Source organism: Lacisediminihabitans sp. FW035 (genome assembly GCF_054880895.1).
In genome coordinates this window covers 1071225-1128895 of sequence record NZ_CM142187.1, presented here as the reverse complement: position 1 = coordinate 1128895, position 57671 = coordinate 1071225, and the positions used below count along the sequence as shown (strand labels likewise).

At 68.1% G+C, this 57671-nt stretch carries 50 protein-coding genes and 1 pseudogene (2 of these 51 cut by a window edge); 16 read left to right on the top strand and 35 right to left on the bottom strand.

The window, feature by feature from the left end; genetic code table 11:
* The 3 genes and pseudogenes from rpsP to ACVXZ4_RS05405 all read right to left on the bottom strand — a co-directional run.
* Positions 1–57: pseudogene (rpsP, locus tag ACVXZ4_RS05415) on the bottom strand (30S ribosomal protein S16); its annotated part reaches 345 nt to the left of the window's first position; the annotation flags it as partial.
* 153 nt (positions 58–210) lie between these two features.
* Positions 211–1134: a DMT family transporter gene (locus ACVXZ4_RS05410; RefSeq protein WP_461797216.1), complete on the bottom strand. Its 924-nt coding sequence runs from the start codon at positions 1132–1134 to the stop codon at positions 211–213.
* A gap of 74 nt (positions 1135–1208) precedes the next feature.
* Positions 1209–2009 carry an LLM class F420-dependent oxidoreductase gene (locus tag ACVXZ4_RS05405; RefSeq protein WP_461797215.1) on the bottom strand — a complete coding sequence of 267 codons (801 nt, stop codon included), beginning with the start codon at positions 2007–2009 and terminating at the stop codon, positions 1209–1211.
* A gap of 62 nt (positions 2010–2071) precedes the next feature.
* Here ACVXZ4_RS05405 and ACVXZ4_RS05400 point away from each other — a divergent pair, with 62 nt between their 5' ends.
* Positions 2072–2758 (top strand): SGNH/GDSL hydrolase family protein, encoded by a 687-nt coding sequence (locus tag ACVXZ4_RS05400; RefSeq protein ID WP_461797214.1) that lies wholly within the window; start codon positions 2072–2074, stop codon positions 2756–2758.
* Positions 2759–2900: 142 nt separating this feature from the next.
* Here the strand turns inward: ACVXZ4_RS05400 and ffh are convergent, their stop codons facing one another.
* Positions 2901–4499 (bottom strand): signal recognition particle protein, encoded by a 1599-nt coding sequence (gene ffh / locus ACVXZ4_RS05395; protein ID WP_461797213.1) that lies wholly within the window; start codon positions 4497–4499, stop codon positions 2901–2903.
* A gap of 199 nt (positions 4500–4698) precedes the next feature.
* Here ffh and ACVXZ4_RS05390 point away from each other — a divergent pair, with 199 nt between their 5' ends.
* From ACVXZ4_RS05390 to ACVXZ4_RS05380, 3 genes are all read left to right on the top strand, one after another.
* Complete coding sequence (locus ACVXZ4_RS05390; protein ID WP_461797212.1) at positions 4699–5580, top strand: LLM class flavin-dependent oxidoreductase; 882 nt, start codon at positions 4699–4701, stop codon at positions 5578–5580.
* A gap of 237 nt (positions 5581–5817) precedes the next feature.
* Positions 5818–6810 carry an aldo/keto reductase gene (locus ACVXZ4_RS05385; protein WP_461797211.1) on the top strand — a complete coding sequence of 331 codons (993 nt, stop codon included), beginning with the start codon at positions 5818–5820 and terminating at the stop codon, positions 6808–6810.
* A gap of 253 nt (positions 6811–7063) precedes the next feature.
* Entirely contained in the window at positions 7064–7582 is a 519-nt protein-coding gene (locus ACVXZ4_RS05380; protein ID WP_461797210.1) for a gamma carbonic anhydrase family protein, read from the top strand.
* 423 nt (positions 7583–8005) lie between these two features.
* On the opposite strand, the gene ACVXZ4_RS05375 is transcribed toward ACVXZ4_RS05380, so the two are convergent.
* Positions 8006–8329: a hypothetical protein gene (locus ACVXZ4_RS05375; RefSeq protein ID WP_461797209.1), complete on the bottom strand. Its 324-nt coding sequence runs from the start codon at positions 8327–8329 to the stop codon at positions 8006–8008.
* The gene (ftsY, locus tag ACVXZ4_RS05370) at positions 8326–9198 is read right to left on the bottom strand and encodes a signal recognition particle-docking protein FtsY (RefSeq protein WP_461797208.1); all 873 of its coding nucleotides are present in this window, start codon (positions 9196–9198) and stop codon (positions 8326–8328) included. The genes ACVXZ4_RS05375 and ftsY overlap by 4 nt, the downstream gene beginning before the upstream one ends.
* Positions 9199–9343: 145 nt before the next feature.
* Between ftsY and ACVXZ4_RS05365 the strand changes: the two genes are divergently transcribed.
* Together ACVXZ4_RS05365 and ACVXZ4_RS05360 are read left to right on the top strand one after the other, a co-directional pair.
* On the top strand, positions 9344–10288 hold the full coding sequence (locus ACVXZ4_RS05365; RefSeq protein WP_461797207.1) for a ketopantoate reductase family protein: 945 nt from the start codon (positions 9344–9346) through the stop codon (positions 10286–10288).
* A complete protein-coding gene (locus tag ACVXZ4_RS05360) occupies positions 10285–10845 on the top strand; it encodes a histidine phosphatase family protein (RefSeq protein ID WP_461797206.1) in 561 nt (186 codons plus the stop codon). The genes ACVXZ4_RS05365 and ACVXZ4_RS05360 overlap by 4 nt, the downstream gene beginning before the upstream one ends.
* A 4-nt stretch (positions 10846–10849) precedes the next feature.
* Here ACVXZ4_RS05360 and ACVXZ4_RS05355 read toward each other — a convergent pair whose 3' ends face one another.
* The 4 genes from ACVXZ4_RS05355 to smc form a co-directional block, all read right to left on the bottom strand.
* Positions 10850–12073, bottom strand: coding sequence for an ice-binding family protein (locus ACVXZ4_RS05355; protein ID WP_461797205.1), 1224 nt, complete (start codon positions 12071–12073; stop codon positions 10850–10852).
* Positions 12074–12194: 121 nt separating this feature from the next.
* Positions 12195–13181 (bottom strand): lipoyl synthase, encoded by a 987-nt coding sequence (lipA, locus tag ACVXZ4_RS05350; protein ID WP_461797204.1) that lies wholly within the window; start codon positions 13179–13181, stop codon positions 12195–12197.
* Positions 13178–13825, bottom strand: coding sequence for a lipoyl(octanoyl) transferase LipB (lipB, locus tag ACVXZ4_RS05345; protein ID WP_461797203.1), 648 nt, complete (start codon positions 13823–13825; stop codon positions 13178–13180). The genes lipA and lipB overlap by 4 nt, the downstream gene beginning before the upstream one ends.
* 232 nt (positions 13826–14057) lie before the next feature.
* A complete protein-coding gene (smc, locus tag ACVXZ4_RS05340) occupies positions 14058–17660 on the bottom strand; it encodes a chromosome segregation protein SMC (protein WP_461797202.1) in 3603 nt (1200 codons plus the stop codon).
* Between the two features lie 276 nt (positions 17661–17936).
* Between smc and ACVXZ4_RS05335 the strand changes: the two genes are divergently transcribed.
* From ACVXZ4_RS05335 to ACVXZ4_RS05315, 5 genes are all read left to right on the top strand, one after another.
* Positions 17937–18857: an ABC transporter ATP-binding protein gene (locus tag ACVXZ4_RS05335; protein ID WP_461797201.1), complete on the top strand. Its 921-nt coding sequence runs from the start codon at positions 17937–17939 to the stop codon at positions 18855–18857.
* Between the two features lie 2 nt (positions 18858–18859).
* A complete protein-coding gene (locus ACVXZ4_RS05330; protein WP_461797200.1) occupies positions 18860–19603 on the top strand; it encodes an ABC transporter permease in 744 nt (247 codons plus the stop codon).
* A gap of 39 nt (positions 19604–19642) precedes the next feature.
* The gene (locus ACVXZ4_RS05325; protein ID WP_461797199.1) at positions 19643–20779 is read left to right on the top strand and encodes a sensor histidine kinase; all 1137 of its coding nucleotides are present in this window, start codon (positions 19643–19645) and stop codon (positions 20777–20779) included.
* Positions 20776–21396, top strand: a complete 621-nt coding sequence (locus ACVXZ4_RS05320; RefSeq protein ID WP_461797198.1) for a response regulator — start codon at positions 20776–20778, stop codon at positions 21394–21396. Before ACVXZ4_RS05325 ends, ACVXZ4_RS05320 begins: the two co-directional genes overlap by 4 nt.
* 90 nt (positions 21397–21486) lie before the next feature.
* Positions 21487–22569, top strand: a complete 1083-nt coding sequence (locus ACVXZ4_RS05315; protein ID WP_461797197.1) for a GNAT family N-acetyltransferase — start codon at positions 21487–21489, stop codon at positions 22567–22569.
* Between the two features lie 3 nt (positions 22570–22572).
* Here the strand turns inward: ACVXZ4_RS05315 and ACVXZ4_RS05310 are convergent, their stop codons facing one another.
* Entirely contained in the window at positions 22573–23115 is a 543-nt protein-coding gene (locus ACVXZ4_RS05310; RefSeq protein ID WP_461797196.1) for a hypothetical protein, read from the bottom strand.
* A 146-nt stretch (positions 23116–23261) separates the two neighbouring features.
* Here ACVXZ4_RS05310 and ACVXZ4_RS05305 point away from each other — a divergent pair, with 146 nt between their 5' ends.
* Together ACVXZ4_RS05305 and ACVXZ4_RS05300 are read left to right on the top strand one after the other, a co-directional pair.
* The gene (locus ACVXZ4_RS05305) at positions 23262–23936 is read left to right on the top strand and encodes a response regulator (RefSeq protein ID WP_461797195.1); all 675 of its coding nucleotides are present in this window, start codon (positions 23262–23264) and stop codon (positions 23934–23936) included.
* The gene (locus ACVXZ4_RS05300) at positions 23933–25285 is read left to right on the top strand and encodes a HAMP domain-containing sensor histidine kinase (RefSeq protein ID WP_461797194.1); all 1353 of its coding nucleotides are present in this window, start codon (positions 23933–23935) and stop codon (positions 25283–25285) included. Before ACVXZ4_RS05305 ends, ACVXZ4_RS05300 begins: the two co-directional genes overlap by 4 nt.
* Before the next feature lie 38 nt (positions 25286–25323).
* Here the strand turns inward: ACVXZ4_RS05300 and mutM are convergent, their stop codons facing one another.
* The 14 genes from mutM to ACVXZ4_RS05230 form a co-directional block, all read right to left on the bottom strand.
* Positions 25324–26352, bottom strand: coding sequence for a bifunctional DNA-formamidopyrimidine glycosylase/DNA-(apurinic or apyrimidinic site) lyase (gene mutM, locus ACVXZ4_RS05295; RefSeq protein ID WP_461797193.1), 1029 nt, complete (start codon positions 26350–26352; stop codon positions 25324–25326).
* A gap of 2 nt (positions 26353–26354) precedes the next feature.
* Positions 26355–27062 carry a ribonuclease III gene (gene rnc / locus ACVXZ4_RS05290; RefSeq protein WP_461797192.1) on the bottom strand — a complete coding sequence of 236 codons (708 nt, stop codon included), beginning with the start codon at positions 27060–27062 and terminating at the stop codon, positions 26355–26357.
* Positions 27063–27115: 53 nt separating this feature from the next.
* A complete protein-coding gene (rpmF, locus tag ACVXZ4_RS05285) occupies positions 27116–27319 on the bottom strand; it encodes a 50S ribosomal protein L32 (RefSeq protein ID WP_185201195.1) in 204 nt (67 codons plus the stop codon).
* 15 nt (positions 27320–27334) lie between these two features.
* Positions 27335–27913, bottom strand: coding sequence for a YceD family protein (locus ACVXZ4_RS05280; protein WP_461797191.1), 579 nt, complete (start codon positions 27911–27913; stop codon positions 27335–27337).
* A gap of 9 nt (positions 27914–27922) precedes the next feature.
* On the bottom strand, positions 27923–28885 hold the full coding sequence (locus ACVXZ4_RS05275; RefSeq protein ID WP_461797190.1) for a Brp/Blh family beta-carotene 15,15'-dioxygenase: 963 nt from the start codon (positions 28883–28885) through the stop codon (positions 27923–27925).
* Positions 28882–30063 (bottom strand): lycopene cyclase family protein, encoded by a 1182-nt coding sequence (locus ACVXZ4_RS05270; RefSeq protein WP_461797189.1) that lies wholly within the window; start codon positions 30061–30063, stop codon positions 28882–28884. The genes ACVXZ4_RS05275 and ACVXZ4_RS05270 overlap by 4 nt, the downstream gene beginning before the upstream one ends.
* Positions 30064–30131: 68 nt before the next feature.
* Positions 30132–31496 carry an aminotransferase class III-fold pyridoxal phosphate-dependent enzyme gene (locus ACVXZ4_RS05265; RefSeq protein WP_461797188.1) on the bottom strand — a complete coding sequence of 455 codons (1365 nt, stop codon included), beginning with the start codon at positions 31494–31496 and terminating at the stop codon, positions 30132–30134.
* Positions 31497–31560: 64 nt separating this feature from the next.
* On the bottom strand, positions 31561–32709 hold the full coding sequence (locus ACVXZ4_RS05260) for an ABC transporter substrate-binding protein (protein ID WP_461797187.1): 1149 nt from the start codon (positions 32707–32709) through the stop codon (positions 31561–31563).
* Between the two features lie 66 nt (positions 32710–32775).
* The gene (locus tag ACVXZ4_RS05255; RefSeq protein WP_461797186.1) at positions 32776–33546 is read right to left on the bottom strand and encodes an ABC transporter permease; all 771 of its coding nucleotides are present in this window, start codon (positions 33544–33546) and stop codon (positions 32776–32778) included.
* A complete protein-coding gene (locus ACVXZ4_RS05250) occupies positions 33543–34349 on the bottom strand; it encodes an ABC transporter ATP-binding protein (RefSeq protein ID WP_461797185.1) in 807 nt (268 codons plus the stop codon). Before ACVXZ4_RS05250 ends, ACVXZ4_RS05255 begins: the two co-directional genes overlap by 4 nt.
* Complete coding sequence (locus ACVXZ4_RS05245; RefSeq protein WP_461797184.1) at positions 34346–35251, bottom strand: ABC transporter permease; 906 nt, start codon at positions 35249–35251, stop codon at positions 34346–34348. Before ACVXZ4_RS05245 ends, ACVXZ4_RS05250 begins: the two co-directional genes overlap by 4 nt.
* The gene (locus tag ACVXZ4_RS05240; protein ID WP_461797183.1) at positions 35248–36264 is read right to left on the bottom strand and encodes a TIGR03842 family LLM class F420-dependent oxidoreductase; all 1017 of its coding nucleotides are present in this window, start codon (positions 36262–36264) and stop codon (positions 35248–35250) included. Before ACVXZ4_RS05240 ends, ACVXZ4_RS05245 begins: the two co-directional genes overlap by 4 nt.
* 105 nt (positions 36265–36369) lie before the next feature.
* The gene (hydA, locus tag ACVXZ4_RS05235; protein ID WP_461797182.1) at positions 36370–37809 is read right to left on the bottom strand and encodes a dihydropyrimidinase; all 1440 of its coding nucleotides are present in this window, start codon (positions 37807–37809) and stop codon (positions 36370–36372) included.
* Positions 37810–37819: 10 nt separating this feature from the next.
* A complete protein-coding gene (locus ACVXZ4_RS05230) occupies positions 37820–38668 on the bottom strand; it encodes a nitrilase-related carbon-nitrogen hydrolase (protein ID WP_461797181.1) in 849 nt (282 codons plus the stop codon).
* A 144-nt stretch (positions 38669–38812) separates the two neighbouring features.
* Between ACVXZ4_RS05230 and ACVXZ4_RS05225 the strand changes: the two genes are divergently transcribed.
* Entirely contained in the window at positions 38813–40138 is a 1326-nt protein-coding gene (locus ACVXZ4_RS05225) for an aminotransferase class I/II-fold pyridoxal phosphate-dependent enzyme (RefSeq protein ID WP_461797180.1), read from the top strand.
* 167 nt (positions 40139–40305) lie between these two features.
* Here the strand turns inward: ACVXZ4_RS05225 and ACVXZ4_RS05220 are convergent, their stop codons facing one another.
* The 6 genes from ACVXZ4_RS05220 to ACVXZ4_RS05195 form a co-directional block, all read right to left on the bottom strand.
* Positions 40306–41544, bottom strand: a complete 1239-nt coding sequence (locus tag ACVXZ4_RS05220) for an MFS transporter (protein WP_461797179.1) — start codon at positions 41542–41544, stop codon at positions 40306–40308.
* Positions 41541–42152: an ArsR/SmtB family transcription factor gene (locus ACVXZ4_RS05215; RefSeq protein WP_461797178.1), complete on the bottom strand. Its 612-nt coding sequence runs from the start codon at positions 42150–42152 to the stop codon at positions 41541–41543. Before ACVXZ4_RS05215 ends, ACVXZ4_RS05220 begins: the two co-directional genes overlap by 4 nt.
* Before the next feature lie 416 nt (positions 42153–42568).
* Positions 42569–43978 (bottom strand): APC family permease, encoded by a 1410-nt coding sequence (locus ACVXZ4_RS05210; RefSeq protein WP_461797177.1) that lies wholly within the window; start codon positions 43976–43978, stop codon positions 42569–42571.
* A 268-nt stretch (positions 43979–44246) separates the two neighbouring features.
* Positions 44247–46580, bottom strand: a complete 2334-nt coding sequence (locus ACVXZ4_RS05205) for a transglutaminase family protein (protein WP_461797176.1) — start codon at positions 46578–46580, stop codon at positions 44247–44249.
* A complete protein-coding gene (locus tag ACVXZ4_RS05200) occupies positions 46567–47841 on the bottom strand; it encodes a DUF58 domain-containing protein (protein WP_461797175.1) in 1275 nt (424 codons plus the stop codon). The genes ACVXZ4_RS05205 and ACVXZ4_RS05200 overlap by 14 nt, the downstream gene beginning before the upstream one ends.
* Before the next feature lie 158 nt (positions 47842–47999).
* Positions 48000–49028: an AAA family ATPase gene (locus ACVXZ4_RS05195; RefSeq protein ID WP_461797174.1), complete on the bottom strand. Its 1029-nt coding sequence runs from the start codon at positions 49026–49028 to the stop codon at positions 48000–48002.
* A gap of 142 nt (positions 49029–49170) precedes the next feature.
* Here ACVXZ4_RS05195 and cofD point away from each other — a divergent pair, with 142 nt between their 5' ends.
* Entirely contained in the window at positions 49171–50172 is a 1002-nt protein-coding gene (cofD, locus tag ACVXZ4_RS05190) for a 2-phospho-L-lactate transferase (RefSeq protein ID WP_461797173.1), read from the top strand.
* Positions 50173–50197: 25 nt separating this feature from the next.
* On the opposite strand, the gene ACVXZ4_RS05185 is transcribed toward cofD, so the two are convergent.
* Positions 50198–52855: a family 78 glycoside hydrolase catalytic domain gene (locus ACVXZ4_RS05185; RefSeq protein WP_461797172.1), complete on the bottom strand. Its 2658-nt coding sequence runs from the start codon at positions 52853–52855 to the stop codon at positions 50198–50200.
* A 250-nt stretch (positions 52856–53105) separates the two neighbouring features.
* Here ACVXZ4_RS05185 and ACVXZ4_RS05180 point away from each other — a divergent pair, with 250 nt between their 5' ends.
* On the top strand, positions 53106–55520 hold the full coding sequence (locus ACVXZ4_RS05180) for a glycoside hydrolase family 95 protein (protein WP_461797171.1): 2415 nt from the start codon (positions 53106–53108) through the stop codon (positions 55518–55520).
* Here ACVXZ4_RS05180 and ACVXZ4_RS05175 read toward each other — a convergent pair.
* The 3 genes in view from ACVXZ4_RS05175 to ACVXZ4_RS05165 are tightly spaced (each overlapping or abutting the next) and all read right to left on the bottom strand, a layout consistent with a single transcriptional unit that may run on beyond the window.
* Positions 55517–56227, bottom strand: coding sequence for a CofC family guanylyltransferase (locus ACVXZ4_RS05175; protein WP_461797170.1), 711 nt, complete (start codon positions 56225–56227; stop codon positions 55517–55519). The genes ACVXZ4_RS05180 and ACVXZ4_RS05175 overlap by 4 nt on opposite strands.
* On the bottom strand, positions 56220–57017 hold the full coding sequence (locus tag ACVXZ4_RS05170) for a coenzyme F420-0:L-glutamate ligase (RefSeq protein ID WP_461797169.1): 798 nt from the start codon (positions 57015–57017) through the stop codon (positions 56220–56222). Before ACVXZ4_RS05170 ends, ACVXZ4_RS05175 begins: the two co-directional genes overlap by 8 nt.
* Positions 56969–57671 carry the 3' portion of a TIGR03557 family F420-dependent LLM class oxidoreductase gene (locus ACVXZ4_RS05165; RefSeq protein WP_461797168.1) on the bottom strand. The gene runs 329 nt beyond the window's last position, so the window shows 703 of its 1032 coding nt (coding positions 330–1032); its start codon lies off the right edge, out of view — the gene reads right to left on this strand; its stop codon occupies positions 56969–56971. The genes ACVXZ4_RS05170 and ACVXZ4_RS05165 overlap by 49 nt, the downstream gene beginning before the upstream one ends.

The following is a 57671-nucleotide window of genomic DNA, read 5'->3' as shown; positions in this document are numbered from 1 at the left end:
TCGGTAGTAAGGAGCGCGGATCTTGCCCATGCGCTTCAAACGGATTTTTACAGCCACAATTCTCCAGAGATGATTTATGAGGGCGAACTGCTTGCCGTGAGCGTGGGGTGCACACTCGGCAGAAAAGCTCTGATGGGAGACGATGCCGTTGGATTAGAGGGTCGAACGGCACAAGTCTCGACTGACCATTCTTGCAGGTTTTTCGGTGTTTCAGGAACCAACCGCTGCGAGCGGTGCTGGTGGGCGCCGGCGCGACAGCGCAACCCCCGCCAGACAGATGATTCCGCCGACGACGGCCAGCGGTGCCGGCACCTCTCGGAAGAAGAGGAATGCCTCGAGCACGACCAGTGCGGGAACGATGTACGTGGTGACCGCGAGCGACCCGGCGGACATCTTCGAGAGGGCGTAGGCCCAGGTGCTGAAGGCGATCGCAGTTGGCACGACACCGAGGTAGACGGCACCGAGAATGCTCGTCACCGGCGCCTGCGAGAGGTCATGGATCAGTGATCCCGCGAACGGTGTGCACGCCACCGCCCCGATCGCGCAGCCGAGGAAGGTCACCTGGCGGTTGGGCAGCCGACGCAGCACCGGCTTCTGGCAGAGCACGCCGATCGAGTAGGTGACTGCCGCGACCAGCGCCCAGACGACGCCACTGCCGTCACCGACGCCGGTGATACCGCTCGAGATGCCGATGAGCACCACACCGACGAAGGCGACCCCTGCCCCGATGAGCAGCCAACGGGGGATGCCATCACCGAGGAAGATCCCGGCGCCGAGCGCGATCAGCAACGGACCGATGTTCACGATCATCGCGGTCGTGCCGGCATCCAGGGTGTGCTCCGAGATGTTGAGGGCCACGTTGTAGGCCGCGAACCAGGCGATGCCGAAAACCACTATCAGCAGCCATTCCCGGCCGGTCGGGCGCACCCAGCGATGCCCGATCAGCAGCAGGGACAGCACCACCGTGCCCACCAGCAGGCGGGCGAGCGCGAGCGAGCCGCCGGCGAAATGGGGCGCGACCCCGCGAATCACGATGAACGCGCTCGACCACGCCAGCAGCGTGACGATGATCGCGATCAGCACCGAGGTCGACAGGCGTGAGGTCGGCCGAGTGGCGAGCGGGGTGGTGGTCATGCGTTCAGGCTAGCGAGGGCCGGGGTCATCCCGACCCTCGCCGGAGCGCGATGTCCGTTTTGCGCCGAAGGTTGTCAGTTCTTGCCGTCGCGCCAGGAGAGCCAGTCGCGAACCGGGGCGAGGTCGTAGTCCGGACCGCTGAGTCCGATCGTGAACAGCGTCGTGCCGAGAGCGTGGAGCTCGTCCGCCTGCTCCGGAGTACGACCACGCAGCTCGGTCGAGATCTCGATCTGCGAGACGTCGCGACCGACGGCCTCACCGTGCTCGGCGAGGATGCCGAGCTTGCGCTGCAGCGTCTCCGGGTCGCTGAAGGAGTGCCAGATGTCCGCGTGCTTCGCCACGATTCGCAGGGTCTTCTTCTCGCCGCCGCCGCCGATCAGCACGGGGATGTGCCGGGTGGGCGGCGGGTTGAGCTTGCCCCAGCGCTCCTCGATGATCGGGAGATTCGCGGCGAGGGCGTCGAGCCGCTGGCCGACCGTGCCGAACTCGTAGCCGTACTCGTCGTAGTCGCGCTCGAACCATCCGGAGCCGGTTCCGAAGATGAAACGACCGGTTCCCGTGCCCTTCGCACTGATGTGGTCGATGGTGCGCGCCATGTCGGCCTGGAGGTTGGCGTTGCGGTAGCTGTTGCAGTTGACGAGGGCTCCGAGCTCCACGCGGGAGGTCTGCTCGGCGAGGGCGGCGAGCATGGTCCACGACTCGAAGTGCAGGCCGTCGGGCTCGCCGGAGAGCGGATAGAAGTGGTCCCAGTTGAAGAGGATGTCGGCCCCGAGCTCCTCGAGCTCTGCCGCGGTGTCGCGGATCTTTTCGTAGTACGCATGCTGGGGCGCGATCTGCACGCCGAGTCGGACGGGACGGGTGATTGCATCAGTCATGCTCCAAGCCTATGACGCCTCGTGCGGCATTCTCATAGGCTGCCGGGGTTGACTCGGTGTTCGTGTCCCGTCTCTTCACCCGCGCCCCAACGTTGATAGTGCTTCTCGCCGGCGCGACGCTCCTCCTCACCGGATGCTCCCATGCCACGCTCGCAACGGACACCAATCCGACCTCGTCGGCGACCCGCCCCGTTGTCGTGGCGATCGGGGACTCGATCATGAAGGGCCATGGCCTCCCCGCCGCCCAGGCATGGCCGGCGATGCTCGCGGGATCCAACAACTGGAAGCTCACGAACCTCGCCTGCGACGGCGCGGGCTTCGTGACCGCCGGGGACGACAACGACTGCGGCGACGACTTCTCCGGGCTGGTAAGCGAGGCGGTGGCGTTGCATCCGGACCTCATCCTGATCTCGGGCAGCAGCAACGACCTCGGCGTCGACAACGACCAGCTGAAGACCGAGACCGATTCGGTAGTCGCGAGCCTGCGGGCGAAGCTGCCGAAGACGACGATCGTGGGCATCAGCACCGTGTGGAACGACACTGTCGCCCCCGACCAGATGGACGACATCAATGAGCAGGTGCGCACGGCCATCCTGGCCGTGAAGGGCACGTACCTGGACATCGGCCAGCCGCTCGCGGGACACCGGTCGTGGCTGCAGTCGGACGACATCCATCCCACGGCACGCGGCCAGCAGCAGCTCGCGAAGGTGATCGCCGGGGCGATCCGCAGCGCCAAGCTGTCGATCTAGGCGTCGGCGCCGTTCGCGTTCGCACGTACACGGGCCACTACGGACTTACCGGGCCGGCGTGCCAGCCCGGATTGCCCGTGGACGCCCGGGTTTCGGCGCGGGAAGGTGCAGGCGCCGGAGTCCGGCGTCACCCGGCGCGGACTCAGCCGCGGCCGAGCAGCTTCTGCAGGCTCGCGAGCTCCTCCTCGGAGGGGCCCGGCTTGCCGGCGCTGCCCCCGAGTCCGAACCCGGATCCGGCGGCCCCCGTCGAGGGCTTGGCCCCCGACGCCAACGCGGCGTTCTCCGCGGCACGTTTGGCTGGATTGCCCGACTTCGAACCCTTCTTCGGCTGCACCTTCTTGGGAGCTCCGAACTTGGCTCCGGGGATCGGTCCCATGCCCGGCATCTGCGGCATGCCGCCCTTCGCGACGCTCTTCATCATCTTCGCGGCCTGCTCGAAACGGTTCACCAGCGCGTTCACCTCGGTGACCGTGGTGCCGGATCCGCGGGCGATGCGCACCCGGCGCGAACCGTTGAGCACCTTGGGCTGGCGGCGCTCCGCGATCGTCATCGACTGGATGATGGCCTCGGTGCGCGTGATCTCCGACTCGTCGAAGTTGTCGAGCTGCTGGCGCATGCCCTTCGCTCCCGGAAGCATCCCGAGCATGTTCTTGATTGAGCCCATGTTCTTGAGCTGCTGCATCTGGCTGAGGAAGTCCTCCAGCGTGAAGCTGTCGGTCATGAACTTCTCGGCGACCTTGCGCGACTCCTCCTCGTCGAAGGTCTTCTGCGCGGTCTCGATCAGGGTGAGGATGTCGCCGAGATCGAGGATGCGGCTGGCCATGCGATCCGGGTAGAAGGGCTCGAAGTCGTCGAGCGATTCGCCGGTGGAGGCGAAGATGATCGGACGCCCGGTGACGGATGCCACGGAGAGCGCGGCCCCACCGCGCGCGTCGCCGTCCAGCTTGGTGAGCACGACGGCGGTGAAGTCGACGCCCTCCTGGAAGGCCTTCGCGGTGGCGACGGCGTCCTGGCCGATCATCGCGTCGATGACGAAGAAGACCTCGTCGGGATCGATCGCCCGGCGGATGTCCGAGGCCTGCTTCATCAGGTCGGCATCGACACCGAGACGGCCGGCCGTGTCGACGATGACGATGTCATACTGCTTGTCTCTTGCGAACTTCACGCCATCCTTCGCGACCTTCACCGGGTTGGCGGCACCGCCGAAGAACGACCTGGGCGCGGCATCCTCGGCACCGACGTTGCCGGGTTCCGGCGCGTAGACCGCCACTCCGGCCTGCTCAGCGACGACCTTGAGCTGGGTGACGGCGTTCGGTCGCTGCAGGTCGGCCGCGACGAGCAGCGGGGTGTGATTCTGTCCGGCGAGCCACTTTGCGAGCTTGCCCGCGAGGGTCGTCTTGCCGGCACCCTGGAGGCCGGCGAGCATGATCACCGTCGGCGCGGTCTTGGCGAACTGGATGCGCCGGGCCTCGCCACCGAGGATCGTGATGAGCTCGTCGTTGACGATCTGCACCACCTGCTGGGCGGGGTTCAGTGCCTTCGAGACCTCGTCGCCGAGCGCGCGCTCGCGCACCCGGCTCGTGAAGTCCTTGACGACTTCGAGTGCGACGTCGGCGTCGAGCAGGGCGCGACGGATCTCGCGCACAGTGCCGTCGACATCCGCGGCACTGAGTTTGCCCTTGCCGCGCAGGTTCTTGAAGGTATCCGCGAGGCGGTCAGTGAGGTTTCCGAAGGTGGCCATTGTGCCAATAGTTTAACCCGGGATCTCCGGGGATCGCGTCGGGCGGATGCTCCGCCCGGGCACCTCGCGGGATGCGGTTCCGTCCAAGACCCGCCCGGGCAAGCTCGAGTCGCACTCTTCTGCGGGTGTCTGCGCAGCGCAACCCGCATAAGCGTGCAACTCGCGGAGGAGGACGGAGCCCCGGCCCTAGGCTCGCCCCATGCGATTCGGAATCACGATCCTGCCCCAGCAGCCCTGGGCCGAAGCGAAGAGACTGTGGAGCGGGGCCGAGCAACTGGGCTTCGACCACGCCTGGACCTACGACCATCTGTCGTGGCGCACCCTCGCCGACGAGCCCTGGGGCGCGACCATCCCCACCCTCACCGCGGCGGCGACGGTGACCTCGCGCATCCGCCTCGGCACCTTCGTCTCGTCGCCCAATTTCCGTCATCCGGTGACTTTCGCGAAGGACGTCGCGACGGTCGATGATGTCGCCGGCGGCCGGTTGCTGCTCGGCATCGGATCCGGCGGCACCGGCTTCGACGCCTTCGTGCTCGGCCAGCGGGAGCTATCGCCCCGAGAACGGCACGCGCGATTCGCCGAGTTCGTGGAGCAGCTCGATGGGCTGCTGCGTTTCGAGGACGATGGTCCGATCTCATTCGACGGCGACTGGTTCACGACCCATGAGGCCCGAATGGTCGGCATTGCCGCCCAATCGCCGCGCGTGCCATTCGTGATCGCGGCGAACGGTCCGAAGGGACTCGACCTCGTGGCGCGATTCGGCCAGGGCTGGGTGAGCACGGGTCGCGACGGGGCCATTGGCGAGGAATGGTGGCAGTCGGTCGCGACGCTCGCCGAGCGGCTGGATGACGCGGCCGGGCGCGCGGGGCGGGACGCGGCATCCATCGACCGCCGCCTGTCGATCGACTCCGGCGGCACCTTCGCGCTGTCGAGCGTCGACACCTTCGAAGACCTCGTTGGCCGGGCGGCATCCCTCGGTTTCACCGATGTCATCGCCCACTGGCCGAGGGCGAACGGCATCTACGCCGGGTCCGAGGCTGTGCTCGAGGAGGTCGCGGCGCGGCTGCCCGCGCTGCGCTGAGCGGACGAGCCTGCCGTTTCGGGGTGCCCGAGCCCGCGCGCTCAACAGCAGGATTCGGCCCGGCGGGGCCGTCAACATCAGTTTCGAGGGCAATCCGGCCCGGCGTTGATGTCGAACGAGCGCTCGCCCCGGCGAAACCCTGCTCCCGCGAGTGACACGGGTACACCGCTCCTTCGGTCGCGAGGGTCGCCCTCGGCCGCGGAACCCCGGGCGGTCGGCCGCGCCTAGGCTGCAGGCATGGCCGATTCCGCAGTCCGCACCGTCGCACTCGGCTCCACCGGCATCGAGGTCAGCGAGTTCTTCTTCGGTGGCGCGGCGATCGGGGGTATCGGATCCGCGCCGTCCCGCATCGGGCTCGGCATGAAGACGGATGAGGCCCTCGAGCGGCTCGACGAGGCCTGGGAGGTCGGCATCCGGGTGCTCGACACCGCCAATTCCTTCGCGGGCGGCGAGAGCGAACGCGTGATCGGCCGCTGGCGCGAGGAGCGCGAACGGGCCGATGTGCTCGTCTCGACGAAGGTCGGCAACGTGGTCGAACGCGGCCAGGAGACCATCTCGCTCGCGGCCGACCACATCGAGCGACAGCTCGCCCTCAGCCGGTCGCGCCTCGGTACAGTCGACCTCTACCTCGCCCACGGGTTCGACGAGCGCACGCCGCTCGAAGAGACGATCACCGCCTTCGCCGCCGCGATCGACACCGAGCAGATTCGGGCCTGGGGATGCTCGACCGGCTCGGTGCGCGAGGTCGAGGCCTGGCTGCTCGCCGCGGATCGCGCGGGGCTGCCTCGACCGGGTTGGGTGCAGTCCGAGCTGAGTCTCGTCGCCCGCTCGGTGGAGCAGGACCTGCTTCCGCTGCTCGCCGGGGAGGGGCTCGGATTCGTGGCGTATTCGCCGCTGGCCGGGGGCATCCTCTCCGAGCGGTATCTCACGGACGACCCCGAGGAGCTCCCGGATCCCGCCCCGGGAAGCCGGCTCGCTCTCGCTCCGGCGATGTACACGTCGGCGTTCACCCTGCCGAACCTGGCCAAAGTCGTCGGGCTCCGGTCGCTCGCGCGGGAACACGAGGTGGGCATCCCGGCCCTCGCGCTGGCGTGGCTGCGCCGGCATCCGCAGGTCACCGCGACGATCGTCTCCCCCCGGCGAACGGAACAGTGGGACGCGGTGACGGATGCCGCATCGATGGACTTCGACGACGCCCTCGCCGAGCAGGTGGGTGCGCTCTTCGCCTGACGGTGCCTACGCTGCACCGACCCCACCCCGACCCTGACCCTGCCGAAGCCCCTGTGCCGAAAGCCCTTGCCTTAGCCCTGTGCCGAAAACGCAGGAGATCCGCCACCAAACGGGGGTCGGTGCGGCCACGAGGGCCCTTTCGTGGCGAATCTCCTGCATTTTCGGACGGTGTTTCGACGGCGCGCTTCGGGAACCCGTTCGGGGAAGAGGGCGGGCGGACTGCGGAGTGCGGCCACCGCGCTAGCCTGATCGGATGTCACTCGTCCTGCCCTTCGACGGCCACACTCCCGCAATCGACGCCTCCGCCTGGGTCGCCCCGAACGCGACGCTCATCGGGCGGGTCACCCTCGCAGCGGACGCGAGCGTCTTCTACGGCGCCGTGCTGCGCGCCGACTCCGACTCGATCACGATCGGGGCGGGAAGCAACCTGCAGGACAACGTCGCGGTGCACTGCGACGGGGGCAAGCCGACCACGGTCGGTGAGCGGGTGAGCGTCGGTCATTCCGCGGTGCTGCACGGCTGCACCATCGAAGACGACTGCCTGATCGGCATGAGCGCGACGGTGCTCAACGGGGCCGTGATCGGAGCCGGCTCTCTCGTGGCCGCGGGCGCGGTGGTGCTCGAGGGCACCATCATCCCGCCGCGATCATTGGTGGCTGGGGTTCCGGCCAAGGTTCGGCGCGAGTTGACGGAGGATGAGATCGCCGGAGTCACTGCGAACGCCGCACACTATGTCGAGCTCAGCCGGAAGCACGCCGCGCTCTCCGCGTAGTTTCCGCGCCCTCGCGGGTGAACCCCGGGCGTAGGTTCCGCTATTTCGAACCGGCGGCGTGCCGCCCACCCGCAATTCCGGGCGGGCGGCCACGGCCAGCCGCAGTTCGCAGCAGTTAAGCCAGGGGTGCGTCAGGATTCGACGGGCGGATGGCCGATGCGGGGAGTGCGGCCTCCCGGTATGGGTCGACGGCACGGTCGAGCCGCCACCCCGACGCGACTCTGCGCAGCGGAGTTGACTCTGCGCCCGAAAGTCGCCCGCCTGCGCGACCGTGCTGCCATTCGTGGACCATGCCGCCAAACGTTTGGCCGCACGGTTGACGAATGGCAGCAGAGTCCTAGGAACGATGGCGGCGTGCCGTGCAGCAGGCAGAGGCAGGCCTCCCCGCTGGCGGAAAACCGCCGGCAAAAAGCTGCCGCGCCGCTAGCGCCGGTACGCCAGCGCGATCACGATGATCGCGGCGATCGGGATCAGGCACACGGCGAGCGCGACGGTCGGCACCGTCTTGGCCTCCGATCGAACGAGACCGATGATCGCCAGCACGAGCGCCACCAAGAGCACCGCCGATCCCACGTAGAAGATCACGATGCTCGTGCTGATCGCTCCGGCGCCGTTGAGAGTCTCGTCGATTCCCGCGACGAAGCCCCAGATGGCGAGGCCGACACCCACGACCGCCAGGGTGAGGGACACCAGTGCCACCCGGCTGAACGCCCGCTCCGACGGAGTCTCGATCCTGGACATGCTCACGACCCGATGAGATTCTGCACGAATACGTGGGGGGTGAAACCGGTCAGATCGCCGATGCCCTCCCCCTGCCCGACGAGCTTGATCGGGATACCCGTCTTCTCCTGCACCGCGAGCACGAATCCGCCTTTCGCTGAACCGTCGAGCTTGGTGAGCACGAGCCCGGTGACTCCGGCGTGCTGGATGAAGGCCTCCGCCTGGGCGAGCCCGTTCTGTCCGGTGGTGGCGTCGAGCACGAGCAGCACCTCCGCGATCTCCGTCTGCTTCTCGATCACACGACGGATCTTCGCGAGTTCGTCCATGAGGCCGCTCTTAGTCTGCAGGCGCCCGGCCGTGTCGATCAGCACGATGTCGATTCCCTCGCGCTGGGCGCGCTCCACGGTCTGGAACGCGACGGATGCGGGATCCTGCCCCTGTTGCTGCGGGCGCTGGATAGCGGCTCCGCCGCGCTCCGCCCAGGTGGCGAGCTGCTCGACCGCTGCCGCCCGGAAGGTGTCGGCGGCGCCGACGATCACGCTGCGGCCGTAGCCGCCGAGGAACTTGGCGAACTTGCCGATGGTCGTGGTCTTGCCGACGCCGTTGACCCCGACGACGAGCACGACCGCAGGGCGCGCGGTGAGGGTGAGGGTGGGGTTGAGGCGGGCGAGGCGTTCCTCGAGCGTCTCGCGCAGCATCCTCTTGAGGTCCACCGGGTCGGTGGTGTTGAAGCGTTTGACGCTCGCGCGAAGCTCTTCCACGATCGACTCGGTGAGATCGGTGCCGAAGTCAGCGGTGATCAGGGCGTCTTCGAGGTCGTCCCAGGTCTCGTCATCGATGGTCTTGCGAGCGAACATGCCCTTGAGCGCGCCCGAAAGGGACCAGGGGGAAGCCATAGGCCTATGCTACCGACCGGGCAGAACGGCACCGGCGCATCCCGGTCGACACGCGCCTATTCGACGGCGCCCGACATCGATGACTACGTCGGGGTTGTGGTTGGGTGAGCAGGGGCACACGCTCATCGCGGAAGGGAGATCGCCAGTGCGAGTGCTGATCTGCGGCGCTGGCGTTATCGGGAGCGCCTACGCGGCCCGACTACTCGGCGTCGGCAACGATGTGACCCTGCTCGCCCGAGGAACTCGATTTTCCGCGCTTCGCGCCGACGGCCTGGTCGTCGATGAGCCGCTTGTCGAGACCAGAAGCGTCTTCGACGTTCGGGCAATCGACGAGATCACCGCGACCGATAGGTTCGAGCTTGTCGTGGTGGCGGTGCGACCGGAGCAGTTGCTCGGCACTCTCCCGATGCTCAGTGGCATGGTCGACGACTCGGATGTGCTCTTCCTCGGTGACCTCGCCCCTCACCAGTCCGCACTCATCGAGGCGCTCGGTGCACGAGCGCTGTTCGGATTTCCTTCTGTCAGCGGTGTCAGGGAGGGAGCGACCACCCGCTTCGCCCAGATCGACCGGGTGAAGACAGTACTGAGCGAGCCGAGCGGGGAGATGAGCGTGCGCGTCCGCAACATCCAGACGGAGTTCAGCATTGCCGGGTTCCCGACGGTGATCACCACGAACTTCCTCAATTGGATGCGTGCTCGAGACGCGTTCATGGTGCCGATCGACTGTGCGCTGCACCGTGTAGGCGGCGATCCCGTGCGCCTCTCCGAGGACGATGACACCCTTCGGCTGATGATCGCAGCGACGCGCGAGGCATTCACTGTGCTCCACGATCACGGCAATGCCGACATCGCCGCGGACCTCCGGCTTATCTACCGCCGAGTGCCGACCGCGGTGGATCTCGCCCACTGGCACCGGGTGCTGCGCGACCAGCGGGGCGAGCTCTGGTTCGGCGCTCACGCCAGAACCACGGTCGGCGAGTTGCGATCCCGCATCTCCAGGCTGAAAGCGGCTCTCGGCGATCATTCTGGCGCGACCCCTGCGCTCGATCAGCTCGTCTACACCGTCGGGCAGGGCAGACTAGTGGGGTGACTTTCGCCTTCATCCGCCATGGCCAGACCGAGTGGAATCGCGAGCTCCGCCTGCAGGGCTCCTCCGACATCCCCCTCAATGACACTGGGCGGGAGCAGGCTCGCGACGCGGTCGACGTGCTCTCCGGTACGCGCTGGGATGCCGTGGTGAGCTCACCGCTCCGCCGCGCCCGGGAGACGGCCCAGATCATCGCCGACGGCCTCGGCATCGCTCTCGGACCCAGCTATGGCGAGCTCGTCGAGCGCCACTACGGCGACGGCGAGGGCGCGACGGCGGAAGACATCGAGGCGCGATGGCCGGATCGCGACTATCCCGGTCTCGAGAGTCTCGACTCGGTGGTCGCCCGCGGCATCGCGGCCCTAGACCGGATCGCCGACGACTACGGCGACGCCAACGTGGTCATCGTCTGCCACGGCACGATCATCCGGTACACGCTCGGCGCACTCGCCGGCCGGCGGCTCCCGGGCATCGAAAACGGGTCGACCGCGACCTTCGAGCGCCTTGGCGAGGGATGGCGCGTGCACACCGTCAACGACGAGGCACTCGCCGCGCTCTGACCGATCAGTGGCGTCGCTGGTGGCGCCCGGTCGTTCGACGGGCGGAGGCCGCGAAGACCAGCCCCGCACCGGCGAGGAGAGCGACGGACGCGATCACGATCGGAGCTGTGACATCGTGCCCCGTCGCCGCGAGCGAAGCCGCGGATCGGGCGACCGCCGACCCGCTGTTCACCTGGGCCCCGACAGCGGGGGCCGCCCTCACGACAAGGACGACCGAAGAGAGGGAGTATTCCGCCGAGACATCCGATGGCACGCCATTGGTTGCGGTGATGGTGAATGACGACACGCCCGGCGTGGTCGGGGTGCCCGTGATCTCCCCGGTCACGCTATCGAGCGAGAGGCCGGCCGGAAGAGATCCGCTCGACACCGAGAAGGTCGGGGACGGAGTGCCAGTGGCCACCACACGGAACGAGTACGGCGACCCCACCCGAGCGGGAGTGGGAGTCGCGGAGGTGATATCCGGACTGTCGCTCGCGGAGACGACCGTCGTAGCGGCGTTCGCGCACCCCGTTGGCGCCGTGATGACGTTGTCGTCGAGGGTCACCGCGCCGGTGCGAGCAAATAGGCGTCCCTGCACCGTCGCGCCGGTCGTGGCCGTCACGGACTGGTCGGCCATGACCGTGCCGACGAATGCCGCCGCGGTGCCGATGGTCGCGGAACTGCCGACCTGCCAGAACACATTGCAGCTGCTTGCACCACCGGTGAGCAGAATGTGGGTGTTGGAGGCGATGGTGAGCGTGCTTGCCGCCTGGAACACCCAGACGGAGTTGGCGCTTCCCGCGAGCGTCAGAGTGCCGGTGAGCGACAGTTCGCCACCCCGGTAGACCCCCGGTGAGAGGGACGATCCGGCGAGGTCCTTGATGCCCGTGCGCATCGGCGTGAGGCTTGCGGCCACGTTGTAGGCGGTCGTCAGGTCGCCCTGGGCAAGCGCCGCCGGAGCATCGGTCTGGTGGGTGGTGCCGACGACGGAGCCGTTCGGGGGTGCGGAGAAACCGGTGATGGAGGAGCCGGGGCTCAGGCCGAGATCACCGGTGACGATCGTCGGGCCGGTGTTGGTGACAGTGCTGGCGCCGAGAACGCCGTACGAGGTCGCCGTACCGAGATTCACCGGCCCGTCGATCACTGTTGCCGCGTAACTCGGACCCGCGAGAGCGAAAATGAGCGCCCCCGCGACGACCACCCCGAGCCCCACCGAACCGACGGTACGAACAGCTCTTGAACTTAACATCCCCATCCCCCCACTTGAGAAATGAGAAGAAGAGGTCTCCATCAATCTCTCTTACAGTGAGTTATATACCTGCTAGACAGCCTCGTCTAGTGGTACATACACATTGATTCTCGGGTTGTTATCAGACCGCCTGCGCGAAACCGAGGTCGGCATCGGCAAGGTGGGCGAGCTGCGGAGGCAGCTCGAGACCCTTGCGCGTCATCGACTGGGCCCACAGGCGCCCGGCGCGGTACGACGACCGTACAAGCGGGCCGGCGAGCACCCCGAGGAATCCGATGTCCTCGGCCTCCTCCTTGATCTCGATGAACTCCTGGGGCGGAAGGTAGCGTGCGACGGGCAGGTGCCGGGCGGTCGGGCGCAGGTACTGCGTCACGGTGATGATGTCGGTGCCGGCGTCGTGCAGGTCTTGCAGCGCCTGGCTGATCTCGGCGCGCTCCTCTCCCATGCCGAGGATGAGGTTGGACTTGGTGATGAGCCCAGCCTCGCGCGCGCTGGTGATCACGCCGAGCGAACGCTCGTAGCGGAATGCCGGACGGATGCGCTTGAACAGCCGCGGTACTGTCTCGACATTGTGGGCGAAGACTTCGGGGCGCGACGAGAAGACCTCGGCGAGCAGATCGGGGTTGCCCGAGAAGTCGGTCGCGAGGATCTCGACTCCGGTGCCGGGGTTCACCTCATGGATGCGACGCACCGTCTCGGCGTGCAGCCAGGCTCCCTCGTCGGGCAGGTCGTCGCGCGCGACGCCGGTGACGGTCGCATAGCGCAACCGCATGCTGAGCACCGAGTCGGCGACCCGGCGCGGCTCATCGGTGTCGTAGTCCGCTGGCTTGCCGGTGTCGATCTGGCAGAAGTCGCAGCGGCGGGTGCACTGGGCGCCGCCGATGAGGAAGGTGGCCTCCCGGTCTTCCCAGCACTCGTAGATGTTGGGGCAGCCGGCCTCCTGGCACACCGTGTGGAGGCCCTCGTCCTTCACGAGCTTCTGCAGCTCGAGGTACTCCGGGCCCTGGCGCGCGACGGTCTTGATCCACGGGGGCTTGCGTTCGATCGGGGTCTCGGTGTTGCGGATCTCGAGCCGCAGCATCCGCCGTCCGTCGGGGGCCGCGGTCATGCGGACACCGCAACGGTCTCGGAGACGAGCTCATCGAATCGCTCCGTGACCACCCGCGCCGCATCTTCGGGAGTGACCTCGCGGCCGAGCTCGCGGCTGATCGTGGTGACTCCCGCGTCGCGGATGCCGCAGGCCACGATGTGCTCATACGCGTCGAGGGAGTTGCTGCAGTTGAGCGCGAAGCCGTGCATGGTGACACCGCCGGCCACGCGGATGCCGATGGCCGCGATCTTCTCCTCGCGCGCTCCATCGATGATCCAGACTCCGGATCGGCCCGCCACTCGGACACCGGTGACACCGAAGCGGGCGATCACGGCGATGAGCAACTCCTCGAGCCGGCGCACGTAGGCGACGACATCCACGGGGTCGTGCAGGCGCAGGATCGGGTAGCCGACCAGCTGTCCGGGACCGTGCCAGGTGATCTTGCCGCCGCGATCGACGTCGATGACCGGGGAGCCGTCATCCGGCCGCTCGCTCGCCTCGGTGCGGGTGCCGGCCGTGTAGACCGACGGATGCTCGAGCAGCAGCACCGTGTCGGGCCTGCTTCCCTCCACAACAGCGGAGTGGATGCTGCGCTGCAGGGCGAGAGCCTCGGGGTAGGGCAGGAGATCCGGTGCGAGTCCGGCGACGACGATATCGGCCATGGGGCAAGTGTAGGCACTTAATGGACTCCGTCCAACAACCCGCCGGGATGCGTCGTGCGTGGTCGGAAGACCCGCCACTGGCGCGGGTGCCGCCGAGTCGTGGGTGCCGCCGAGTCGCACTCTTTTGCGGGTCACCCTCCCTGAACACCCGCAAAAGGGTGCAACTCACGGTAGCGACACCACGGAGGAGCCGGCACGACGAGCATCCGGCCCTCGGATGCGGCCAATCGCGCTAGCTGGCCTGCTCGGCCTTCACGCGCTGGCCGACGACCGCGCTGATGCCGTCGGCGCGCATGCTGACGCCGTAGAGGGCATCCGCGATCTCCATGGTGCGTTTCTGGTGGGTGATGACAATGAGCTGCGAGGTCTGGCGAAGGTCTTCGAAGATCTGCAGCAGGCGGCCGAGGTTGGCGTCATCGAGGGCAGCCTCCACCTCATCCATGATGTAGAACGGGCTGGGCCGGGCCTTGAAGATCGCAATCAGGAGAGCGACTGCCGCGAGGGATCGCTCCCCGCCGCTCAGCAGGGACAGCCGCTCGATCTTCTTTCCGGCCGGCCGCACTGTTACCTCGATGCCGGTTGTCAACATGCTGTCGGGATCGGTGAGGAAGATGCTGCCGGTGCCGCCGGGGAAGAGGATCGGGAACACGGTGTCGAAGGCGTCCCGGGTGTCTTCGAAGGCGCTCGCGAAGATGTCCTCCATCTTCTCGTCGATCTCGCCGATGATCGTGAGCAGGTCGGTGCGCGTCGAGGTGAGGTCGGTGAGCTGCTCGGTGAGGAACCTGTGGCGCTGCTCGAGTGCCGCGAACTCCTCGAGCGCGAGCGGATTGACCCGGCCGAGCTGGGCGAGCTTGCGCTCGGCCTTCGCGAGACGAGCCTCCTGTTCGGCTCGCACGAACGGGATGCCGTCTTCCGCTCCCGAAAACGCAGGAGATTCGCCACCATCCGCGACATCCGACGCCGATTCGCCGTTTTCGTGGCGAATGTCCTGCGTTTTCGGTGGGGCGGCATCGCGGGGCACCAGCTGCTCGGGGCCATACTCGGCCACGAGCACGTCCTCCACGAGACCGAGCTCCTCCCCCGCGCGCTCCAGCAGCGTCGAGAGGTGCAGTTTTTTCTCGTAGACCTGCATCTCGAGCCCGTGCACGTCGTCACTGATGGCGGTGAGCCGTTCGCGCAGCGCGTTCTCTCCGCGCCGGAGCTCGGCGAGCTCCTCGTTCTGCGCGGCCCGTTCGGACTCGCGGGTCGCGAGCTGCACCCGGGCCTCGGACACCGACCGGTCGACTGAATCAAGCACAGCGGGCAGCGCATCGAGCACAGTCTGGGCGGATGCCACCTGCCGGCGTCGGATCACCGCTCGTCGTGCCGCCTCGTCGGCGGCCTCGCGCTCGGCCTCCAGCTGGCGTTGCAGCTGCACCGCGCGAAGCTGCTCGGCGCGAGCGCGCTCCCGCGCCGTCTCGACCTGAAGGCGGGCCTCGACCTCGCGTTCGCGTGCGTCGTCGAGGTCGGCGAGCACGCCCTCCCGGGCGGCGACGTCGAGGATCGGGCGCGGCCGGGAGACGAAGGTGTCGAGCTCCTGCGCGGCGCGCTCGGCAGCGGATGCGGCATCCGTCACCGAATCCGTCGCGAGGGCGAGGCCGCGCTCGAGGCGCTCGGCTTCCGCTGCGGCCGCCTCGACCTGCACGCGCAGGCGGTTGAGCTTCTCGGTCTGCGCGGCGAGCTGCGAATCGAACTGCCGAAGGGCCGCGAGCGCACGGGTGGACTGCTCCTTCGCGACCTGGAGGCGGCCGCGCTGCTCGGCGAGCGCGAATCGGGCCCGCTCGATAAGGGAGGTGACCTCGTCGAGCCTATGTTTCGCGGCATCCCGATCGGCTACGAGCTCGAGCCGCGAACGCTTGGCCCCGGATCCCCCTTTGAGCACGAATTGGCTGAGCACGTCGCCGGATTTCGTGATGATCGTCGTAATAAGGCTCGAGCCGTCTGAGTTCGACGACCAGACCGCACGTGCGATCTCGAGGTCGTCGGCGATGATGACTCCCGCGAGGAAGCTCCGCACACCATGAGGGGCCGTAATCACGCTCTCTGCCGTGACCGCTCCAGCCGGCAGTCCGGCGGAGAAGCCTCGAAATACACCACCGTCGGCGAGCATGATCTCGACGCGGCCGAGTTCGGCTTGTTGGGAATGGGCGAGCGCGTTTATAGCGGCCTCCCGGTTCTCGGCGAGCACGGCGTCGGTGAGCGACCCAAGGGCCGCGGCGATCGCCGCCTCATACCCGGGCTGCACCTGCACGTGCTCGGCGACGAGACCCTGGATGCCGTCACGCCGAGCCGCGACGAGCGCGCTCGATCCGTCCTTCTGGTCCATCGCCGATGACAGTGCACTGACACGTGCAGCGAGCGCATCACGCTCGCGCTCATCGGTGTGCAACGCTTCGCGCAGCCGGTCGATCTCGGCCTCGGCGTCGACGACCTCCGCCTGGGCAGACTGGTAGGCGGCGTCGAGATCCGTCTCGCCGGTGTCGGTGAGCACCGCTTCGGCTTCGAGCTCCACGAACAGGACCTGGGCCGTCTCGCGGCGGTCCCGCGCGGCATCCAAGGCGTTCTGCTGGCGAAGGACCTCTCCGCGAACCGCGGCGAGCCGGGACGCGGCGCTGTCTTTCTGCCCCGTGAGCTTGGAGATCTCGAGATCATGCCTGGAGACGAGCGAGGACTGGTAGGCGATCTGCTCGTCGAGGCCATCGAGGTTGGCGCGCGCCACGGCGGTCGCCGCCTGCGCCTCCTGCCAGGCCGCCTCCGCGTCCACGATCGTGGCGGCGATGCGTTCGACCTCGTCCTCGGCGTCGGACACCATTTGGCGGGTGACCCCCTGCACCGCATCCGGACCCTCGGCCTGCTGGCCGAGCAGCGACAGGCGCTGGTTGGCAAGCGAGTAGAGGTTGCGCAGGCGTTCCTGCACCGACTCCAGCCCGAAGGCGGTGCGGCGAGCGACATCGACCGCGTCGCCCTCCTGCGACTTCTCGATCCGGTGCTCGCGCAGCTTCGCCTGGTCGAGTTGCTCCTGCAGCACGATGCGTTCGGTCTTGCGCTCGCTCTCGCTGCGGGTCGAGGCGGTGATCGCTGCACGCAGGGCGACGACCTCGTCGGCGAGCAGTCTGGCCCGGGCATCCCGAACTATCGACGCGATCGACTGGGCCTCTTTCGCGATCTCGGCCTGGTGCCCCAGCGGCTTCAACTGGCGACGGATCTCCCCGGCCAAGTCGCTCAGCCGGGTGAGGTTGGCCTGCATCGCATCGAGCTTGCGGATCGTCTTCTCTTTGCGGCGACGATGTTTGAGGATGCCCGCGGCTTCCTCGATGAACCCGCGACGCTCCTCTGGGCTGGCGTGCAGCACGGCATCGAGCTGACCCTGGCCCACGATCACGTGCATCTCGCGGCCGAGTCCGGAGTCGCTCAGCAGCTCCTGCACGTCGAGCAGCCGGCAGGTGTCGCCGTTGATGGCGTACTCGGAGCCGCCATTGCGGAACAGGGTGCGGCTGATCGTGACCTCGGCGTAGTCGATCGGCAGGGCGCCATCCGCATTGTCGATCGTGAGAATGACCTCAGCGCGCCCGAGCGGCCCCTTCGTCGCCGTGCCGGCGAAGATCACATCTTCCATCTTGCCGCCGCGCAGCGTCTTCGCCCCCTGCTCGCCCATGACCCAGGCGAGGGCGTCGACGACGTTGGACTTGCCGGAGCCGTTGGGCCCGACCACGCAGGTGACCCCCTGCTCGAAGGCGAAGGTGGTGGGTTGGGCGAAGGACTTGAACCCCTTGAGGGTCAGGCTCTTGAGGTACACCGGCCTGCCCTTCCTTCTTCGACTGCGGATGTCTGGCTCAACGGTACCGGAGAGCCGAGGTCATCCCGGGCAGGCGCCGCCCGTGCCCTGCGCCGGGCGGACTGTGCTCCCCTTCGTGAGCCGTGCTCTCGAAATGCGGCAGCACGGCCGACGAATTGCAGCACAGTCAGGATGAGGACGCTGCGGATGTCGCGGGATACCACCGATGACAAAAGTCACGCCGAGACCGTGAGCGGAGTCGTGGCGCGGCCCGGCGCTCCAGCGGAGGCTGAAGGCATGACTGCTCCCGCCATCCGACTCACCGGCCTCTCGAAGAACTTCGGAGCGGTACACGCCGTCGTAGACGTCAACCTCCAGATCGACCGCGGCGAGGTCGTGGCACTGCTCGGGCCTAACGGCGCGGGCAAGTCCACCACGATCGATCTCGCCCTCGGGCTCTCGCATCCCACCGCCGGTGCCGCTCAGCTGTTCGGCGGAGATCCGCGTTCGGCGATCGTGGACGGTCGCGTCGGCGCCATGCTGCAGGGGGGCGCCCTGCTGCCCGACCTCACGGTGGCGCAGGCGGTTTCACTGGTCGCGAGTGCCCACCGGGCGCCGCTTCCGGTGGAGGAGGCGCTCCACCGGGCGGGCATCCGCGACCTCGCCGGCCGACGCGTGAGCAGGCTCTCTGGCGGGCAACTGCAGCGGGCGCGGTTCGCCGTCGCCGTGGTGTCCGATCCGCAACTTCTGATCCTCGACGAGCCGACCGCGGCGATGGACGTCGAATCCCGCCGCGACTTCTGGGTGTCGATGCGGCAGTTCACCGCCGAGGGCCGCACCGTCGTCTTCGCCACCCACTATCTCGACGAAGCGGACTTCTTCGCCGACCGCATCGTCATCCTCGGCGCGGGTCGCATCGTCGCGGACGGCACACCGGCCGAGGTCAAGTCGGTCGTCTCCGGTCGCACGATCCGGTTCGAGGTCGACAGCGGGCGCGCGGATGCCGCGGCCGCCGTGATCCCCCACCTTCCGGGCATCCGCTCCCTCGACCGCCGCGTCGACCGCTTCACGCTGGTCACCGAGGACTCCGACGCAACCCTGCGCGCCCTCCTCGCCGCCGTGCCGACAGCGAAGGACATCGAAATCACCGCTCACTCGATGGATGACGCGTTCCTGGCCCTCACCGCCGAAACTCCGGCCCTCACGAAAGCAGTCTGACCATGCCGTACCGCTACATCCTGCTCGAGTCGCTTCGCCAGCTGCGCAACGCACGCGCGCTCGCATTCACCTTCGTGATCCCGCTCGTGATGCTGCTGATCTTCGGGTCGCTCTACGGGGCGAGCGGGCAGCAGGAGCAGAGGTCCGGGCTGCCCTGGCTCATCGTCACGACCGTGCAGATGGCCGCGTACGGCGGCATGCTCGCCGCCCTCTCGCAGGCCTTCGCTATCACGACCGAACGCTCGATCGGCTGGAATCGACAACTGCGGATCACGCCGTTGTCCGGCGTCGGCTATCTCGTGTCGAAGGTCGCCGCGGCACTGCTCGTGGCGCTCTGCACCATCATCGTGTTGTGCGCGGTGTCGATCGTCGTGTTGGGGGCGCGGATGGATGCCCTGCACTGGTTCACAGCGATCCTTGGAATCTGGATCGGTGTCATCCCCTTCGCCCTCATCGCGGTGGCACTCGGGCAGTACGCCCGCCCCTCCTTCGCCCAACCACTCTTCACCGTGGTGTTCCTCGGCATGGCGATTCTGGGTGGGCTCTGGATCCCTCTCGAGGTGATGCCCACCTGGGTGGTCTCAATCGCGCAGACCGTACCGTCCTACTGGCTCAACAAGCTCGGCCAGATCGGAGCGAACGGCGCCGGCAATGCGCTGCTGCCGATCGCCGTGCTCGCGGCCTGGACCGTCGGGCTCGCCGCTCTCATCACGTGGCGCTACCGCCGCGATGCCTCTCGGGCCTGAGTGACCGCAATGCCGAGCACTCGCAATAGGGTGAATACCGTGTCGACAGGGACCATAGTGATCGAACCGGGGATGCCCGTGCTCGAGCGGCTACGCGCCCACGGCGCCCGCTCCTGGTACATCGGGGCCGCGTCGGGCCTGCTGTGGCAGTCGATCCTCGTGGCCAGCGTGCTGTTCCTCGACCTGCCGCTCGTCTCGAAGGTGCTCGGGCTCGTGCTGCTTGCCGTGCTCTACGCGGGGTTCATGCTCCTTGGACCGGTCATCTGGCACGAGAGTATCCGCGTGCGGCTGGTCTCGATCGGGCTGTACTGGGCATTGTCGTGCCTGCTGTTCCCCCTGATCGGGCCGATCGCGATCTGGATGTGGCTGCTGGTGGTCTCGCTGGCCGCCTTCACGAACCTGCCGCCCCGCCTTGCCGTCGGCCTCTCCCTGCTCGTCGTGCTCGCGCAGCTCGCCATCGGGGCCAGCGTGGCCTTCACTATCGGGCTGGTGTTCGCCCCGATCGTGACGACCGTGACAGCGGCGACGATGATCGGACTCGGGCTCATCTCCCAGTCCAATCTCAACCTGCGCGTCGCCAACACCGAGATCGCGCGGCTGGCGGTGGTGGAGGAACGTGCCCGCTTCAGTCGCGACCTGCACGACGTGCTCGGCCACACCCTCACTGTCGTCACCGTGAAATCCGAACTCGCCCGGCGTCTCGTCACCATCGACCCGACGAAGGCCGAGGCCGAGATCGCGGACATCGAGCGCCTCACCCGAGGCGCACTGGCAGACCTGCGCCTCGCGGTGTCGAACTACCGCGAGACCTCTCTGGAAGCCGAACTCGCCGCATCGCGCACCGCTCTCGAGGCTGCCGGCATCCTGGCTCACCTGCCCGATTCGGTGCCGCCGCTGGACTCGCGCTTGCAGGGGGTCTTCGCCTGGGTGCTGCGCGAGGGCGTCACGAACGTCATCCGCCACTCCGGTGCCGCGGCCTGCTGGGTGACCATCGAGACGCAGAGCCTCACGGTGGCCGACGACGGGCGCGGACCGGATGCCCCAGACACGGCCGGCACGGTCTCGGGCAACGGGCTGCGCGGGCTGCGCGAACGCAGCGCAGAGGCCGCGGCAGAGCTGCTGGTCGGGCAGAGCGCCCGAGGCGGATTCGAGCTCGTCGTCCGCGGTGCCGCATGAGTGAGTCGATCCGCATCGTCATCGCCGACGACCAGGCCCTTGTGCGTGGTGCCCTCGCCTCACTCCTGTCGCTCGAAGCCGATATCGAGGTCGTCGGGCAGGCGGGTCGCGGAGACGAAGTCCTCGCCCTGGTGACGAGCACCGCGGCATCCGTCGCCCTGCTCGACGTGGAGATGCCGGGGCTCGACGGGCTGGCCGTCGCCCGCCAGCTTCGCGATTCCGGGCTCGCCTGCCGCTCCCTCATCGTCACCACTTTCGGTCGGCCCGGCTACCTCCGGCGGGCACTCGAATCGGGGGCATCGGGATTCGTCGTCAAAGACACGCCGTCGCACCAGCTCGCGGACGCCGTGCGCCGGGTGCACGCGGGGCTGCGCGTGGTCGATCCCTCGCTTGCCACCGAGTCGCTCATCACCGGGGGCTCCCCGCTCAGCGCTCGCGAGACCGACGTGCTGCTCTCCCTGCGATCCGCGGGGAGCATTGCGGATGTCGCGAAGCTGCTTCATCTCTCAGAGGGCACCGTGCGCAACCACCTCTCTTCCGCGATCGGCAAGACGGGGGCTCGCAACGGAGGAGAGGCCGCGCGGATCGCCGCCGACAACGGCTGGCTGCTCGCCTAACGCTTCGGTATCGATCGGTGCCGGCGTCCCGCACCCGGATGTACTCTGGTCGGCTGTCCACACCCCGGACGGCAGTAAGGGGCCACTACCGTGACCGAATTCACGATCGAGCGGGTCGTCATCCCGCCCCACTTGGATCACCCGGACGCCGTCGACTTCATCGCCACGGCGGAGGTTCGCAACGCCGCGGAGGCCGATGGCTACGGCACCGACGAACTGTCGGCCACCGCGGCAGAGCTGCTGCCGGTCTGGCTCGACCAGGAGTACGAACCGAAACAGCTGTTCGCCGCACGGGTGGACGGTCGAATCGTCGCCCGCGCGATCTTCGAGACCCGCCCCGCAGCCGAAGGCGACATGGCGTGGGTCGACGTGCAGGTGCATCCCGCGTTTCGTCGGCGGGGTATCGGGACCGCGCTCGCCGATCATCTCGAGACGCTCGCGCGAGAAGACCGGCGTCGGCAACTCGTGGTCTACACCGTGTCGAAGGCTGCTCCGGGTGAGCGGATCCCCTCCCCGACCGGCTTCGGATCCGTTCCCGCAGGCAACGCCGAGGTGCGGTTCCTTCTCGGCCGGGGATTCCGCCTCGAACAGGTGGAACGCGGCAGCCGCCTCGCCCTCCCGGTGGGCGCGGAGGTCGTCGGCGCCCTCATCGACACATCACAGCAGGCGGCCGGCAACGACTACCGCCTGCACCAGTGGACCGGCCGCACTCCCGAGCGCTGGCTCGACGACATGGCCCTGTTGTTCACCCGGATGAGCACGGATGCCCCGAGTGCCGGGCTCGAGGAGCCGGAGGATGTCTGGACGCGCCAGCGTCTCATCGACTACGAGGACCGCGCCGAGGCTGGCCCGAAGACCGCCGTCGTCTGCGTGGTCGAGCACCTGCCCACCGGGCACCTCGCCGGGATGACCGAACTCGGCGTGCCCGCCGAGCCGCACCGCCCGGTGTTCCAGAACGACACGATCGTGCTGAAAGACCACCGCGGACACCGGCTCGGGATGCTGCTGAAGGCAGCGAACATCCGAAACCTCCAGGCCGTGGCTCCCGGGTATCCCTCGATCATCACCTTCAACGCCGAGGAGAACCGCCACATGCTCGATGTCAACGAGGCGGTGGGATTCGAACCGATGGGCTACGAGGGCGCCTGGAAGAAAGTTCTGGCGCCCTCGTGACGCTCAGCTCCCCGCGGGCGTGCAGTCCTGCCAGGCCGGGCTCGCCTTCACAGCGGTGGCGAAGGACTCGATGGTCGAGCCGTACCCTCCCGCAACCGCGGTGTCGGCGATCTTCTCTGCTTCCGCGACCTTCCCTGACTTCGGGGTCGAGTGGAGGGTCTTGAGATCCGCCTTCAGCTTCTCGGGGAGCGGACGGAGCTTCTGCCCGGGGTGGTCCTTCCGCCACTCGGCGCGCGCCTCGACACCGGCCCCGTAGCCGCCATCGAGGGCCTTCGCCTGGATCTTCTTCAGCGCGGCACGACGTTCGGTGCCCGGCTTCAGCTCCCGAGCCGCCTTCAGGTCGGCACGCAGGTCGGCCGGCACTGTCTTCCAGGCCGAGACCAGATGCTGCCCGAAGGTGCAGCTCGTCGAGCTGGCGCTGAGGGGCATGGTGCTTGCCGGTGTGGGGGTCGTCGCGGCGTTCGCGGCGAGGCCCCCGGTGCCGATGGCGATGGCGATGCCGGCGCTCACGGTGACCCCAGTGGCCCAGCGTGTGATGTTCTTCATGATCGTCCTCCCGTCGGGTCGCGGTGGTGCGACCGTTTGTCAGACTGCGCCGGTGATGTCCGGCGCGGGTTCGGCCGATGTTCGGGCAACGTAAGGCGGGCGCGGATACGCGGCCGTTCCGGCGCCGCTACCGCCAGAATGGTGCCATGGAGTCGAAGGGTCTGATCGTGATCGTCGAAGACGAACGCGCCATCGCCGACCTCCAGCGCCTCTACCTCAGCGAGGCCGGTTTCGGCGTGCATGTCGAGAGCGACGGGATCGCGGGGCTTGCGAGCATCCGTCGCCTGCACCCGGTGGCAGTGGTACTGGATGTCGGGCTCCCCAGTCTCGACGGCATCGAGGTCTGCCGCCGGATGCGGGCAGCGGATGACTGGACTCCGGTGATCTTCGTCACCGCCCGCGACGACGAGGTCGACCGCATCCTCGGCCTCGAGCTCGGCGCGGACGACTACCTCACCAAGCCGTTCTCGCCACGCGAGCTGGTGGCCCGCATCCGCACGATACTGCGCCGGCACGCCGGCACCCCCCTCGCGGCACCGGTGGCGGCCGGCTCGGTGACGCTGGATGCCGCGCGACGCCGGGTGGAGGCATCCGGTCGCCAGGTAGACCTCACGAGCACCGAATTCGACCTGCTGGCCAAACTCATGAGCTCGCCGGGGCAGGTCTTCACGCGGGAGCAGTTGCTGTCGAGTGTCTGGGGCCAGGCCGACTACGGGCTCGGACGCACCGTCGACGTGCACATCGCCCAACTGCGCGCGAAGCTCGGGGAGGACAGCCCCATCCGTACCTCGCGGGGGGTCGGATACTCGGTGGCGGAATGAGCGCCTGGTTCCGCTCGCTTCGCGGTCGGATCACCCTGGTCACGGTGAGCGTCGCCGTACTCGCCGTGCTCATCACCGGGCTGGTGTCGGTTCAGCTCGTTCGGCAGTCCACGATCAGCGAGGGGCGGGCGCAACTCGCCGCGCAGGCCCAACTGCTGAGCAGGCTGCCCGCCGCCACCGACCTCCCGTCGCTTCGGGAGCGGGTGAGACTCGCTCTCGGCGATACCAGGGTCGCGGTGGTCGCCGCCGACGGTCGCGTCTCCGGGCCGGGAGCGCCGTTCGTCTCCGCCGCAGACGTCACGACGCTTCTCGCCGGCAATCCGGTCTCGCAGACCGAGGGACGCCGCAACAAGACAATGGTCGTCGAGGGACGCCCGACGAGCGCCGGCACCGCCATCGTGCTCGTGCGCTCTCTTGGCAACCTCGAGACGACGACACGGGACACGGTGCGGCGAGTGCTGCTTGCCCTCGCGATCGGAGTGCTCGTGGCCATCGTGGCCGGCACGCTTCTCGCGCGCTGGCTCACCCGGCCGCTCATCGCGACGGTCGAGACGGCGAAGCGGATGGCGGCCGGCGAACGCGGACTGCGGGTGGAGGCGCACCAGCCCACCGAGGTCGCAGCGGTCGCCGACGCGCTGGCCACCCTCGATCGAGCCCTCAGCACGAGCGAGGGGCGCCAGCGCGAATTCCTGCTCTCGATCTCGCACGAGCTGCGAACCCCCCTCACCGCGGTGCGCGGGTACGGCGAGGCGATGGTCGACGGGCTCATCCACGAGGGGGACATCGCCGGTGTCGGTGCCACCCTCGTCTCCGAGACCGAGCGCCTCGACCACTTCGTCGCCGACCTTCTCGAGCTCGCCAGGCTCGAAGCCGACGACTTCGCGATCGACCGGCAGCGGGTGGAGGTCGGCCGGCTGCTCGAGCAGGCCGCCGACGCCTGGCGGGGACGCGCCGCGACGCTCGACGTCGTGGTGAAGTCGCTGCCCGGCGCTGCCGGGCTTGCGGTCTCGAGCGATGCCCAGCGGGTTCGGCAGTTGATCGACGGGCTGGTCGAGAACGCACTGCGGGTGACCCCGGCCGGATCCACAGTGTCCATCGCGGCGCGCAGCTTCGGCACGGCCGTGGTCATCGAGGTGCGGGACGGTGGCCCGGGCCTCTCCCCCGCCGACCTGGCCGTGGCCTTCGAACGCGGGGCGCTGCAGGCGCGGTACCGCGACATCCGACCGGTGGGCACCGGACTCGGTCTCTCGATCGCGGCTCGCCTGGTCGCCCGCCTCGGCGGAAGCATCGCCGCGGGCAATGCGCCGGGCGGCGGAGCGGTCTTCGCGGTGTCGCTGCCCGCCGCCTGAGCGCCCGCTCTTCAAGCGGCGCGCGCGAATTGCCGGGATCATGCCGGAGGAGTGGCGACCCGGATCTTCTGGCAGAAGGGGCAGAAGTGCGAGCCCCGGTTCATGAACGACTCGCGGATGATCGGCCGGCCGCACCTCGGGCAGCTCTTGCCGTGCTGCCCGTAGGCGTTGAGCGAGTGCGAGAAGTAGCCGGATGCCCCGTTCACGTTGACGTATTGCGCGTCGAAGCTCGTGCCGCCCTCCGCGAGCGCTTTGCCGAGCACGAGCCGCACTTCGTAAAGCAGCGTGCGGACCCGTGCCCGTGAGAGGGTTGCGGTCGGCTGGTCGTAGTGAATGCGGGCCGCCCAGAGGGCCTCGTCCGCGTAGATGTTGCCGATACCGCTGATGAGGCCCTGGTCGAGCAGCGCCCGCTTGATGCCGGTACGGCGAGTGGCCAGAGCATCGAAGAATCGCCGGTCACTGAACGCGGGATCGAGCGGATCCCGCGCGATGTGCGCCACCTGGCTCGGGATGAACGCGGCGTCGGAACCGAACCCGGCGGCCCGCCCGTCCGGAGTGGGCTCGAGTCGGTCGATCGCCATCGATCCGAAGATCCGCTGGTCGACGAAGTCCACGCGCAGCGGGCCGACGGCCGGGGATGCGATGTCCAGCCGGATGCGCAGGAGCGCGTCATCCGGCTGCCCGACATCGCGAAGCAGCACCTGCCCGCTCATGCCGAGGTGCACCACGAGTGCCTCCGTCGGCTCCGAAAACGCAGGAGATTCGCCACCGGTGGCGCCTTCTGTCGCCGATCGGCCCATTTCGTGGCGAATCTCCTGCGTTTTGGGAGGGGTAGCGGGAGCGGGGCCGGCAGGGAGCGGGGGCGACAGCGGCAGCCAGAGGAACTTGCCCCGACGAACTGCGGAGAGGATGCTTCGCCCCTCGAGTCGTTCGACGAAATCCTCGCTCGGCCCGTCGTGACGGCGCAACGACCGTTGCTCGAATACGGTGACCGCATCGATGGTCGCGCCGGTGACTGCGGGTTCGAGCCCAGCGCGCACGACCTCGACTTCGGGGAGTTCCGGCACCGTCAGTGCTTGGCCGAGAGAGTCGTCCAGGCCTCGAGTGCCGCCGCCATCTCGGCCTGCTTCTTGCTCGTGCCGTCGCCCTCGGCGATGTCGATGCCCTCGAGGGAGACCGTCGCGTGGAACCGTTTGGAGTGGTCGGGCCCGCTGTCGCTCACGGCGTAGCGGGGAAGTCCGCGACCGACGCGGGCCGAGAGCTCCTGCAGGCTGGTCTTGGGATCCATCGCGGCGCCGAAGCGGGCCGGATCGAGCAGAAGGGGCGCGATCAACCGCATGACGAGCGCGGTGGCGGCCTCGCCCCCGGCGTCGAGGTAGGTCGCTCCGATCACCGCTTCGACGGTGTCGGCGAGGATGGACGACTTGTCGCGACCACCGGTGAGTTCCTCACCGCGGCCCAGCCGGATGTGACGACCGAGCCCGATGACGCGGGCGACCTCGGCAAGCGCGACGGAGCTGACAAGGCTTGCGCGCCGCTTGGCGAGCTCGCCTTCGTCGAGATCCGGGTTGTCGCGATAGAGCATCACGGTCACTGCCTGGCCCAAAATCGAGTCGCCGAGAAACTCGAGGCGTTCGTTGTGGGCGAGGCCACCATGCTCGTAGGCATAGGACCGATGGGTCAGCGCGAGTTCGAGGAGCTCGGGGGACACGTCGACCGCGAGGAACTCTTCGAGTTCGACTCGCGAAGCCTCGGTTCCCGGTATCTGCTCAGCCAAGAACGGCGTGACCAATGAATCGGCGACGAATGCGTCGGTAAGGACGAGAGGGACTAAACGTCCGCGACCTTACGACCCTTGTACTCCATGTACAGGGGGGCTCCGGTGGAGTCCTCCACGACCTTCGCGCGGTGCGGGAGGCTGTAGGTGACCTTGCCGCCCTCGACGGTCTTCACCAGGGTGGGAGGGGTCGCCTTCCACTGGGCGCGACGCGCGCGGGTGCTTGCGCGGGACATCTTGCGCTTCGGTACGGCCATGAGTTTCTCTTTTCTCTACTCCGCGCTGGTGGCAGCGTCGGTCACATTCGTGGTGGTTGTGGTGTCTGTCGTGCTGTCGAAAGCGGCCAGGCTTCCGAGAGCCGCCCACCGTGGATCGACGGGATTCTCGTGCTCGTGGCCCGGGTTGTCGAGGAGCCGCACCCCACACTGCGGGCACAGGCCGAGGCAATCTTCTTGACAGACCGGCTGGAACGGGAGTGACAACACCACCGCATCCCTGATTACGGGTTCGAGATCGATAGTGTCCTCGTGAACCTCGTATTCAAAAGCTTCGTCTGAAGAATACGCGAAAAGCTCTTGGATTTCGACCCGGACGGCCTGTTCGATGTCGATCAGGCACCGACCGCACTCGCCGGAGGCCGTTCCGTCGATGTCCGCGCTCACCAGGATGCCGTCGTGGAGCGACTCCATCCGCAGGTCCACCTGCAGCTCGCTGCCGGACTTGATGCCGATCATCGCGTTGCCGAATTCCTCCGGCACGACGATATCCAGCGCTCGCTCGCGCATCTCGCCTGGGCGGTGCATGAGGTCGTAGACGTCGACGGTGTAGGGGGTCTTGATCACGTGAGGCACCAGACGAGTTTACGCGCGCGCCCGCGCTGGGCCGCTATCGCCCGCTGTGCTCTGCGCGAACCGTCGCCCTCGCACCTCCCCCACCGCGATCACCAACATGTGCGGCACCGTGAGGGCCGCGAGCCCGATGAAGACGAGCCTGATGATCCAGCCGTCCCCGAGCGGTCCGCCCGGAGCGAAGTCCCGGGCGAACATCGCAGTGAGGATGCCGACGGCTGCGATCGGCACCACCGTGTAGACCACCGTGATCAGCACTGCCAGCCTCCCGCTTCCGCGCTCCTCGGCGAATCCGTGCCGCAGGTGCCTGGCGCTGTGCAGGGCACAGAAGTAGAGGGCGAAGAAGACGAGTGGCGGCGCGAGGATGGCCAGTGTCATCGCGAGAAGGATCTCGAGGGCATCGGTGGGCCGCCGGCGCAGCGCGAGGGCGGCCCCGACCACCATCGCGAGGATGGCGACCGGCCCGAGCCACGCCTGCACGTCGGCCACGACCCCTCCTCCTGGTCCCGCCAGGGTGCGATAGATCCCCGCGACCTCGTCGTGATGAGCGAAGGCCGGCAGGGTGAGCAGGCCGATCCCGGTGAGGGAGCGGATCACGACACTTCGTCCGCCGTTCCAGTCGGCACCGAAATGGATGCCCGACACCAGCAGAAAGCCGACGAGGCTCGCGACCGGCGCGAGCAGCCAGACGGCAACCACCAGCGCGACGACGCCGAGGTAGCCGAGGTTGAATCCGGCGAAGCCGAGAGGGGTGCGCCAGAGGCCGGCCCGGCGGGCGATCAGGGGATCGAGCGCCCCATGCGGCAGCCCGAGCGTTGCCACCAGTACACCGAGCACCGCGGCCTGGACCGCGAGCGGCGGAGCGGGCATCCGCAGTGCGAAGAAGAGCACGGCAAAGACCGCGACCAGCGTGAAGAGGACGGTCTCGAACGACGGCCGCCTCCGTCCCGCAAGAGCAGACGCTACCCCGTTCACACTCGCACCGGCGCTGGAGTCGCTGTCACCGGGGTCGGCGCAAGCTGCCGCAGGAACGGCACGGTGGGCAGGCTCGCGATCAGGCTGGCGTAGTCGGTGAGGCGCGCGGCATCGCTCAGGAACCGCACGAGCCCCGCCGGCGGCACTCCGCGGGCGAGCGCAAGGAAGTACTCCGGCGTGCGGTCGAGATCGGCGCGCACGGCCTGGAGGAAGATACGGTCCATCGATCGCCTCAGCCAGGGTTCGGGCGGATGCCCGACGGGCGGCTCGCCCCGGTGCATCCGTTCCGCGCATTCCCGCGCCCATCGCTGGATGCGCAGGAAACCGTAGCCGGATGCCGCCCGCAGGGCACCACCCGAGTTGCCGGCGAACACGACGCCGCGAGGCGCGTCGGGCAGATCGCCCGGCGCACCCATGGGAAGGACGCCGCCTTCCCGCCGGATCACGCGGGCACCGGACAGCCCGAGGCGCGCGAGCTCGGCATCCAACTCGGCGGACAGGGACTGCGAAGGCACGGGCGTCGCACTGAAGCGCGTCCATTCCACCAGCGCGCGGGTGCGGCCGAGCGGCAGCGTGTAACGAAAGTGCACTCCGACCTCGTCCGTCGCCATCGCATCCATCAATCCGACCTCACCGTGGTCGAAGGGCAGCGGATGCTCGCTCTCGATCTCGACGCCACTGAAGCTCTGGTAGAGCAGCGCCGACATCACCCGCGGGCGCGTGTCGACCACATTCCGGGCCAGGATGCTGCCGCGATCGGTCTCCACTCGGATGAGCGCGCCCGGCCCGCTCCCGAGAGACACCAGCCCGGTCGCATGCACCCCCGAATGCACGGTGATGTCGGCCGACGCGTCGATCCGTTCCCTCGCGCGCGCGTAGAAATCGCTGCCGCGCACGTACTGGTAACTCAGGCCCGGGACGCGGTGGTGCACGGCCGGGCCGGTTGCACCAGAGAATCTCCAGCCATCCCAACGGTGCGAGACCAATTCGGACAGGTCGTGCCGCTCCGGGCGCCAGAAGCACCAACTGCGGTCGTCCTGGTACTCGGTGCGCGGCTCGATGACGTGCACCGAGGGGCGATCGAGCGAGCGAGCGAGCCTCGCCGCGAGGGAGAGTCCCGCGCAGCCGCCCCCGAGAATCACCAGGTCGGTGTCGGCCACCGCAGCGAGACTCGTCATAGTTAAGAAACTAAGCTATCTAACTCGCCCTCCCGGCCACTCTCGGGGTACGCACAGCTACCGCAGACTCAGGCCGACTCCACCGCCGTGAACGCCTCGTCGTAGATCGCCAGGGCGCGCGCGACCTCGTCAGGAGTGACCACGCAGGGCGGCACCACGTGGATGCGGTTGTCGGCCGAAAAAGGGAACAGCCCCCGCGACATCAGCTCGGACTTCAGCTGCGCGATCACCGCCCCGGAGACCGGGTCGCGCGTCTCCGGATCGTCGACGAGGTCCAGTGCCCAGAACACGCCGAGACCGCGAACCTCACCGATCATCGGATGCTTCGCCGCGAGCTCCGCGAGACCGGGCGCGAGGTGGTCGGTGCCGATGACGCGGGCGTTGTCGACGATGCCCTCCTCATCCATGGCATCGATCGCGCCGACGATGGACGCCATGGCGAGAGGATGCCCGGAATAGGTGAGTCCACCGGGGAACACGACGTCCTCGAAGGCATTCGCGATCGCCTCGGAGATGATCACCCCGCCGGCCGGCACGTAACCGGAGTTGACGCCCTTGGCGAAGGTGATGAGGTCGGGCTTCCAATCACCCTCGGCGGCGGAGAAGCCCTGCCACGCAAACCACTCGCCGGTGCGGCCGAAGCCCGACATGACCTCGTCCATGATCAGCAGGATGCCGTACTTGTCGGCGAGGGCACGAACGCCGGCGAGGTATCCGGGCGGGGGCACCAGCACGCCGGCCGTTCCGGGCACGCCCTCGAGGATGATCGCCGCGATCGAGGCCTGGCCCTCCGACTGGATCACTCGCTCGAGGTGGTGCAGCGCGCGTGCGCCCTCCTCCTCCGGCGAGCTCGCCCAGAACTCCGAACGGTAGAGGAACGGCCCGAAAAAGTGCACGTGCCCGCGCGAGAACTCGTTGGGCACCCGGCGCCAGTCGCCGGTGGCCACCACGGCCGCACCGGTGTTGCCGTGATACGAGCGGTACTGGGAGAGGATCTTGTCCCGCCCGGTCACGAGCCGCGCCATCCGCATGGCGTTCTCGTTGGCATCCGCACCGCCGTTGGTGAAGAAGATCTTGCTGAACGGGCGACCGGCCTTTGCGAGGATGCGCTTGGCTGCCTGCCCCCTCGCGAGGTTGGCATGAGCCGGGGCGACCATCGTGAGAAGGTCGGCCTGCGCCTTGATGGCCTCGATCACCTTCGGATGCTGGTGGCCGATGTTCATGTTGACCAGCTGGCTCGAGAAGTCGAGGTAGTGCTTGCCCTCGTAGTCCCAGATGGTGGAGGCGAGACCGCCGGCCATCACGAAGGGTTGCAGCGCCCCCTGTGCCGACCAGGAGTGGAAGACGTGCGAGCGATCGAGGTCGTAGGCGACGGCGCCGTCGGCCGGGTCGAATGGAGTCGCGGTGACGGTGGTGGGGTCGAGCGTGGTCATGTGGTGCCTTCGGTCGGTGGTGCGGGGGCCGCCGTAACGGCCCCCGCACCGGGTGGATCAGATACTACTTGCCACCCTCTTTGAGAGTGACGGTGAGAGGGGCGAAGCTGCTGCCCGTCGTGTCGACACCCTCCGCCTTGAGCTCGGCGAGCGCCTTCTTCACATAGGTGTTGGAGTAGGCGGTCTTCGGCGGTGTCGCCGTGATGATCGTCGAGCCCGTGTCGTTCTTGGTGCCCTTGGCGATCTTCACGGTGTTGTCCCATGACTTGGTGTCGATGATGCCGATGCCGCCGTCCTTCGACGGCCAGATCAGCTTGTTGACCTCGTTGGTCATCCAGAGCTGGTGGCTGGTGCCGAGGGTGGAGCCCGCGGCCGTCACGATGTCGGCCGACTTCTCGGGGTTGTCACGCACGTAGATCCAGCCCTTGATCGACGCCTTGATGAACTTGACCGTCTCGGACTGGTAGGCCTTGTCGTCGGCCAGCTTGCCGGCATCCGCCCAGATCGCGTCCTGGAGCATGGCGGTGCCGTCGTCGTTCCAGTTGATCACGTTGAGGTCATCGGCGGTGTAGAGCTTTCCGGTGGCCGGGTTGACGGTCTCGAGCACCTGGGCGTACTCGTTGTAGGTCATCGCCTGTGCCGCATCGATGTCGCCGGCGAGGAAGCCCTTCATGTCGAAGGCCTGCTGCACGAGCTTGATGCCGGAGGTGGTGTCGATGCCCGCGTCCTGCATACCGGCGAAGAGCTCCCACTCGTTTCCGTAGCCCCAGCTGCCCACCTTCTTCCCCTTGAGGTCGGCGGGCTTGGTGATGTCCTTATTCTTGAACGAGATCTGTGTGGTGCCGCTGCGCTCGAAGATCTGCGCGACGTCGGTGACGTTGACGCCCTGCTCGATCGAGCCGAGCACCTTCGGTACCCAGGAGATCGCGTAGTCGGCCTCGCCCGCGGCGACGGACTTGATCGGCACCGTGTCGGCGCCCGCCTCCTTGATCGTCACGTCGAGGCCCTCGTCCTTGTAATAGCCCTGGGCGACTGCCGCGTAATAGCCCGCGAACTGCGCCTGGGCGACCCACTGCAGTTGCAGGGTCACGGGGGTGAGGGCACCGGCGCTGCTGGCGGCCTTGGGGGTGCTGCTGCTGCAGCCGCTGAGCGCGAGCGTGCTCGCTGCGGCGACTCCGATGATTCCGAGAACAATTCTTCTGCTGTGTTTCATTGTTACTTCCTCCTTGGTGGTCACTCTGGGGGCGGTCATTCCGCTGGCGGCCGGGGCCGCCAGACGTCAGGCGGGAGAGTGCCTCGTTGCAAATTTCTCCAGGGCAAGGGTGAGCAGGTAGAACACGAGTCCGAGGGCGATCGCGCCGAGCACGAAGGCGTAGGCGAGGGCGTAGTTGCTGTAGGACGCGGCCGAGGTGATCGACTTGCCGAGGCCGTCGACGGGGCCGCCGAAGTACTCCGCGATCAGGGCGGAGATCACGGCGAGGGATGATGCGATCCGCAGTCCGGTGAAGAGGAACGGCGTCGCACCGGGCAGTGTCACCGTGCGGGTCGCTTGCCAGGAGCTCGCCGCGTAGGCGCGCATCAGGTCGCGATGAACGGGTCGCACCTGACGGAGTCCCCGCAGTGTGTTGACATACACCGGGATGAAGACCGCGAGAGCCGCGATCAGCTGACGGCCGGTCTCCGCTCCCGCGCCGAACATCGTGTAGAGCACCGGCGCGAGCGCGACGATCGGCACGACGGCGAGCGCGGTCACGACGGGCAGCGTGATCTCGTCGAATACCCGGACGAGCGCCGAGACGATGGCGAACAGGATGCCCAGCACGGCCCCGAGAAGCAGGCCGACGAGAGCGTTGAAACCGGTGACCCGAGTTCCCGACCAGATCGTGCCGAAGGCCCGGGTGAACTGGTCCCCTATCGCGGTGGGGCTCGGCAGAACATAGGGCTTGATCGCGAAGCCCACCACGGCAAGCTGCCAGAGGGCGAGCACGACGACACCGAGGATCACCGGCGCGAGGATGGTGCGCAGGCGCCCCGCGCCGATCGCCCTCATCGCGTCTCCACGCCGCGCACCTCGGCGGTCGGCGCCCCGTGCAGCGCTTCCCTCACCGCACTGACCGCGGCGAAGAATCCGGATGCCTCGCGCAGCCCGTCGTCGCGATTGCCCGCGCTGCCGAGTCCCACCGGCACGATCTCGCGGATTCGCCCGGGGCGAGGGGACATGACCACCACGCGGTCGGAGAGGAACACCGCCTCCGGAATCGAGTGGGTCACGAATACGACCGCGGCGCCGGTCTCGGCACAGAGGCGCACCAGTTCGTCCTGCATCCGCTCGCGCGTCATCTCGTCGAGGGCGCCGAAAGGCTCATCCATGAGCAGCAGCTCGGGGCTCTCGGCCAGCGACCGGGCGATCGCCACCCGCTGCTGCATTCCGCCGGAGAGCTGGTCGGGGTAGCGGTCGGCAAAGTCGGCGAGTCCCACGAGGCCGAGCAGCTCGACGGCCCGCGCTCGTCGGGCGGCCTTGCCGACGCCATGGAGTTCGAGCGGCAATTCGATGTTGCCGGTGACGGTGCGCCAGGGCAGCAGTCCGGCCTGCTGGAAGGCGATGCCGTAGTCCTGGTCGATCCGAGCCTGCCGCGCAGACTTGCCGAAGACCTCGATGCTGCCGGCGGTCGGCTGGTCGAGATCGGCGATCAGGCGGAGCAGGGTGGACTTGCCGCATCCGCTCGGGCCGATGAGGGAGACGAATTCCCCCGGCGCCACGGTGAGGTCGATCGCCTCGAGGGCGACGACCTGCTGGCCGCGCGCGAGGGGGAAGATCTTGGATGCCCCGTTGACGGTGACTGCGTCGCTCATGCTGGTGCCTCTCCCCGACGATACTTGCGAAGGCCGAGCCCGATGGCGGCCACGAGTCCGGCGGCAATCAGGCCGATCGCCACGGCGCCGAAGATCGGAGCCCAGGGTTTGCCCGGGTCGCCGCTCGAGGCCGAGGCGTACTCGATCATCATGCGGCCGACCCCACCGCGCAGGCCGATCGACACCTCAGCCACCACCGTTCCGATGACGGCGTTGGCGGCGGCGAGCCGCAGCGCCGGCAGCAGGTACGGGATGCTCGCAGGGATCCGCAGGGTGACGAGGGTCTTCCACCACCCGACGGCATAGGTGCGCATGAGTTCCACGTGCGCGGTGTCCGGCGATTCGAGGCCACGGAGTGCTCCGACCGACACCGGGAAGAAGGCGAGGTACGACGCGATCAGGGCGACCGACATCCAGTCCTGCCAGCGCGATTCGCCGAACCGCACCTGCGCTCCGATGCCCGCCACCAGCGGGGCCAGCGCGATGAGCGGCACCGTCTGGCTCAGCACTACCCACGGGAGCAGCGCCGATTCGGCGGTGCGGAAGCGCTGCATCAGGATGGCGAGAAGCAGTCCGACGACCACTCCGATCAGCCAGCCCACCGTCGCGATGCCGAGCGTGAACCCGGCCGCCTGCACCACGGCACTCCACAGGGCTGGCGAACCGGGCGCCGAGGTCACCGGCTCGAACAGCCGGGTCAACATAGTGACGAGGTGCGGCATCGCGAGGTCGTTGGAGCGTGGGAGAACCGTCAACCCATTGACGACGAAGCCGTTGACCGGACCAAGCGCCTTGTAGGCCTCCCAGATCACTCCGAGGAGCACCACGCCGAGCACGCCGAGCAGGATGGGGCGCCCCCGGGTCCCGGCCCGCCCGGGCCTGCGCAGCGTGAGGAGACTCATACCTTGGCCGTGATGTGGTCGCGCATCGCGGGGATCACCGTCTCGCCGTAGACCCGGAGAGTTTCTTCCTTGTTGTCGTGCTGCAGGTAGCCGGCGAACTGGTCGACCCCGAGCTCCTTGAGTGCGGTGAGCTTCTCGACGTGCTGTTCCGCGGTGCCGAGCAGGCAGAACCGGTCCACGATCTCGTCCGGCACGAATTCGGCGTGCGAGTTGCCGGCGCGTCCGTGCTCGTTGTAGTCGTAGCCCTCTCGCCCCTTGATGTAGTCGGTGAGCGCCTTCGGCACGGCCGAACCCTCGCCGTACTTGGCCACGATGTCGGCCACGTGGTTGCCCACCATGCCGCCGAACCAGCGATTCTGGTTGCGCATGTGATCCCAGTCGCTGCCGATATACATCGGGGCGGCCACACAGAACTTGATCGACATCGGATCGCGACCCACGTTCTCTGCGGCGGCCCGCACCGTCGAGATCATCCACTCCGCGACATCCAGGTCGGCCATCTGCAGGATGAAGCCGTCGCCGACCTCGCCGGTGAGCTTCAGCGCGAGCGGGCCGTAGGCCGCAACCCAGACCTCGAGCTCACTTCCGACACTCCACGGGAACTGCAGCTGCGCCCCGTTGTACTCGACCGAGCGCGAGTTCGCGAGTTCGCGGATCACGTGGATCGACTCGCGGAGGGTCTTCAGCGTGGTGGGCGCCCCGTTGGTCACCCGCACGGCAGAGTCGCCACGCCCGATGCCGCAGATGGTGCGGTTGCCGTACATCTCGTTGAGGGTGGCGTAGAGGGATGCCGTCACCGTCCAGTCCCGGGTGGCCGGATTCGTCACCATCGGGCCGACCTTGATGCGGTGCGTCTCGGCGAGGATCTGGCTGTAGATCACATACGGCTCCTGCCAGAGCAGGTGGGAGTCGAAGGTCCAGGCGTAGTCGAACCCGTGCTGCTCGGCGAGCTTGGCCAGGTACACCGTGCGCGAGGCCGGCGGGTTGGTCTGGAGTACTGCTCCGAATTCCATGTGGCTCTTTCTGTCAATGCCGCTGGTCGAGTGGGCCGCCTCTGCTGGTCGAGTTGGCCGCCTGCGGCCGTGTCGCGACCTCGGCCGGTCTCGACGAGCAGGGGGTCAAATCAGGTATTGCGAGAGACCGCGTTTGAAGTACTTGCCGTCGCCTTTCGCACCCACGTACTGGTTATCGTCGATGATGACTTTGCCGCGGGAGATCACCGTGTCGACGTGGCCGTCGATCTCGAAGCCCTCCCAGGCGCTGTAGTCCATGTTCATGTGGTGCGAGCGGCCCTCACCGATGCCGATCGAGGTGTGGCCGTTCGGGTCGTAGATCACGACATCTCCGTCTGCTCCGGGCTGGATGACGCCCTTCTTGCCATACATGCCGAACATGCGCGCCGGGGTGGTGGAGGTCACTTCGACCCAGCGCTCGAGCGAGATCTGCTTGTCGACGACGCCCTGGTAGAGCAGGTCCATTCGGTGCTCGACCGAGCCGATGCCGTTCGGGATCTTGGAGAAGTCGCCCAACCCCATGTCCTTCTGACCCTTCATGCAGAACGGGCAGTGATCGGTGGAGACCATCTGGATGTCATTGGTGCGCAGGGACTGCCACATGTGGTGCTGGTGGCCCTCCTCGCGTGACCGCAGGGGTGTCGAGCAGACCCACTTGGCCCCCTCGAACGATCCCCACTCCTCACTTGATGCACCCAGCTGCTCCTCGAGCGAGAGGTAGAGGTACTGCGGGCAGGTCTCGCCGAACACGTTCTGGCCGCGATCCCGGGCCGTGGCTATCTGCTCCACCGCCTGCTTGGCACTCACGTGAACGACGTAGAGCGGAGCCCCCGTGAGGTTCGCGAGCATGATCGCGCGGTGGGTCGCCTCCTCCTCTGCCTGCCACGGTCGAGTGGTGCCATGGAAGTACGGCGAGGTGTTGCCGGCGGCGACGGCCTGCTGCACGAGCAGGTCGATCACACTGCCGTTCTCCGCGTGCATCATGATCATCGAGCCGTTGGAGGCTGCCTTCTGCATGGCCTTGGTGATCTGCCCGTCGTCGCTGAGGAAGACACCCTTGTAGGCCATGAAGAGCTTGAAGCTGGAGACCCCCTCAGTGAGCAGCTCGTCCATCGCGACGAGCGAGGAATCCTGCACGTCGGAGAGGATCTGGTGGAACCCGTAGTCGATCGCGCACTGCCCGGCGGCCTTGGCCTGCCACAGGTTGTACTGGTCGATCACGTTTTCGCCGGCGTACTGCACCACGAAGTCCACGATGGAGGTCGTGCCTCCCCAGGCCGCCGCCCGTGTGCCGGTCTCGAAGGTGTCCGACGCGAAGGTGCCACCGAAGGGCATCTCCATGTGGGTGTGCGCGTCGATGCCGCCCGGAATCACATACTTGCCGCGCGCGTCGATCACCGTGTCGACGTTGGCGGCGATGTCGAAGCCGAGCAGTTGCGACCCGGGGGCCAGGACTGCGGCGATGGTCTCGCCGTCGATGAGCACGTCGGCGAGGGCCGTGCCGGTCGAGTTGACGACCGTGCCGTTGGTGATGAGGGTCTTCACGTCGGCGCTCCTACGGCTTCGGGATGCTCGTGTACGACTCCGGACGGCGATCGCGGTAGAACTGCCAGTTGTCGCGCACCGTCCGGATCATGTCCATGTCGAGGTCGCGGATCACGATCTCCTCGTGCTCACCGCTGCCGTACCCGCCGATGATGTTGCCCTGGGGGTCGACGAACTGGCTGTTTCCGTAGAACGTGACGGCGAGATCCCCGTACTCGTTGTCTTCGCGGCCGACCCGGTTGGGTGCGGCGACGAAGTAGCCATTGGCCCCCGCAGCGGCGGGCTGCTCGATCTCCCAGAGACGGTTCGAGAGGCCCGGCTTGGTGGCGTTGGGGTTGAAGACGATCTGCGCCCCATTGAGGCCGAGCTCGCGCCATCCCTCCGGGAAGTGGCGGTCGTAGCAGATGTACACGCCGATCGGCCCGACGGCCGTGTTGAAGACCGGATACCCGAGGTTGCCGGGGCGGAAGTAGAACTTCTCCCAGAATTTGTCGAGGTGGGGGATGTGGTGCTTGCGGTATTTACCGAGGATCGTGCCGTCGGCATCCACCACTACGGCGGTGTTGTAGTAGACCCCCGGCATGTCCTCTTCGTAGATGGGAAGCACCATCACGAGGTTGAGTTCCTTGGCGAGAGCCGCGAAGCGCTGCACGATCGGGCCGTCGGCCGGCTCGGCGTAGGCGTAGTACTTGGCGTCTTCGGTGATGCCGAAGTACGGACCGTAGAAGAGCTCCTGGAAACAGATGACCTGGGCGCCATCGGCCGCCGCGTCACGAGCGAATTGCTCATGCTTGGCGATCATCGACTCCTTGTCGCCGGTCCACGTGGTCTGGGTGATCGCTGCGCGTACGACAGTCAATTGGGCCTCTTTCGCCGAGCTGTATGTCTGAAGGGTTTTGTTATTGTGCGCCGTAAACATTTCCCTTATGTTTCTGTCTATGACGTTGGCGTAAACATAGGGCCGATTCGAATCCAGATCAATCATTGACAGCGGAGGCTCGGTGTGAGGCCCATCGCCCTGGCCGTCGAGGAAGCCACTCCGCACGGCATCGCGGCCACCGTCGCGCGGTTGATCACGTCCGGTGATCTCGCGCCCGGCGACCGCCTCCCGACGGTGCGGGAACTCGCGCTCGACCTCGGGGTGAGCCCGGCGACGGTGAGTCATGCCTGGCAGGCACTCTCGGGCGTCGGACTCATCGTCTCGCGAGGGCGCAGCGGGAGCTTCGTGATGGCGACCCCGCGCAAGTGGCTGCCGCCGCGATTCCAGGGCCTCGCCGGTCAACTCGAGGCCACGCGCCTCGACCTCTCGAGCGGTACCCCCGATCCCCAGCTGCTGCCCGCGCTCGGTCCCGCCCTCTCCCGAGTGGCGGAGCGCGCGGGCACTGCGAGCTACCTCGACCAGCCGGTCATCCCGGAACTCGAGGCCGTGCTCCGCTCGAGCTGGCCGTACGAGGTCGAGGCCATCACGGTGGTGGATGGCGCCCTCGATGCGCTCTCCCGGGCGATGGAGACCGTGATCCGGTTCGGTGACCGCGTGGTCGTGGAGGACCCCGGATTCCCGCCGATGTTCGACCTGCTCGAACACTTCGGGGCCATCCGGGTGCCCGTCGGGCTCGACGAGGACGGCATGCGACCCGACCTGCTCGAAGCGGCGCTCACCCTGCGACCGACCGCGATCCTGCTGCAGCCCCGGGCGCAGAACCCCACCGGGCGATCGCTCACGAAAGCCCGCGCGGAGGAGCTCGCCCGCGTCATCCGTCGCAGCCGTCACGCAAGCGATGCGATCGTGATCGAAGACGACCACTCCGGTGAGATCGCCGTCTCGCGCGACGTGAGCCTCGGCATCTGGCTGCCCAGGCAGGTGCTGCACATCCGCAGTTTCTCCAAGTCGCACGGTCCCGATCTACGCATCGCTGCCATCGGCGGGCCGACCGAGATCATCGAACCGCTCGTGGCCCGCCGCATCCTCGGTCCGGGTTGGACCTCGCGCATGCTGCAGACGATCCTCTACGACCTGCTCACCGATTCCACCTCGATCTCCGAGGTGAACGACGCCCGGCGCATCTACCGCTCCCGGCAGCGGCGTCTCTCGGAGGCGCTCGCGGCCCACGGGGTGACACTGCCGCCTTCCGACGGCATCAACACGTGGCTCGAGGTCGCGGATGAGCGGTCCGCCATCGTGCAGCTGGCCGCGGCGGGCATCCGGGTGGCCAGCGGTACCCCCTTCGAGGCGAGCACGAGCGGCAGCTTCGTGCGGGTGACCGCCGGACAGGTGCGCAGCGACTTCGACTCGATCGCGGAGCACCTCGCAACGGCTGCGCGCGCCTGAGCGGGTGCCCGCGTCCGCGGCGCCCTTCCGCTGAGCCGTGTTGCCACCGCGCCCACGGTGGACTCTGCTGCCTTTCGTCGACTCCGCGGCTGAAAGTTCGGCAGCACGGACAACGAACGGCAGCAGAGTCGCATCGTGGAACCACCGCCGGCGCGGGCAGCGGGCGACTAGATCACGGCGGGCGCCACCCGCGGGACGCGCAGGAACACCAGTGCGAGCACCCCGCACGCCAGGTAGAGGGCCGCCTGGGTGTCCAGAATCGGCAGCACCCCGACGCGATCCGCCAGAACGCCAGCCGCCACCAGCCCGACCCCCTGGGCCGCGAGGCCCAGGGTGCCCATCGTCGCGACGACCCGTCCGATCGAGCCGGAAGGGGTGATCCCCTGCACGAGCGTGATGGTGCCGGCCGTCGTCGCGATCGCAGGGATCCCCATCGCCACGAAGAGCGCGACGTAGACCACCACGACCGTGCTCACCGGGGCGAAGTTCCAGGTGACCAGCGCGATCGCCCCGAAGACCAGAAACCCCCAGCCGATGAGCGTCCGAGTGCTCAGGCGACGGATGAGAAGGCCGACCACCAGCCCGCCGAGGATGCCGCCGATCGCCTGGACCCCGCGCAGGAGACCCACCTCGGTATCGTTCGCGCCGAGGATTCGCACGACGAACACCACGAACAGCACCAGGAAGACACCCTGGGCGAGCGCGGCAAGGCACTCGATCACAAGCACGACACCGAGCGGCGGAGTTGCGCGGATCGTCGAGAAGCCGGCGGCGAGATCCTTGCGGAATCGCACGGCCGGTCCAGGTTCCTGATGTGGCGCATCATCGACGCGGGCGAGGAACAGGAGCGCCGCGCTCACGAGGTAGCTCGCGACATCCATCACCACCACGCCCCCGAGGCCGAGAGTGGCGAACACGATTCCCCCGAGCGGCGACCCCACCAGCCGAGCGAGGTTATCGCTCACTGCGATCAGCGAATTCGCGGGCCCGAGCTGCATAGCGGGCACCAGTCGTGGCAACAACGCCTGCCGGGCGGGCTGAAGGCCGGCGGCGAGCCCCGCCTGCACGGCCGCGACGAGGTACACGATCCACAGACGGTCGGGCGAGGCGAGGAGCAGCGGAAGCAGCGCGAGACCCTGGGCCAGGTTGAGCGCGATCATCGTTCGGCGGTGGTCGAAGCGATCGACCAGCACCCCGAGGATCGGCCCGAAGACGAGCACCGGCAACAGCTCGGCGATGAAGACGGTGGATGCGCCGAGCGCCGAACCCGTCGCCGCGAAGACGTAGAGCGGAAGCGCGATCATCAGCAGCCAGTCCCCCGTGTCGGAGACGAGGCTGCTTGACCAGACCAGCGCGAAGTCCCGCTCGCGCAGCGGCGAGCGCACCCGGGGCGATGCGGTGGTCATCGACCGGCATCCGGATGACGGAATGCGTCGATCTGCGCGTAGACGACCTCGCTGCCGGCCGGGGCATCCTCCCGCGTGAGCCCGATGTACGGACGGATGAGCGCGTCGAGCTTGTGCCCGAGCGAGCGGAGCTCCGCCGCGGTCATCCGCAGCGCGTAGGAGTTGCCGGATGCCGCATCCCGCCATTCCGCCGGGATCTGCTGCTGCAGGGCGAGTGCTTTCTTCTGCAGTCGGGCTCCGTCGTCGATCTGCGCCTCGGTGATCAACCTCTCCACGGCTTTGGTCGCGGGATCGGCCTCGTCGAGCGCGCGGAAATCGAACCCGGTGGCCGCGCTGCGCCACGGTCGCTCACGCCCATCGGTCGACGTGAGCGACTCGACCAGATCGTGGCGTGCCAGCGATCGCAGGTGATAGCTACAGTTGGAGGCTGTCGAGCCGACGACCTCGGCGCACTCGCTCGCGGTCTGGGCGCCGAAAGCCATCAGGTGGTTGAGGATGGCGAGTCGCAGGGGGTGGGCGAGCGCTCGCAGCGCGCGGGCATCCGTCACGGATCGCCGGTTCTCCGATCGCGGAGCCGCAATTTCAGACGGACCTAATTCGAAAGACATGTTTCAGATCATATCGAAGAGCATGGCACTCCCTGTCGGAGAAAGTCGGCGCAGGATCACTGGGATAGGGCGGCGGCCCTGATGCGGCCACCCGGTCGCGTAATCGTGCCGGTATCCGTCAGCTGTGCGCCCGGACGGCTTGCCGCACAGCTGACGAATGGCCGCGCGGTCGCCCGGCTGGCGCCACGCGCGGAACTCTGCTGGCATTCGTGGACTCCGAGCCGAAAAGTTCGACAGCACAGTCAACGAACGGCAGCAGTGTCGATCGCCCGCGCAACTATCGGGCGCAGAGTCGATCTCCAGCGCGACTATCGGGCGCAGGGTCAACTGCGCTCTGCAGAGTCGCGCCGCGAAACCGGAGCCGCCGGATCACCGGGATCCCGCGGCGGCCCCGCCCCGCTACGGCCCCGCCTCTTCTATTCCCGCGACCGCAGCAACTCCGCGACATGGATCGCATCACCGGACGGCGCATCCGACTTGCGATCCGGTCGGGCGATGAACAGGTAGAGCAGTCCGACGCCCATCACGATGGCGAGTCCGATGAGCACGATCCAGTCGTTGAGGAACACCCCGGATCGACCGGGCACCGCGAGCAGCACCATGGCGAACAGCCCGTACGCGAGCGCAACGACGTTCACCGCAAACCCCGCACGTCCCAGGCTGAACGGCCCGGCCGGACGCCAGCCCTTGATCCGCTGCCGCAGCGAGGCGAGCACCACAGCCTGGAAAGCGACGTAGATGCCGAGCACGGCGAACGAGGTGATCTGAGTGAGCAGGCCGTCCGGTCCCACGAAGATGATCAGGCAGAGAATCACCGGGATGGTGCACGCCACGATCAACGCGTTGGTCGGCACCTTGCTTCGCGGCGAGACCCTGGCGAGCCAGCGGTGCCCGGGGATCATGCCGTCCCGCGCGAAGGAGAACAGCAGCCGACTCGCCGCCGCCTGGAGGCTCAGAACACAGGAGAGGAATGCGGTGATGGCGACGAGCAGGAATATCTTCGCGCCGACATCCCCGAGCGACGCCTGAAGGATCGCCGGGATCGGGTCGGCGTCCTTGCCGTCGACAATCGCCTGAAGGTCGGGTGCGGCCATCACATAGCCGCCGAAGGCGAACAACGATGAGACACCGCCGACCAGGATGGTCAGGATCATGGCGAGGGGGATGCGCCGGGCCGGGTCCGCGACCTCCTCCGCGACGTCGCCGCAGGCTTCGAAGCCGTAGAACAGGAACAGGCCGGCGAGCGCCGCACCGAGGAAGGCTCCGGCGTAGGAGCCGTTGCCCTCGACTCCCATCGAATTGAAGAAGACGCTGAATTCCTGGTGGCGCTGGAAGATCAGCAGGTAGAGCCCGACCGCGATGACTCCGATCAGTTCGGCTGCGAGACCGATTCGGGCGACCCGGCCGAGGGTCTTCGTTCCGGTGAAATTGAGTCCGAGCGCGACGATGAGGAACAGCACGGTGAGGCCGAGGGTCACCGTCTTTGTCACCGGAAGCCCCACGAGGCTCGCGAGGAAACCACTGCCGAATTCGGCAACGGCGGTGATGGTCACGATCATCGCCCAGATGTAGACCCAGGCCGACATCCAGGCATAGCGGCGACCCCAGAGCCGGCGGGTCCAGGGGTAGATTCCGCCGTGGATCGGGTATTGCGAGACGACTTCGCCGAAGACGAGAGCCACCAGCAGCTGCCCACCTCCCACGATCAGGAGCCAGAAGATGGAGGGCGGACCACCGGTGGAGACGGCGAGCGCGAACAGCGAGTAGACGCCGACGAGCGGAGAGAGGTAGGTGAAACCGAGGGCGAAATTCGCCCAGAGGGTCATCGATCGATTGAAGGTGTCTTCGTAGCCCAGTACAGCGAGATGTTCGCTGTCGGAGCGTTCGGGCGATGGAGACGGAGACGGAGACGAGGACGAATCAGCAGGCATTGTGACCTTCCAACCTTGTCCGTGAACTGTCGTGATCGGCATTGATCGCGACTATCTCAGCGGGTGAGACACAATCTAGTGGGCCGCGTCACGCGCGAGGCGGCGCCGTTGACGGTGATTCGCCGGCCACACCGAAGGGGTGGATCCGCTCCCGAACGGTCCCTCAGTCGCGAGAGCGCTGCCCCCGCGACATCCACGCGATGACGGATGCCGGAACCAGGGCGGCCCGCGCGCGCCGACCGCGACCGGCCGCGGCCCTGAGATCACTGAGCACCCGCCGCACATCGGGCGCGAGCGATGCCGACATGGTCAGGACCCCTGCCGCGCGATCCGCACCGGAGTTGCTGGCATAGCTCTCGCGCTCCACCGCTGCCCGCACCCGGTCGATCGGTGCGCGGTCCGCCCCGCCGATCGAGACTGCCAACCTGTCGGCGGTGTCACGGGCGGTGGCGGTGTCGGGCACGTCGATCGCGAGGTCGGTCGCGGTGTCGAGGATCTCGCGCCATCCCGTGAGCGCCGAACCACCGCGAGCAAGACCCCGCAGCCGCCGGCGGCGCACCAGCAGGCGGATCGCGGCGGGCACGATGCCGAGGATCGCGGCGACGACGAGCGCGATGACGAGCCAGATCCCGGTGCCGATCGAGGCGGCCCGGCTCGCACCGGTGGTCGCCTGCGTCGTCTGCTCCGGAGCTAGCGGCGCTGCTGACGACGAGGGCTTGGCCGTCGCGCTGTCCGAGGGGGTCGGCGTTGCGGTGTTGATCGGGGTCGGCACGTCCGGCGATGCGGCGTCCGCGTAGGCGGGCACCTCACCCCGCCCGACGGTGGGCTCGAACCGCGTCCAGCCGATGCCTTCGAAGTAGAGTTCCGGCCAGGCGTGGAGGTTGTGCGAAGTCACCGTGAACGCGGTGCGTCCATTGACCTGCTCGGGCAGCTGCGTACCGGGAAGGAAGCCGACGGCGATGCGGGAGGGGATGCCGAGACTGCGTGCCATCACCGCCATAGCCGACGCGAAGTGGATGCAGTATCCCTCTTTCGCCTTGAGGAAGGCGGCGATCACCGTCATCCCCGTGCCGTCGTAACCCTGGTCTACTGGTGCGGTCTCGGAGTATTGGAAGTCCCCGTCGCGAAAGAACTCTTGCAGCAGGAGCGCCTTCTCATAGTTGCTCGCGGCTCCCCCGGCGACCCTGTCGGCGGTCTCGGCGATGATCTTCGGCATGGCCGGTGGCAGGGCGAGGAAGCGCTCGAACCCTGCCGGCACGGTGGTGCCCGCGCTTGCGAGCTGCGCCGGAGTCGGGTCGATGATGAGGCTCATGGCCCGGTAGGTCTGGTTGCGGGCGTCACGGTTGGGGCTCTTGACGGCGAGGCCGTCGGAATCCCAATACCAGTCGCCGTCGAGACCTCCGACGCTCGATGTGGGATAGGGAAGGGGCAGCCAGGGGCTGGTCAACGCGTCGACGGACACGAAGACCTCGTCCTCCTTTGTGGCGACGTCGGCCGACAGTCCGGGAGGTGCCCCGATCGCATCCGTGGTATTCCCCGGGCGCTGACGGAACGCATCGGGCGCCCAGTTGGAGCCGCTGAAGTTCTGAAGGCTCACGAGACGCAGGTACTGGGCCGTTCCCGACTCGCTGCTGTATTCGAGCACGGTGTGCTCCACGTCCTGCCGCAGGTTCTCACCGAGGGAGAGCACCGGGTTCACCCCGGAGCTGAAGCCGGTGCCGTTGGTGTTCTGCGCCGGATTGACCTCGGGAAGCAGCAGCGGCGCGACGAGGGCGCCGACCACCACCACCGACGAGAGCCCGACAGCGAGGGCGGTCTGTCGCCGCGGGGCGTTGGCGCGCAGGAGGAGCAGGTATCCGATCGCGGCGAGCACGAACACGATCGGATCGGTGATATCGATCGAGACGATGCTCGGCACCGCGAGCAAGACCAGCAGCGGCACCCCGGCAAGTGCCGGCGTGCGGAGGGTGTTGGCCAGGAAGTCGGCCAGGATCGTCAGGGCCCCCACCCCGAGGCAGAGCAGGAACATGATGGATGGCACCGCCACCGCAGGAAGGGACTGCCGGGCGATCGAGAAATTGGCAGCCTGAACGATCTGCTGGAAGGCATCCCACGACTGGGTCGTCGGAATGACCCCGAGGATCGCGGTGGAGGGCACGAACACCACGGTCACGGCCAGAACGAGCACGATCACCGAGACCACGGGAGGAAGCAGGCGGCGGTAGGCAACGGCCCCGACCGCGCCTGGCGGCACGGGAGCGATCCGGCGCCCGACCGCCGCCGTGCCGAGCAACAAAGCGCAGAGGAGTGCGAGCTGGAACCACCAGGAGGCACCCTCGAGGATCACGTGCAGACCGGCGATCGTCACCAGCAGTGCGAGGAGGAGAGCTCCGCTCGTGCGCAGTTCGGCGGACCGCGCCCGGCCCGCAACCGGGCGCGCAGACGGGGCGCCAATTGCCGGAGGCGCCGGTCGCGTCGCCAGGTCAGGGCCGGCCATCCTCGCCCTCCGGCTCGAAGTGTGCCCCGGCTCGTTCGGCCAGGAGCGCCGGTCCGGCCTGCAGCGCCCCCAGAGCGACCCAGGCGTTCTCCACCGGGTCGTCGACCTCCACGGTCACGCACAACCAGCCGGCTTCGGTGAGCGTGCGCGCGAGGGCGAGCTGACGTGGGGCCACGAGGAAGGCCACCGCAAGGTCGAAGGCGTGGCGCTGGGAACCGAGGCGTTCTACGGTCGCGGAGTCGGCATCCGAGAGGATCGCGAAGACAGACCCCTGCGACCGGTCCGGTCGTTGCACCCCGCGCAACAGCGACAGCTCCTCCGGGTGTCCGGCACTGAGGGCGACCGAGGCGAGGCTCTCGAGGAATTCATCCGGATGCTCGAGAGAGGCGAGTTGGGCCGGGGCCGTCTCGATAACCTGCACGAGGAATCCGTTGCGGGCGAGGTGCACGCCGAGCGACGCGGTGAACGTGACCGCCCATTCGAATGCCTCACTCTGCGGCGAGTCGACCTCGTCGGGCGGGGCGACGTCCCGGTAGTTGGAGAGGCGGGTGTCGAGCAGGATGCGTGCCTCGGCATGGCTGCGTTGCTCCTCCTGGCGCACCATCAGCTGTCCGGCATGCGCCGAGGCGCGCCAGTGCACCCGCCGAAGCGCGTCGCCGCGCCGGTATTCCCGGGTCATCAGGTCGTCTTCGCCACCGAGTGCCCGGCGTTGCATCATGCGCGTCGGGCCTTCGTCCGCCGAGATCGAGACGACGCCGTCGGCGAGCGGGATGATCTCCGGGGTCACGGTGAGGGTCTCGGAGGCCCCGGCGACCAGCGCACCGTCGGCCAGGCCGAACGGGTCTGCGAAATCGACCAGCATGGGACCCACCTCGAACACGCCCCTCGTGGGTGGTGTCACCTCGTAGCGGAAGAGGGCGCTCGACCCCCGGCCGGCGAAGCGCGGTCCGTTCGGCAGCAGGGCAGGCAGTCGCGCCGGTTCCGTGGCGTAGGGATGCCACGGCCAGGAATCCCGCCAGTTCGCTTCTGTCGAGCTCGATGGGGCGAGATTGCCGACGCGCACATCGGCCATGGTCGGATGCCCGACGCTCACCACCGCCGGGGAGAAGGAGCGCCGCACCGACAGCCGCATCCGCCGCAGCCTCACGAAGGCGAGTGCGAGGAGCGGCAGGAGAGCGAGGAACGAACCGAGGTAGAGAAGCTCACGGCGCCCGAGCCAGTAAGACGCGGGGATCACGACGGCCCCGATCACGAGGAGCACCCATCCGCGCCGCGTGAGGCGAGCGATTCGGCGCGCCCGGGCCGGGCGCCCGGCGGTGTTCGCCGCTGTCGCGAGTGCGCGCGCTGCGCTCCTTGATGCGATGGTGGATCGCGCCGACGCTCGCGTCGGCCGACCTCGTGCGGGAGGCACGGCCCCGGTCAGGCCGGACCCACGGCGCCGAGAGGCACGGGGGTCGCTGCGACGATTCGGGAGATGATGTCGGAGACCGCGCCGGTGGCGAACGGGTTGCCGTTTCCGGACACCCGGTTGGTGGGGATGAGCCGGTGTCCCATCACGGGGATGGCGAGCGCGTCGATGTCATCCGGAAGCACGAATTCGCGGCCATCGAGTGCTGCCCGCGCCTTGGCTGCTCGCACCAGCTGCAGTGTCGCGCGTGGACTCGCTCCGAGCCGCAGGTCGCGGTCGCGCCGGGTGGCCTGCGAGATGCTCACCGCATACTGCTCGACGGCCCAGGAGACGAAGACGCTGCGGACTGTCGCGATCATCGCGATCAGTTGAACGGTGCTGACTACGGGCTGGAGGTCGGTGAGCGGGCTGGCCGACTCGCGCGTGCGCAGCATGGCCAGCTCGGCCGCCTCATCTGGATACCCCATCGAGATGCGCGCCATGAACCGGTCGCGCTGCGCTTCCGGGAGCGGGTAGGTGCCCTCCATCTCGACCGGGTTCTGCGTGGCGATGACGGTGAAGGGCGAGGCGAGGAGGCTCGTGCTGCCGTCCACAGTCACCTGGCCCTCCTCCATGCTCTCGAGCAGGGCGCTCTGGGTCTTCGGGCTCGCGCGGTTGATCTCGTCGCCGATCACGATGTTGGCGAAGATCGGACCGGGCTTGAATTCAAACTCTCTCTCCACCTGGTTGTAGATCGAGACCCCCGTGATGTCGGAGGGCAGCAGGTCGGGAGTGAACTGGATGCGGTTGACCGTGCAGTCGACGGACTTCGCCAGGGCGCGGGCGAGCATCGTCTTACCGACCCCGGGCACGTCTTCGATGAGCAGGTGACCCTCGGCGAGCAGCACGGTGAGCGCGGTGAGCACAGCCTCTCGCTTGCCGTCGATCACCGTCTCGATGCTGCGGATGATCTCGGAGGAGTTGCGGTAGAAGTCATCGAGGCGCATCGCTGGCTCGGTGCTGTTGCTGCTCAGGTCGTTGCTGGTTTCGTTGCTGGTCATGGGGTCCGCCCGCTGTTCGCCATATCTTTCGCGAGTCTGCCAGACCGCTGATGACAATCAGTCGCTATGTAGCGAATACTCAGTCAGCATCGACCCGGCCCTCAGGCGCCGACTCCCACCCGGTCGGGTTAGCGTTGGCACCGTGAAAATTACCGTACTCTCCGGCGGAGTCGGTGGCGCCCGTTTTCTTCGCGGGCTTCGTCACCATCTTCGCGAATCCCAGCCCGATGGCTCCGGTGGTACCACCGCCGAGATCACCGCGGTGGTCAACACCGGCGACGACATGTGGTTGGACAGCCTGCGCATCACGCCGGACCTCGATTCGATCATGTACACGCTCGCGGGAGCCAACGACGAGGTCCGCGGCTGGGGCCGGATCGGCGAGACCGAGCGGGTGAGTGCCGAGCTGCAGGCGTACGGGGTCGGCTGGCCGTGGTTCACGCTCGGCGATCTCGACCTTGGCACGCACATCGCCCGCACCCACTTCCTCCGGTCCGGCCTCTCCCTCACCGAGGCGACCGAGCGGATCACCGGTCGCTGGAACCTCGGGGTCACTCTTCGGCCAGTCACAGACGACGAGGTGGAGACGCAGGTGATCACCGACGAGGGAAGCATGCACTTCCAGGAATGGTGGACAAGGCACCGCGCGTCATTGCCCGCTCGACGCTTCGTGCAGCAGGGCCGGGATTCGGCGAGCGCGGCTCCCGGCGTGCTGGAGACGATCGCGGACGCCGACGTGGTCCTGCTCGCCCCCTCGAACCCGGTGGTGTCGATCGGCACCATCCTGGGCATCCCGGGGGTTCGGGAGGCCGTGGTCGCGGCATCCGCTCCCGTCGTGGGAGTCTCCCCGATCATCCACGGGGCAGTGGTGCGGGGTATGGCCGACGCCTGCCTCACCGCCATCGGTGTGGAGACCTCCGCAGAGGCTGTCGCGCGTCACTACGGTGGCCGCGGCGACGGCGGACTGCTCGACGGCTGGCTCGTGGATGAAACGGATGCGGCCATCGTGGGCGCCCTCGAACCGCGGATCGCCGCCGCCGCCGTGCCGCTCTGGATGCGCGACCTGACGTCGAGCGCTCAGGTCGCCGCCGACGCGCTCGGCCTCGCGGTCGACCTCGCCGATCGAACGGCCCGCTCGACCTAGAAGGCGGGCTGGGCGTCCACAGGCGTCACGCGTCGACGAGCACCCGGCAGGTCTCAATGGTCCAGGTTCCGTGGGTCACAGCCATCACGAAATACCCCGCCTCCATCAGGAGGTCACCGGGGGCCGTCGTCGTCGCTGCGTGCCCGGGCAACCGCGGGATGCGGATGCTCGCGGTCGATCCGACCGGTATCGCCACGGTCACCGTGAGGGTGTCGGCGGCACGCAACCAGGCAACGGAAGTGTCGCCGAAGCGGCTGTGATGGGTGGCCCCGGCGCTCTCGACGCCGTCGAGGAGCACCGGCGCGACCACCACCTGTTGCCAGCCGATCGAGCCGGTCGCCTGACGGAGCCCGGCGACGTCACCCACCAGCCAGTCCCCGATTGCCCCGAGCATGAAGTGGTTGGCGGAATTGGGGTGGTCGCGGTTGTCCCAGGACTCGGCGAGGGCGGTCAGGTCGCTGTCGATCATCTGCCCGTAGCCCGGATTCTCGGTCTGGCGCACCAGGGAGCCGATCAGCTCGTGCTGCCCGTCGCCAGCCAGCACCCGCAAGAGCGACGGCAGGGCGACCTCACCCACGGTGAAGTAGCCGTCGCGCCGGAGGAGGGCGAGCAGGCGGGCCGTGGCCGCGCGCGCAGTCTCTCCTGCGACGAGCCCCAGGTCGATCGCGAGGGCGTACGACCCCTGGCTGTCGCTGCCGCAGGAACCGGTGCGGGCGTCGACGAAGCGGGATTCGAGCAGCGAGCGATGGTCGCGCGCCAGGGTCGCGAAGCGGGCGGCCCCCCCGGGCTCACCGCGAACTTCCGCGATCCTCACGGCCGTCTCGAGGGCGCGGATATAGCCGTAGCCGGCCACGAGAGCCCGCGGTGTCGAGTCGTCGAGCGTGATCCAGTCCCCGAGACCGTGGTCGGCCAGCAACCCGCCATCGGCTTCCACGGCGAGGTAGTCGAGATAGCGGACGCCCGCCTCCCAGGCCCGAGCGAGGGTGCGCGCGTCCCCGTACTCCTGATACAAGCGCCAGGGGATCTCGAGCACCGCCCCACCCCAGTTCACATCGGAGCGGAAGCCGCCCTCGAAGACCGTCAGCTCCGGCGCGATGTCGGGGATCATCCCCTCCACCGTCTGGGCGTCGAGGATGTTCGTCACCACGTCCTGGAAATGCGCCCGCACATCGAACAGGTGGGACAGCGGACCGAAGACGAGGTGCAGCTGCTCGAGCCAGCCCAGCTTCTCGCGATGGGGGCAGTCCGTCGGCATCGTGAAGAGATTGGACTTCACGGCACGCCCGATGAGATCGTGCAGCCGTTTCAATCCGGCGTCGCTGGAGTCGAAGGTTCCAGCGGGGGCGTCGTCGACGTGAAGAACCGTGACGTGGGCCTGCAGCGCGTCCGGCGAAGCGATCGCGGGCGGCCCGGAGATCTCGAGGTAGCGGAAGCCGTGATAGCAGAACTCCGGATGCCACGACCGGTCCCCGGCGGCGCCCACCGTGTACCGGTCGAAGATCGGCGACCCCCCGGTGGACTGGTCGACGTGACCGTGCGCTCCCACGAGCTCCGATGGCCGGAGCACCAGGACCGAGCCCTCCGGTACGGCGTCGGAGACAGACAGCCGGGGCCAGCCGGCGATATTGCTCCCGAAGTCCAGGAGGACGCTCGCCGAGTCTGCGGTGCTCTCGATGATCGCGACCGACACCGCGGCGATCGTCTCCTGCGCCGTCACCGGGGGTGAGCTTCGCCACCACGGATCCGGACCATGCTCCACCGACTCCACGACGGCCACTTCGGTCCACCCGGCATCGGGATCGGTGCCGACGGTCGCGGATCCGTCGAAGTCCTCCCCGCCGTACCAGTGGGTCAGCACCGTCGCCGTGGATTTTGCCCGCCAGTCCTCGTCGCTCGCGATCACCTGTCGGGTGCCGTCTGCATACTCGATCTCAAGCTGCGCGAGTGCCGCCGGTGCCTTCGAACGCCCGGTGAACTTGCTGTAGCGGCCGGCGATCGGCCGCACATGGGAACTGCCCTCACCCAGGCGCAGGGTGAGACCGTGCGACCCCACTTCTAGCCGGTCGGTGACGTCCAGGGCTCGGGCGGCGACCCGACGCCGGAAATCGCTGCTGCCCGGCTCGAGCACGGCGGAGTCCACCGGTGCGCCATCGATCTCCGCGACGTAGACGCCGAGTCCCGAGACATACAACCGCGCGCTCGCCACCGGCCGGTCGATGGCGAAGGTCGTTCCCACGATCGGTGCCGCAGTGGGCGGCTCGGCCAGGGTCCAGAGGGGATGCGTCACCCAGCTCGCGGTCCAGTCGTCGGTGGCGAGGAGGCCGAGCTCCGCGAACGCGACCTCGCTCCATGAGGCCACCGCATCCTGCAGCACCGGCCGCACCCGCCAGGCGAGCCGATCGCGGCTACGGAGGCAGGTTCCCGCATAGACGACGGCGTGTTGCGTCGACAGCACGTCCCCGGTGTCCCACAGCAGCGCGGTGTCCCCAGGGAGAGCCGTGTCCCCGGCGAGCTCGGCCGCGCTCCGGGCGACCTGCACCCGATAGCCGAGCACGACCTCGCCGGCGGCGGCCTCGATCTCCCAGCTCAGTAGCGGATCCGTGCGTCCGACTCCGAAGGGAGACACCAGCCCTTCGGTGAGAAGTCGACCCGCGCGGGTCGGGGACAGCGACGAATCCGTCACGTAAACCTCCGATGAATATACTGGTGCGAGCCGCCGGGTCGTTCTGCTTCACCTCGCCGATGAGGAGGTTTCCGCGGTCTTTGGGGCCGCGACGGTAGACTGACTATAGCAATTCCGTCATTGCCGTGCTCGGTGATGTCGTCCGCCTCCTCGACGATTGCAACCCGATGACCCGCATTCATTAGATGAATAAGCGTGATCTTGCGACACTGAAATTTCACCGATCGACCTCTCGAAAGGACTTCCCACCGTGGAAGACTCGCTGCACTTCGATTCCCCGGCCGTCACCTGGACCGAGGCGCTCCCCCTCGGCAACGGCACTCTCGGCGCGATGCTGTTCGGTGGTGCGCCGAGAGAGCGTGTGCAGGTCAATGACGGGCGGGCCTGGTCGGGGAGCCCCACAAGCGAGTCGCTCGACCCGCAGCTGTCCCGGGACGCCGCCGGGGAGGCACTCGACGCCAGTCGCCGGGCGGTCGCCCGCGGAGACTATGTCGGGGCCACCGAACAGCTGAAGGCACTCCAACACCGCCACACCCAGAGCTACCTGCCCTTCGCCGATCTCGGAGTCTCGGTCACGAGTGCTGCGGCGGCAGGCATCCGCCTCGACTATCAGCGCACCCTGGAGCTCGCAACCGCGACCCATGAGACGCGCTACCGGTTGGACGGATGGTTGCTGGAGCAGAGCTGTTTCATCAGCCACGCCGACGGCGTGCTCGTCTACGAGGTGCACTCGGATGCTCCGGAGGGGGTCGAGCTGCGGATCGACCTCGGCAGTCCCCTCCGGGTTCTGCGAGCCGGCGCTCCGCGGGCGGGTGCGCTGGAACTCGCGGTGTCCCTCCCGGACGACGTGGTGCCGTTGCACGACGGATCCCCCTCCCCCGTGCACTTCTCCGACGACCCCACCCTGTCCTCGCAGGGCGGCGTCGCCGTGCGGTGGCACCACGATGGCCGGGAACTCGAGCCGCTGGTGGGCGCCGAGGGCGCATCCCTCCGGGCAGAGGGTGTGCGGTCGGCCACCGTGTACCTGTCGACGGAGACGACCTTCGTCGGCCTCGGTCTGATGCCCGAGGGCACCGCCGACGATGCCCTCCGCCTGGCATGGACGAGGGTGGAGGCCGCCGCGGCAGTGTCCCCCGCAGAGCTTTCTGAACGCCATCGACGCGATCACGCCGCGCTCTACTCGCGGGTCTCACTCTCCCTCCCGAGCGCCGATGCGACGCACCGCCTTCCGATCGATGCCCGGCTGACGCGAGCGAACCGCGCGGGCGGAGCGCTACTGTCGGATCCGTCCCTCGCGGCGCTGCTGTTCAACTACGGCCGCTACCTGCTCATCAGCGCTTCTCGTGCCGGTGGCCTCCCGGCCACGCTCCAGGGCCTGTGGAACGAATCCCTCCAGCCGGCCTGGAGCTCCAACTACACGACGAACATCAACCTGCAGATGAACTACTGGCCCGCGGAGGTCGCGAACCTGTCGGAATGCCTTTCTCCCCTGTTCGACCTGATCGACGCCCTGATGGTCACCGGAGGTCGCACCGCGCGAAGACTGTACGGCGCCCGCGGATGGGTCTGCCACCACAACTCCGACGCCTGGGCCTATTCGCTGCCGGTCGGCCACGGCGAGCACGACCCGAAATGGGCGTTCTGGCCCCTGGCCGGGCCGTGGCTGGTGCGCCACCTCTGGGAGCGCGTCCGCTACTGCGCCGACAGTGCATTCATTCGCGAGCGGGCCTGGCCGCCCATTCGCGGAGCCGCAGAATTCTGCCTCGACTGGCTGGTCGAGCAGCCCGACGGCACTCTCGGCACCTCGCCCTCGACATCCCCCGAGAACACCTTCCTGACCGAGGACGGACGCACGGCCTCAGTCGCGGCATCATCGGCGCTCGACCTGGTGCTCATCGCCGACCTGTTCGACATGGTCGCGGCGATCGCGCCCCGGGCCGGCGAAGCGGAGGATCCGGTGGTCGCGGCAGCGGCATCCGCCCGGAAGCGCCTTGCCGTGCCGACGATCGGACCCGACGGCCTCGTCGAAGAGTGGCCGGGCATCCGGCGCTTCCCCGAGCCCACCCATCGCCACCAATCGCATCTCTTCTTCGTCTACCCCGGAGACCGGCTGCTGACCGACGACCTCGCCGCAGCCGTCTCCCGCAGCCTGGATGCCCGGGGCGACGAATCGACCGGCTGGTCGCTGGCCTGGAGGACCCTGCTGCGCGCGCGCCTCCACCAGCCCGACCGGGTGAGCGACCTCCTCGCCCTGTTCTTCCGTGACATGACGACAGATCGCGGCCCGATGAGCGGAGGCCTGTATCCCAACCTGTTCGCCGCGCATCCGCCGTTCCAGATCGATGCCAACTTCGGCTTCGTCGCGGCCATCGCCGAATGCCTGCTTCAGAGCCACGCCGGGGTGATCGAGCTTCTGCCGAGCGTTCCGGCAGAGCTCTCAACGGGTTCGATCACCGGCCTGGTCGCCCGACCGGGGATCGAGGTCGACATCGACTGGGCGACGGATGCTTCCGGCGGCGCCGAGCTCGTGCGCGCCAGCTTGCGCGCCACCCGCCCGGGCGCAGCAGGCTCGCACACCGTGCGCTACCGCGGTGTCGATCTCGCGGTCGAGCTGCCGTTGAATACCGCCATCGAGGTGCTGCCGACAGCGTTCCTCCGGAGCTAGCGGGTCTGTGCGTCTCCGCCGGCGACCACCAGCGCCGTGTGTTCGCCGAGGCGACCATCCAGGAGCGCGAGTCCTTCGGCGGAATCGACGTCGTTCCGGAGTCCCGATTGGGAAGATACCGCGAGCGGAATATAGCCCGCGGCCCGGTGCGCGGCGCTCGATCCGACGCCGAACGCCGGGGCGTGAGTCGTGCCGTATGTCGCGGTTATCAACGCGGTGCCGTCCCCGGCGGCATCCTCCACCATCGCTCGCGGATGGGCCCGGGCCGCGTACAGGGCGGCCCCGAGTTCGGCCGGCGTGACGGAGGGAAGGTCCCCGAGCAGCACGGCGATCCCCCGGCCCGGCTCGGACATCTCGCCGGCGGTTGCCACACCGAGCTCGATCGCGCTCGCCAGCCCGACGGACTCCTGCACGACGACGAAGGCGCCGAGGTCATCGAAGACACCGGATGCCTCCACCGTCGTCACCACCAGCACTCCCGCAACACCGTCCGCCTCCATCGCCGCCACCACTGTGTCCGCAGCCATCGCAAGGGCGAGGTCGGAATGATCGCCGGGTCCGAATCGGGACTTCGCCTGCGCCGTGCCCTTCACCGGTACCACGACGACCCATTCGGTGGTCGGGATCGCCGCTGCGCGCGACCCGGCCTTGCGAATGCCGGTTGTGGTCGGCCGTCGACCGCCGACGGGACCGGGCGCATTACTCACGCGACGCCCGCCCGGCCTCGAAGCCCTCGCCCCAGGCCTCGTCGGTTCCGAGTCGGAACATGTCGGTCGAGGCCGGTCGCACCAGGGATCGGGCGCCCTCGGCCTCGTCCGCGAGCAGATGTGCGAGACCCCGTACCACCGCGACCGGCAGCCCGCCACTCTTGCGCTTGACGAGGTCCGCCGCGGACGCGATCTCATCCCCTGTGGCCGGCAGCGTCACGTCGAGACGCCGCCCGTGGGCGTCGACAGTGCCGCGCAGGTCGTCGAGCACCCGCACTCCGCTCGCCCCGATGGCCACGTCGGTCTGCCCCTCCCGCCAGGCGCGGCCGAGGGTGTCGGTGATGATCACCCCGAGGCGCACGCCGAACCGCGACTCGAGGGCGTCGCGCAGGCGACGGGCCGAGGCATCCGGATCCTGGGGCAAGAGCAGCACCGTGCCTTCGGGGGTGTTCGAGGCGTCGACACCCGCGGCCGCGGCGACCATGCCGAGGCGATTCTCCACGATGCGTGTCACGCCGCCGGGGTGCACGCGCGTCGCGACCACCCGCACGGTCTCGTCGGTGATGGCCTGCTCCCTGTCGGTGGCGTTCACGAATCGGCCCTCCGCCTTCGACACGATCTTGGAGGTGACGGCGAGGATGTCCCCGTCCTGCAGAGCACCCGCGAGATCACCGATGACGAGCGCGAGATCGTCCCCCGCCACGATTTCGGGGATTCCTTCGATCGCCCAGACCGTGAGCACTAGCGCACCAGTTTCGGCAGGACGTCGCGCGCGAAGACGTCGATCCATTCGCGCTGGTTGCGCCCGACATTGTGCAGGTAGATGCGGTCGAAACCGAGATCGAGGAAGGACTGGATCGTGGCCCGGTGCGCGTCCGGATCCTCCGAGACGAGCATCCGCCCCTCGAAGTCCTCCGGTCGCACCAGCCGGGCGAGCTGCTCGTATTCGAACGGCGAGCGGATGTCGGAGCGCGGGAACCGCATCCCCCCGTTCGGCCATTCCATGATGGCGTTGGCCATCGCGGCCTCGTGGGTCGGCGCCCAGCTGAGGTGGAGTCGCAGCACCTTCGTACCGCCGACCCGGCCCGCCTCGTGGGCGCCCTCGTTGAAGCGTGAGAACAACCCGGCGATCTTGTCCATCGGTGCGCCATCGATGATGATGCCGTCGACCGTGCGTCCGGCACGCTTCGCGGTCACGGGCCCGGAGGTGGCCACCAGGATCTCCGGCGCGACCTCTGGCATCGTCCACAACCGGGTCGACTCGAGCGAGAAGTGGGGCCCGCTGTGCTTGGTGTCCCGGCCGGCCAGGGACGCGATGAAGAGCTTCTTGATGATCTCGATCGCTTCGAACATGCGGTTGATCCGCTCCGCAGTCTCCGGCCAGTAGGCGCCCGTCACATGCTCGTCGATCGCCTCGCCCGAACCGATACCCAGCCAGTGCCGC

What these genes read in the sequence shown, in the direction of transcription:
- ACVXZ4_RS05410 (WP_461797216.1), bottom strand. Translation starts at nt 1,134, where the DNA reads ATGACCACCACCCCGCTCGCCACTCGGCCGACCTCACGCCTGTCGACC.
- ACVXZ4_RS05405 (WP_461797215.1), bottom strand. Translation starts at nt 2,009, where the DNA reads ATGACTGATGCAATCACCCGTCCCGTCCGACTCGGCGTGCAGATCGCG.
- ffh (WP_461797213.1), bottom strand. Translation starts at nt 4,499, where the DNA reads ATGGCCACCTTCGGAAACCTCACTGACCGCCTCGCGGATACCTTCAAG.
- ACVXZ4_RS05390 (WP_461797212.1), top strand. Translation starts at nt 4,699, where the DNA reads ATGCGATTCGGAATCACGATCCTGCCCCAGCAGCCCTGGGCCGAAGCG.
- ACVXZ4_RS05385 (WP_461797211.1), top strand. Translation starts at nt 5,818, where the DNA reads ATGGCCGATTCCGCAGTCCGCACCGTCGCACTCGGCTCCACCGGCATC.
- ACVXZ4_RS05380 (WP_461797210.1), top strand. Translation starts at nt 7,064, where the DNA reads ATGTCACTCGTCCTGCCCTTCGACGGCCACACTCCCGCAATCGACGCC.
- ftsY (WP_461797208.1), bottom strand. Translation starts at nt 9,198, where the DNA reads ATGGCTTCCCCCTGGTCCCTTTCGGGCGCGCTCAAGGGCATGTTCGCT.
- ACVXZ4_RS05355 (WP_461797205.1), bottom strand. Translation starts at nt 12,073, where the DNA reads ATGTTAAGTTCAAGAGCTGTTCGTACCGTCGGTTCGGTGGGGCTCGGG.
- lipA (WP_461797204.1), bottom strand. Translation starts at nt 13,181, where the DNA reads ATGACCGCGGCCCCCGACGGACGGCGGATGCTGCGGCTCGAGATCCGC.
- lipB (WP_461797203.1), bottom strand. Translation starts at nt 13,825, where the DNA reads ATGGCCGATATCGTCGTCGCCGGACTCGCACCGGATCTCCTGCCCTAC.
- ACVXZ4_RS05335 (WP_461797201.1), top strand. Translation starts at nt 17,937, where the DNA reads ATGACTGCTCCCGCCATCCGACTCACCGGCCTCTCGAAGAACTTCGGA.
- ACVXZ4_RS05330 (WP_461797200.1), top strand. Translation starts at nt 18,860, where the DNA reads ATGCCGTACCGCTACATCCTGCTCGAGTCGCTTCGCCAGCTGCGCAAC.
- ACVXZ4_RS05320 (WP_461797198.1), top strand. Translation starts at nt 20,776, where the DNA reads ATGAGTGAGTCGATCCGCATCGTCATCGCCGACGACCAGGCCCTTGTG.
- ACVXZ4_RS05310 (WP_461797196.1), bottom strand. Translation starts at nt 23,115, where the DNA reads ATGAAGAACATCACACGCTGGGCCACTGGGGTCACCGTGAGCGCCGGC.
- ACVXZ4_RS05305 (WP_461797195.1), top strand. Translation starts at nt 23,262, where the DNA reads ATGGAGTCGAAGGGTCTGATCGTGATCGTCGAAGACGAACGCGCCATC.
- ACVXZ4_RS05300 (WP_461797194.1), top strand. Translation starts at nt 23,933, where the DNA reads ATGAGCGCCTGGTTCCGCTCGCTTCGCGGTCGGATCACCCTGGTCACG.
- rpmF (WP_185201195.1), bottom strand. Translation starts at nt 27,319, where the DNA reads ATGGCCGTACCGAAGCGCAAGATGTCCCGCGCAAGCACCCGCGCGCGT.
- ACVXZ4_RS05270 (WP_461797189.1), bottom strand. Translation starts at nt 30,063, where the DNA reads ATGACGAGTCTCGCTGCGGTGGCCGACACCGACCTGGTGATTCTCGGG.
- ACVXZ4_RS05265 (WP_461797188.1), bottom strand. Translation starts at nt 31,496, where the DNA reads ATGACCACGCTCGACCCCACCACCGTCACCGCGACTCCATTCGACCCG.
- ACVXZ4_RS05260 (WP_461797187.1), bottom strand. Translation starts at nt 32,709, where the DNA reads ATGAAACACAGCAGAAGAATTGTTCTCGGAATCATCGGAGTCGCCGCA.
- ACVXZ4_RS05255 (WP_461797186.1), bottom strand. Translation starts at nt 33,546, where the DNA reads ATGAGGGCGATCGGCGCGGGGCGCCTGCGCACCATCCTCGCGCCGGTG.
- ACVXZ4_RS05250 (WP_461797185.1), bottom strand. Translation starts at nt 34,349, where the DNA reads ATGAGCGACGCAGTCACCGTCAACGGGGCATCCAAGATCTTCCCCCTC.
- ACVXZ4_RS05245 (WP_461797184.1), bottom strand. Translation starts at nt 35,251, where the DNA reads ATGAGTCTCCTCACGCTGCGCAGGCCCGGGCGGGCCGGGACCCGGGGG.
- ACVXZ4_RS05240 (WP_461797183.1), bottom strand. Translation starts at nt 36,264, where the DNA reads ATGGAATTCGGAGCAGTACTCCAGACCAACCCGCCGGCCTCGCGCACG.
- ACVXZ4_RS05220 (WP_461797179.1), bottom strand. Translation starts at nt 41,544, where the DNA reads ATGACCACCGCATCGCCCCGGGTGCGCTCGCCGCTGCGCGAGCGGGAC.
- ACVXZ4_RS05215 (WP_461797178.1), bottom strand. Translation starts at nt 42,152, where the DNA reads ATGTCTTTCGAATTAGGTCCGTCTGAAATTGCGGCTCCGCGATCGGAG.
- ACVXZ4_RS05210 (WP_461797177.1), bottom strand. Translation starts at nt 43,978, where the DNA reads ATGACCCTCTGGGCGAATTTCGCCCTCGGTTTCACCTACCTCTCTCCG.
- ACVXZ4_RS05205 (WP_461797176.1), bottom strand. Translation starts at nt 46,580, where the DNA reads ATGGCCGGCCCTGACCTGGCGACGCGACCGGCGCCTCCGGCAATTGGC.
- ACVXZ4_RS05195 (WP_461797174.1), bottom strand. Translation starts at nt 49,028, where the DNA reads ATGACCAGCAACGAAACCAGCAACGACCTGAGCAGCAACAGCACCGAG.
- ACVXZ4_RS05170 (WP_461797169.1), bottom strand. Translation starts at nt 57,017, where the DNA reads ATGGATCGACGTCTTCGCGCGCGACGTCCTGCCGAAACTGGTGCGCTA.